The organism is Belliella baltica DSM 15883 (assembly GCF_000265405.1).
GTDB lineage: Bacteria > Bacteroidota > Bacteroidia > Cytophagales > Cyclobacteriaceae > Belliella > Belliella baltica.
This window is the reverse complement of record NC_018010.1, coordinates 401,199-458,869: the sequence shown is the minus strand read 5'-3', so window position 1 is coordinate 458,869 and position 57,671 is coordinate 401,199. Positions and strand designations below refer to the sequence as shown.

53 protein-coding genes (2 of these 53 cut by a window edge) are annotated in these 57,671 nt (G+C 37.6%); 28 read left to right on the top strand and 25 right to left on the bottom strand.

Annotated features, from left to right (window positions below; all coding sequences use genetic code 11):
* On the bottom strand, nucleotides 1-418 hold the beginning of the coding sequence (locus BELBA_RS02170) for an ATP-dependent helicase (RefSeq protein WP_041779190.1). 1,838 nt of this gene lie to the left of the window's left edge; only the first 418 of its 2,256 coding nucleotides appear in the window; the start codon lies at nucleotides 416-418; its stop codon lies beyond the left edge, outside the window.
* Nucleotides 419-1,131: 713 nt separating this feature from the next.
* Here BELBA_RS02170 and BELBA_RS02160 point away from each other — a divergent pair.
* Both BELBA_RS02160 and BELBA_RS02155 read left to right on the top strand, forming a co-directional pair.
* Nucleotides 1,132-2,259, top strand: coding sequence for a 6-bladed beta-propeller (locus tag BELBA_RS02160; protein ID WP_014771112.1), 1,128 nt, complete (start codon nucleotides 1,132-1,134; stop codon nucleotides 2,257-2,259).
* A gap of 1 nt (nucleotide 2,260) precedes the next feature.
* Nucleotides 2,261-2,755: a hypothetical protein gene (locus BELBA_RS02155; RefSeq protein ID WP_014771111.1), complete on the top strand. Its 495-nt coding sequence runs from the start codon at nucleotides 2,261-2,263 to the stop codon at nucleotides 2,753-2,755.
* Nucleotides 2,756-3,048: 293 nt separating this feature from the next.
* On the opposite strand, the gene BELBA_RS02150 is transcribed toward BELBA_RS02155, so the two are convergent.
* Complete coding sequence (locus BELBA_RS02150) at nucleotides 3,049-3,891, bottom strand: lysophospholipid acyltransferase family protein (RefSeq protein ID WP_014771110.1); 843 nt, start codon at nucleotides 3,889-3,891, stop codon at nucleotides 3,049-3,051.
* A 331-nt stretch (nucleotides 3,892-4,222) separates the two neighbouring features.
* On the opposite strand from BELBA_RS02150, the gene BELBA_RS02145 reads away from it, so the two are divergent.
* From BELBA_RS02145 to nadD, 4 genes are read left to right on the top strand one after another with little or no spacing between them, the layout of a single operon-like run.
* A complete protein-coding gene (locus BELBA_RS02145) occupies nucleotides 4,223-4,816 on the top strand; it encodes a sigma-70 family RNA polymerase sigma factor (RefSeq protein ID WP_014771109.1) in 594 nt (197 codons plus the stop codon).
* Nucleotides 4,817-4,870: 54 nt separating this feature from the next.
* Nucleotides 4,871-5,143 carry an anti-sigma factor gene (locus BELBA_RS02140; RefSeq protein ID WP_014771108.1) on the top strand — a complete coding sequence of 91 codons (273 nt, stop codon included), beginning with the start codon at nucleotides 4,871-4,873 and terminating at the stop codon, nucleotides 5,141-5,143.
* A gap of 5 nt (nucleotides 5,144-5,148) precedes the next feature.
* On the top strand, nucleotides 5,149-5,721 hold the full coding sequence (gene gmk, locus BELBA_RS02135) for a guanylate kinase (protein WP_014771107.1): 573 nt from the start codon (nucleotides 5,149-5,151) through the stop codon (nucleotides 5,719-5,721).
* A 2-nt stretch (nucleotides 5,722-5,723) separates the two neighbouring features.
* The gene (gene nadD, locus BELBA_RS02130) at nucleotides 5,724-6,290 is read left to right on the top strand and encodes a nicotinate (nicotinamide) nucleotide adenylyltransferase (RefSeq protein ID WP_014771106.1); all 567 of its coding nucleotides are present in this window, start codon (nucleotides 5,724-5,726) and stop codon (nucleotides 6,288-6,290) included.
* 8 nt (nucleotides 6,291-6,298) lie between these two features.
* Here nadD and BELBA_RS02125 read toward each other — a convergent pair whose 3' ends face one another.
* The 3 genes from BELBA_RS02125 to BELBA_RS02110 form a co-directional block, all read right to left on the bottom strand.
* Complete coding sequence (locus BELBA_RS02125) at nucleotides 6,299-6,907, bottom strand: Uma2 family endonuclease (RefSeq protein WP_014771105.1); 609 nt, start codon at nucleotides 6,905-6,907, stop codon at nucleotides 6,299-6,301.
* A gap of 348 nt (nucleotides 6,908-7,255) precedes the next feature.
* Complete coding sequence (locus BELBA_RS02115; RefSeq protein WP_014771104.1) at nucleotides 7,256-7,867, bottom strand: RNA polymerase sigma factor; 612 nt, start codon at nucleotides 7,865-7,867, stop codon at nucleotides 7,256-7,258.
* Nucleotides 7,858-8,997, bottom strand: coding sequence for a glycosyltransferase (locus tag BELBA_RS02110; protein ID WP_014771103.1), 1,140 nt, complete (start codon nucleotides 8,995-8,997; stop codon nucleotides 7,858-7,860). The genes BELBA_RS02115 and BELBA_RS02110 overlap by 10 nt, the downstream gene beginning before the upstream one ends.
* 134 nt (nucleotides 8,998-9,131) lie before the next feature.
* Between BELBA_RS02110 and tgt the strand changes: the two genes are divergently transcribed.
* From tgt to BELBA_RS02090, 4 genes are all read left to right on the top strand, one after another.
* Complete coding sequence (gene tgt, locus BELBA_RS02105) at nucleotides 9,132-10,262, top strand: tRNA guanosine(34) transglycosylase Tgt (protein WP_014771102.1); 1,131 nt, start codon at nucleotides 9,132-9,134, stop codon at nucleotides 10,260-10,262.
* A 1-nt stretch (nucleotide 10,263) separates the two neighbouring features.
* Nucleotides 10,264-11,337, top strand: coding sequence for an LptF/LptG family permease (locus BELBA_RS02100; protein ID WP_014771101.1), 1,074 nt, complete (start codon nucleotides 10,264-10,266; stop codon nucleotides 11,335-11,337).
* Between the two features lie 2 nt (nucleotides 11,338-11,339).
* The gene (locus BELBA_RS02095; RefSeq protein ID WP_014771100.1) at nucleotides 11,340-12,260 is read left to right on the top strand and encodes a DMT family transporter; all 921 of its coding nucleotides are present in this window, start codon (nucleotides 11,340-11,342) and stop codon (nucleotides 12,258-12,260) included.
* Nucleotides 12,261-12,765: 505 nt separating this feature from the next.
* Nucleotides 12,766-14,298 carry a hypothetical protein gene (locus BELBA_RS02090; protein ID WP_014771099.1) on the top strand — a complete coding sequence of 511 codons (1,533 nt, stop codon included), beginning with the start codon at nucleotides 12,766-12,768 and terminating at the stop codon, nucleotides 14,296-14,298.
* A 55-nt stretch (nucleotides 14,299-14,353) separates the two neighbouring features.
* On the opposite strand, the gene ispE is transcribed toward BELBA_RS02090, so the two are convergent.
* Nucleotides 14,354-15,160 carry a 4-(cytidine 5'-diphospho)-2-C-methyl-D-erythritol kinase gene (gene ispE / locus BELBA_RS02085; protein ID WP_014771098.1) on the bottom strand — a complete coding sequence of 269 codons (807 nt, stop codon included), beginning with the start codon at nucleotides 15,158-15,160 and terminating at the stop codon, nucleotides 14,354-14,356.
* Between the two features lie 577 nt (nucleotides 15,161-15,737).
* Between ispE and ilvD the strand changes: the two genes are divergently transcribed.
* The 12 genes from ilvD to BELBA_RS02025 all read left to right on the top strand — a co-directional run bounded on the left by ilvD (nucleotide 15,738) and on the right by BELBA_RS02025 (nucleotide 28,753).
* Nucleotides 15,738-17,417, top strand: a complete 1,680-nt coding sequence (gene ilvD, locus BELBA_RS02080) for a dihydroxy-acid dehydratase (RefSeq protein ID WP_014771097.1) — start codon at nucleotides 15,738-15,740, stop codon at nucleotides 17,415-17,417.
* A gap of 12 nt (nucleotides 17,418-17,429) precedes the next feature.
* On the top strand, nucleotides 17,430-19,112 hold the full coding sequence (ilvB, locus tag BELBA_RS02075) for a biosynthetic-type acetolactate synthase large subunit (protein WP_014771096.1): 1,683 nt from the start codon (nucleotides 17,430-17,432) through the stop codon (nucleotides 19,110-19,112).
* Nucleotides 19,113-19,123: 11 nt separating this feature from the next.
* Nucleotides 19,124-19,636: an acetolactate synthase small subunit gene (gene ilvN / locus BELBA_RS02070; protein ID WP_014771095.1), complete on the top strand. Its 513-nt coding sequence runs from the start codon at nucleotides 19,124-19,126 to the stop codon at nucleotides 19,634-19,636.
* Between the two features lie 11 nt (nucleotides 19,637-19,647).
* The gene (gene ilvC, locus BELBA_RS02065) at nucleotides 19,648-20,691 is read left to right on the top strand and encodes a ketol-acid reductoisomerase (RefSeq protein ID WP_014771094.1); all 1,044 of its coding nucleotides are present in this window, start codon (nucleotides 19,648-19,650) and stop codon (nucleotides 20,689-20,691) included.
* Between the two features lie 4 nt (nucleotides 20,692-20,695).
* Nucleotides 20,696-22,207 carry a 2-isopropylmalate synthase gene (locus BELBA_RS02060; RefSeq protein ID WP_014771093.1) on the top strand — a complete coding sequence of 504 codons (1,512 nt, stop codon included), beginning with the start codon at nucleotides 20,696-20,698 and terminating at the stop codon, nucleotides 22,205-22,207.
* 2 nt (nucleotides 22,208-22,209) lie between these two features.
* The gene (gene leuC, locus BELBA_RS02055; protein ID WP_014771092.1) at nucleotides 22,210-23,610 is read left to right on the top strand and encodes a 3-isopropylmalate dehydratase large subunit; all 1,401 of its coding nucleotides are present in this window, start codon (nucleotides 22,210-22,212) and stop codon (nucleotides 23,608-23,610) included.
* A 19-nt stretch (nucleotides 23,611-23,629) separates the two neighbouring features.
* The gene (gene leuD, locus BELBA_RS02050; RefSeq protein WP_014771091.1) at nucleotides 23,630-24,223 is read left to right on the top strand and encodes a 3-isopropylmalate dehydratase small subunit; all 594 of its coding nucleotides are present in this window, start codon (nucleotides 23,630-23,632) and stop codon (nucleotides 24,221-24,223) included.
* 257 nt (nucleotides 24,224-24,480) lie between these two features.
* Entirely contained in the window at nucleotides 24,481-26,109 is a 1,629-nt protein-coding gene (locus BELBA_RS02045; RefSeq protein ID WP_014771090.1) for an alpha-isopropylmalate synthase regulatory domain-containing protein, read from the top strand.
* Nucleotides 26,078-27,139: a 3-isopropylmalate dehydrogenase gene (gene leuB, locus BELBA_RS02040; RefSeq protein WP_014771089.1), complete on the top strand. Its 1,062-nt coding sequence runs from the start codon at nucleotides 26,078-26,080 to the stop codon at nucleotides 27,137-27,139. The genes BELBA_RS02045 and leuB overlap by 32 nt, the downstream gene beginning before the upstream one ends.
* 138 nt (nucleotides 27,140-27,277) lie before the next feature.
* Complete coding sequence (truA, locus tag BELBA_RS02035; protein ID WP_014771088.1) at nucleotides 27,278-28,054, top strand: tRNA pseudouridine(38-40) synthase TruA; 777 nt, start codon at nucleotides 27,278-27,280, stop codon at nucleotides 28,052-28,054.
* Nucleotides 28,055-28,241: 187 nt separating this feature from the next.
* The gene (locus BELBA_RS02030) at nucleotides 28,242-28,499 is read left to right on the top strand and encodes a type II toxin-antitoxin system Phd/YefM family antitoxin (RefSeq protein WP_014771087.1); all 258 of its coding nucleotides are present in this window, start codon (nucleotides 28,242-28,244) and stop codon (nucleotides 28,497-28,499) included.
* Nucleotides 28,496-28,753 carry a Txe/YoeB family addiction module toxin gene (locus BELBA_RS02025; RefSeq protein WP_014771086.1) on the top strand — a complete coding sequence of 86 codons (258 nt, stop codon included), beginning with the start codon at nucleotides 28,496-28,498 and terminating at the stop codon, nucleotides 28,751-28,753. The genes BELBA_RS02030 and BELBA_RS02025 overlap by 4 nt, the downstream gene beginning before the upstream one ends.
* Nucleotides 28,754-28,818: 65 nt before the next feature.
* Here the strand turns inward: BELBA_RS02025 and BELBA_RS19230 are convergent, their stop codons facing one another.
* Nucleotides 28,819-28,974, bottom strand: a complete 156-nt coding sequence (locus BELBA_RS19230; protein WP_245531187.1) for a hypothetical protein — start codon at nucleotides 28,972-28,974, stop codon at nucleotides 28,819-28,821.
* Nucleotides 28,975-29,124: 150 nt separating this feature from the next.
* The gene (locus BELBA_RS02020) at nucleotides 29,125-30,306 is read right to left on the bottom strand and encodes an IS4 family transposase (protein WP_014771085.1); all 1,182 of its coding nucleotides are present in this window, start codon (nucleotides 30,304-30,306) and stop codon (nucleotides 29,125-29,127) included.
* Nucleotides 30,307-30,478: 172 nt separating this feature from the next.
* On the opposite strand from BELBA_RS02020, the gene BELBA_RS02015 reads away from it, so the two are divergent.
* On the top strand, nucleotides 30,479-33,274 hold the full coding sequence (locus BELBA_RS02015) for a TonB-dependent receptor (RefSeq protein ID WP_014771084.1): 2,796 nt from the start codon (nucleotides 30,479-30,481) through the stop codon (nucleotides 33,272-33,274).
* 141 nt (nucleotides 33,275-33,415) lie between these two features.
* On the opposite strand, the gene BELBA_RS02010 is transcribed toward BELBA_RS02015, so the two are convergent.
* From BELBA_RS02010 to BELBA_RS01945, 14 genes are all read right to left on the bottom strand, one after another.
* Entirely contained in the window at nucleotides 33,416-33,772 is a 357-nt protein-coding gene (locus tag BELBA_RS02010; RefSeq protein WP_245531186.1) for a DUF2490 domain-containing protein, read from the bottom strand.
* Nucleotides 33,747-34,028, bottom strand: coding sequence for a hypothetical protein (locus BELBA_RS02005; protein WP_014771083.1), 282 nt, complete (start codon nucleotides 34,026-34,028; stop codon nucleotides 33,747-33,749). The genes BELBA_RS02010 and BELBA_RS02005 overlap by 26 nt, the downstream gene beginning before the upstream one ends.
* A gap of 65 nt (nucleotides 34,029-34,093) precedes the next feature.
* Nucleotides 34,094-34,390, bottom strand: coding sequence for a hypothetical protein (locus tag BELBA_RS02000; protein WP_014771082.1), 297 nt, complete (start codon nucleotides 34,388-34,390; stop codon nucleotides 34,094-34,096).
* 33 nt (nucleotides 34,391-34,423) lie between these two features.
* A complete protein-coding gene (locus tag BELBA_RS01995) occupies nucleotides 34,424-35,692 on the bottom strand; it encodes a vitamin K epoxide reductase family protein (RefSeq protein ID WP_014771081.1) in 1,269 nt (422 codons plus the stop codon).
* Nucleotides 35,693-35,731: 39 nt separating this feature from the next.
* Nucleotides 35,732-37,174 carry an IS66 family transposase gene (gene tnpC / locus BELBA_RS01990; RefSeq protein WP_245531113.1) on the bottom strand — a complete coding sequence of 481 codons (1,443 nt, stop codon included), beginning with the start codon at nucleotides 37,172-37,174 and terminating at the stop codon, nucleotides 35,732-35,734.
* Between the two features lie 431 nt (nucleotides 37,175-37,605).
* Nucleotides 37,606-38,247 (bottom strand): DUF2911 domain-containing protein, encoded by a 642-nt coding sequence (locus BELBA_RS01985; protein WP_014771080.1) that lies wholly within the window; start codon nucleotides 38,245-38,247, stop codon nucleotides 37,606-37,608.
* A gap of 312 nt (nucleotides 38,248-38,559) precedes the next feature.
* Entirely contained in the window at nucleotides 38,560-39,375 is an 816-nt protein-coding gene (locus BELBA_RS01980; RefSeq protein WP_014771079.1) for an enoyl-ACP reductase FabI, read from the bottom strand.
* A gap of 115 nt (nucleotides 39,376-39,490) precedes the next feature.
* Entirely contained in the window at nucleotides 39,491-41,143 is a 1,653-nt protein-coding gene (gene recN, locus BELBA_RS01975; RefSeq protein WP_014771078.1) for a DNA repair protein RecN, read from the bottom strand.
* A 43-nt stretch (nucleotides 41,144-41,186) separates the two neighbouring features.
* Nucleotides 41,187-42,089, bottom strand: a complete 903-nt coding sequence (gene porD / locus BELBA_RS01970) for a type IX secretion system protein PorD (protein ID WP_014771077.1) — start codon at nucleotides 42,087-42,089, stop codon at nucleotides 41,187-41,189.
* A 41-nt stretch (nucleotides 42,090-42,130) separates the two neighbouring features.
* The gene (coaBC, locus tag BELBA_RS01965; protein WP_014771076.1) at nucleotides 42,131-43,339 is read right to left on the bottom strand and encodes a bifunctional phosphopantothenoylcysteine decarboxylase/phosphopantothenate--cysteine ligase CoaBC; all 1,209 of its coding nucleotides are present in this window, start codon (nucleotides 43,337-43,339) and stop codon (nucleotides 42,131-42,133) included.
* The gene (locus BELBA_RS01960; RefSeq protein WP_014771075.1) at nucleotides 43,339-43,653 is read right to left on the bottom strand and encodes a DNA-directed RNA polymerase subunit omega; all 315 of its coding nucleotides are present in this window, start codon (nucleotides 43,651-43,653) and stop codon (nucleotides 43,339-43,341) included. The genes coaBC and BELBA_RS01960 overlap by 1 nt, the downstream gene beginning before the upstream one ends.
* 12 nt (nucleotides 43,654-43,665) lie before the next feature.
* Nucleotides 43,666-44,601 carry an outer membrane protein assembly factor BamD gene (locus BELBA_RS01955; RefSeq protein ID WP_014771074.1) on the bottom strand — a complete coding sequence of 312 codons (936 nt, stop codon included), beginning with the start codon at nucleotides 44,599-44,601 and terminating at the stop codon, nucleotides 43,666-43,668.
* Nucleotides 44,602-44,673: 72 nt separating this feature from the next.
* On the bottom strand, nucleotides 44,674-45,384 hold the full coding sequence (locus tag BELBA_RS01950) for a T9SS type A sorting domain-containing protein (RefSeq protein ID WP_014771073.1): 711 nt from the start codon (nucleotides 45,382-45,384) through the stop codon (nucleotides 44,674-44,676).
* A 183-nt stretch (nucleotides 45,385-45,567) separates the two neighbouring features.
* Complete coding sequence (locus tag BELBA_RS01945; RefSeq protein WP_014771072.1) at nucleotides 45,568-47,190, bottom strand: OstA-like protein; 1,623 nt, start codon at nucleotides 47,188-47,190, stop codon at nucleotides 45,568-45,570.
* A 50-nt stretch (nucleotides 47,191-47,240) separates the two neighbouring features.
* Between BELBA_RS01945 and tilS the strand changes: the two genes are divergently transcribed.
* From tilS to BELBA_RS01920, 5 genes are all read left to right on the top strand, one after another.
* Nucleotides 47,241-48,563, top strand: a complete 1,323-nt coding sequence (gene tilS / locus BELBA_RS01940) for a tRNA lysidine(34) synthetase TilS (protein ID WP_014771071.1) — start codon at nucleotides 47,241-47,243, stop codon at nucleotides 48,561-48,563.
* Nucleotides 48,560-49,084 (top strand): Crp/Fnr family transcriptional regulator, encoded by a 525-nt coding sequence (locus BELBA_RS01935; RefSeq protein WP_014771070.1) that lies wholly within the window; start codon nucleotides 48,560-48,562, stop codon nucleotides 49,082-49,084. Before tilS ends, BELBA_RS01935 begins: the two co-directional genes overlap by 4 nt.
* Nucleotides 49,085-49,279: 195 nt before the next feature.
* Entirely contained in the window at nucleotides 49,280-50,218 is a 939-nt protein-coding gene (gene mdh / locus BELBA_RS01930) for a malate dehydrogenase (protein WP_014771069.1), read from the top strand.
* Nucleotides 50,219-50,322: 104 nt separating this feature from the next.
* Nucleotides 50,323-53,046, top strand: coding sequence for a hypothetical protein (locus BELBA_RS01925; protein WP_014771068.1), 2,724 nt, complete (start codon nucleotides 50,323-50,325; stop codon nucleotides 53,044-53,046).
* Between the two features lie 37 nt (nucleotides 53,047-53,083).
* Nucleotides 53,084-54,754 (top strand): mechanosensitive ion channel family protein, encoded by a 1,671-nt coding sequence (locus BELBA_RS01920; protein WP_014771067.1) that lies wholly within the window; start codon nucleotides 53,084-53,086, stop codon nucleotides 54,752-54,754.
* On the opposite strand, the gene BELBA_RS01915 is transcribed toward BELBA_RS01920, so the two are convergent.
* From BELBA_RS01915 to BELBA_RS01905, 3 genes are all read right to left on the bottom strand, one after another.
* Nucleotides 54,751-55,833 carry a PAS domain-containing sensor histidine kinase gene (locus tag BELBA_RS01915; RefSeq protein ID WP_014771066.1) on the bottom strand — a complete coding sequence of 361 codons (1,083 nt, stop codon included), beginning with the start codon at nucleotides 55,831-55,833 and terminating at the stop codon, nucleotides 54,751-54,753. The genes BELBA_RS01920 and BELBA_RS01915 overlap by 4 nt on opposite strands.
* Nucleotides 55,834-55,913: 80 nt before the next feature.
* Nucleotides 55,914-56,465: a hypothetical protein gene (locus BELBA_RS01910; RefSeq protein WP_014771065.1), complete on the bottom strand. Its 552-nt coding sequence runs from the start codon at nucleotides 56,463-56,465 to the stop codon at nucleotides 55,914-55,916.
* A gap of 67 nt (nucleotides 56,466-56,532) precedes the next feature.
* Nucleotides 56,533-57,671, bottom strand: the 3' portion of a protein-coding gene (locus BELBA_RS01905; RefSeq protein WP_157466045.1) for a site-specific DNA-methyltransferase. 274 nt of this gene lie beyond the right edge of the window; 1,139 of the gene's 1,413 nt are visible here — the last part of the coding sequence; its start codon lies off the right edge, out of view; it ends in the stop codon at nucleotides 56,533-56,535.

Here is a 57,671-nt window from a genome sequence, read left to right as displayed (position 1 = left end):
GTACTGTGTTTGGTTTGTAGACTTTGTCGTCCAGCTTCATTTCTTTGACGATGGACCGGATGAGTGACTTGCTGTCATCAGTGTCATAGATGGTGAAGTTAGATGGATAGCCTAATTTTTCTGCTTCTACTCTGAGGATTTTGGCAAAGGTAGAGTGAAAAGTCCCCATCCAGGTATTGCGAGCTTCTAGGCCAATCAATCTTTCTATCCTATTTTTCATTTCGGCAGCAGCCTTATTGGTAAAAGTCAGGGAGAGTATATTGAAAGGGTCAACACCTTTGGCATGGATCAGGTGCGCAATGCGGTAAGTCAGTACCCGGGTTTTGCCCGATCCTGCACCTGCGATAATCATCACGGGTCCATCAGTGTGTTCTACAGCTTCTTTTTGTGGGGGGTTCAGTCCTTTGAGGTAATCCATTCTTAATCTATCCGTTCTACAAGCTTCAAAGTTAATGGATTTTTTGGCTTTAATGGAACGTGGATGGATGCGGACTTGGCGGATGCTCACGAATAAAATATGAGTTTATCTGTTCTATCGTGATGAAGTTTCGTTCTTGTCTGAGGTGTAGAGGATTAGAGTTGACTTTTTCACAAATCTATGATTTCTCGTAATATTGGTGCTTAGGCTTTAATCAGATATAATTAAACCTAATTAAATTAGTCTTTTTGTTATTTTAGCATGCTTTTAGTTCATTAATTGTATATTTTTTAAATAAATATTTATAAATATTTGCGCATAATAATAATAATATTTTTGTGAAAGTTTTTAGGTTAAAGCTAACTCCTTTAGGAGTTTAACAATAACTTTAATTTCTAACAAGTATGCGTAAATTATTCTTTTCATTGGCTCTGATTGGGTCATTTGGTTTTTTTGCTAATGTAGAAGCAGATACAAATTCTGAAAACACCTCTTTAGTAATTGTTGATTGTTTTCAAAGAATGGTCATTTGTTCTGGTGAATACACAGTTTATAACTGTGATAAAAATTTCACAAGTCAAAGGTGTAGTAGGTATTATGTCCAGTGTTTCAATTGTGAACCTCAAGAAGAAGAGCCGGAATCTTAAGAAAAAATGATTTGTTTGAAGAAGCTGTGTTTAAATACACGGCTTCTTTACTTAATTTAATATTTTATGGATAATAGATTTGTTATTTACATTCTCGTTTTTTTGTGGTTTTCAAGTAGTTGTAATTCATCAGTTGAATATGATGGAGCTGCTTTGAGTCACTTTGATATTTCTAATGCTTCAAATAAAAAGTCTTCTGATTTAGAAATTGTTGAACTTGTCCCTTTAGAAACTACATCTGAAAACCTGATGGGAATGGAATTTAGAGTTAGGATAAATGAAGATGGCTTTTGGGTTATGAATGAAGATACTAAGGATGCAGTCCATCATTTTAGTTTAGATGGAAGTTATTTAGGGAATAATGTAGTTATAGGCGAGGGGCCTAACACTCTAGGGAATATGTTTGATTTTTATCCCAACCCAGATGGAACTCTATCAGTTTTATCATCAATTGGTCAATTCTCTACAATTTATAGTATTAATAAGGCAGGAGTTACAGAAAAGATTTTGGAATTTGAATATCCCTCTAGTGCTTTTACTAAACTTAATTCAGAAAATTATTTAGTTTATGGAGGGTATAACTTACCTGTAATCACACATAGGGTAATAGAAGTTGGTAATAACAATTTGACGGGGAGAAAATTTTTGGAAAACACTTACAAAAATCAGATGATTACAATGACCGAAAGAAATTTTTTTAAGTCAACGGACGAATTATTTGTGATTGAATCATTTGATAATATTGTTAAGAAATACTCTAATGGAAATATGATTTCATATTTATTTGTAGATTTTGGAAAATATAATATTCCTTCCAAATTTTGGGAGTTAGACATAATGGAAGGCTTTGAAATGATCAATGAAAATGGTTTCGCGAGTTTTCATGGAGTTTTTGCTGATAATGAAAACTTGCTTTTGAGTGTTTTTCATCAATCAAGAGAAGGAGTTTTTAAAAAGTTACTGTTTTTAAATAAACCTTATGATAAAGGTTATTCAATTGAAATAAGAAGAGATGAAAACAACCCATTTTATCAACCTATAGGCATAAGAGATGATCGAGTTTTGTTTATTACCTATAGATCTATTTTGATCAATTATTTAAAAGAAAAAGAGGAATCTTCGACTTTTTTAGCAAAGATTCCCCAAAATGATTTTGACTACCCAGTTATCGTTTTTTCTAAAACAAACTTTTAAAATGAAAAATATCATCCTAATTACCCTTTTGGTGGTTCTTTGCCTTGGTTGTAAAAGTGAAAATGAGGTGTTCACTATTCCTTCATCTCTTGAAATAGTTGATGTTGTAGAAGAAAGTAAGGAGGTTTGTTTGGAATGTGAGCATAAAATTGTGGTCTACTGTGATTATTCCCTTAGAAGCCTATCCTTTCTAAAAGTATCTATGCAAAGTTGGTCTGAAATTTCAGATGAGTATCCTGATGTAGGTTTTTTATTTGTTTTTCATGGAAAAAATAAATCGACCCTTGAACGGACATTAAAAGAGTATGAATTTCCTTTTCAAGTAATGTTTGACCAGGATAACGAGTTTTACAATTTAAATAATCTAGAGAAGTCTTCCACTAAAAATAAACCTCTTCAGGCCTTTCATTTAGATGGGTTGAAGAATGTTAAAATTGCTCAAATTGGAATACCAAATTTACTCAGAAAAGAGATTGAGGAGTTTAGGAATAATTAAGGTTAATCTGCTTCGCCTTCGTTACTAGTGTTCTATTTAAGATAGAACGCTGATGATGCGGATTTGGCGGATGATCGCGGATAGGTAGAAAGTGGAACCTGTACCGAACATCGGTATGACGCGAGTTTGGCGGATACTCACGGATTAAAAAAAAGTCAGTGAAGATTTGTTCAATCAGCGTTCCATAAGGGTAGAACACAGATGACGCAGATGTAGCAGATGTAGCAGATGGTCGCAGGTAAAAAAAATCAGCGTTTATCCGTTCTATCCGCGTCATCGGCGTTCCATTTTCATTACCTACTGACTTTCCAACGATTGTGGCTCCAGAGGTATAGGCTTGGACTGTGGCGGATGGTCTGCTCGGTACGTCGGATAAATTCATCTGTAATGCTATGTTCCGCCGCATGATCATATGGAGGACTGTCCATAAGGCTGTAAGTGAAGATATAATGACCTCGTTTGGGTTTGCGTACATCTGAATAGACCACGGTATGATTGAATCGCTTGGCAAGCTTTTCTGCTCCTTCAAAAAAAATTGTTTCCCGATTCATAAAAGGTGCCCAATAACGGATTTCAGCCTTGGTTGGTCTTTGGTCTGCAGCTAGGACGATCAAGCGTGGGTTGTTCCTATTTCTCAGGTATTCCCGCTGAAAAGCCGCTCGTTCTACCAGCATTCCCCCAAATCTACCTCGAATATTTTTCATTAATTTTTCAAAAAATGGGCTATTTACTTTCAAATAGACCACTTCGCATTTTGTACTGACATTGGCCAAAATATGGAGCAAATGCATCTCCCAATTGAAAAAATGTCCCGTCATACCTACTACAATCTCACCTTTGTCGATGAGATCAAGAGGGATATGTGCATTTTCGATTTGAACTCTTCTTGCCAACTCCTCTTTTGATATGGTGTACATTTTGATGATTTCAGCAAAAGAATCCGTCAGATTTCTAAAAAATTTCCGTTCAATTTCCAATCGCTCAGCTACTGATTTTTCTGGAAAAGCATGCAGCAGATTTTCCCTGATCACCTTTTTCCTATAGCCAATCCCATAATATCCTATCAGGTATAACAAATCTGAAAACAAGTAAAGGATGCTTAAAGGAAGGTAAGAAATAAGTTTGATTAGGAACATTACCTGTTTGATCTAGAGGTTGAAGGTTAAAGTTAGGCTTTACAATTGACGAACGAAATCATGCCCATATCATATCAACTGACAGCGGTTGACAGTCCACAGCACTTTGAAAGTAATAAAGAGCCTTTAATTTAAATCGTTATTGAGTAGAAAATGAACTCAGTTTACAACTAGTCTTTTTTCATTTACAAATATCTAAAATAGTAGCAATGTAAAAACTTTTTAATACCTGATTTCTCAATACTGTGCCCCATTGACTGTGGACAGAATGAAAATCACTTTCTTCAAAAAAATTAGCTATAATTTAGCTCATTGATTACTTTTGATACTTATGTCTGAAGTGCAGAGAAAAAAATATTCCGATCAGGAAAAAAACCAGATTTTCGATGGGGAGTTTATGCCACACATAGATTCCATGTATAATTTTGGTTATAGGCTAACCTTCGACGAGGACGATGCCAAAGACCTCGTGCAAGATACTTACCTCAAAGCCTACCGTTTTATCAATTCTTTTGAGCAAGGCACCAATGCCAAGGCTTGGTTGTTCAGAATTTTGAAAAATAGCTTTATCAACGATTACAGAAAGAAAAGTAAGCAGCCTGCCATAGTTGATTATCAAGAAGTTGAAACTTATTACAATTCAGATCATGTTGACTATGGCATCACCTCTGACTTGCGGGTTGATTCTGTGAAGGACATGCTTGGAGATGAGATTTCCAATGCTCTCAATAGTCTAGCTGTTGATTTTCGTACGGTGATCATTCTTTGTGATTTGGAAGGTTTCACTTATGAAGAGATGGCGAAAATATTAGATATTCCTATAGGGACTGTAAGGTCTAGATTGCATAGAGCGAGGAACTTATTGAAAGAAAAGCTACGTTCTTATGCTCAAAACATGGGATATAAGACAGATGAAGAGGAATAGAGATTAGAGAATAGATAGATTAAGAGAATAAGATTACCCTAGATTCAGATTAAAATGGAGAATAATTTAGAAGGAACAGGAGAGAGGAAATTGCAATGTAATGATGTGAGCAAATGTTTTCAATTGTTGGAGAGCATTTTGGATGGAAATGAAGCGCCTGATTCACAGGAAGTTTTAAAATCAAAACTTGCTAAATGCCAACCTTGCTTTGAGCATTATCATCTCGAGCAGGCGATTAAGGAAGTGCTCAAGAATAAATGTACCAAACACGAAGTGCCTGCACAACTTGTGGAGAATATCCGTCAAAAAATCGAAGAGATTAAATAAAAAATATGTCATCAGGTAAAGCGATTATTTTTTCAGCTCCTTCAGGTTCAGGCAAAACGACAATAGTCAGGCATTTAATTAAAAAATATCCAAATCTGGGTTTTTCAATATCCGCTTGTACGAGAGATAAGCGAGGTAGAGAAGAGGAAAATGGAAAAGATTATTACTTTTTAAGTCCCGACGAGTTCAAATCAAAAATAGATCAAGATGCATTTATTGAGTGGGAAGAGGTTTATGAAGGCAATTTCTATGGAACACTTAAAGAAGAAATTCAACGCATTTGGGATTCTGGAAAACATGTGATCTTTGATGTAGACGTCAAAGGAGGTCTAAATTTGAAAAGATATTTTGGCGATCAAGCCATTGCGATATTTGTTAAAGTACCTTCTTTAGAGGTTTTGACCGAAAGGCTTAAAGATCGAGGAACAGAATCAGAAGAGAGTCTGTCTCGCAGGCTGTACAAGGCAAAATTTGAGATGGGCTTTGAAAATAAATTTGATGTAACCATCGTCAATGATGATATGCAAAAGTCATTTGCAGAAGCAGAGACGCTGGTAGGAGAATTCTTAGCAAAATAAATTTGAAAATCGGACTTTTTTTCGGATCTTTTAATCCTATTCACGTCGGCCATTTGATTATCGCCAATGTGATGCAGGATCAGACTGATTTGGATGAAGTGTGGTTTGTGGTCAGTCCGCAAAACCCCTTCAAAGCTAGAAAAACATTATTACATGAATTTGATCGGCTAAAGATGGTAGAGCTCGCCATCGCCGATCATTTCTTTTTTCGGGCTAGCGATGTGGAGTTCCACATGCCCAAGCCAAGTTATACGATCGACACACTCACTTATCTTTCCGCACAACACCCACAGCACGACTTCAAATTGATTGTGGGAGGTGATAATCTGACACATTTTCACAAGTGGAAAAATCACGAACAGATTCTTGAGTATTTTGGGCTTTATGTCTATCCACGCCCCGGTTCCAATCCCGATTTTGAGCATCCAAATGTTCAGTATATTGCTTCACCACTTATGGATATCTCAGCCACATTCATCAGAGAATCCATCAAATCAGGCCATTCTGTTCGCTATTTACTTCCGGAAAAAGTAGAAGAGTATATCAAGGATAAGAAGCTTTATTTTTAAGGGTGGTCTTATTGGATATTTTCAAAAACACTATCCAAATCCAAAACAAATCCTTCTACTGCTTGTGAGGTAACTTTGTCACCAAATGTAAAAAGTCTAGACCCTTGATATTTTCCTTTAGTTAAGGTGTAAATGAGGAGAGTACATTCGTTTGGGTGAATTACCCAATATTCTTTGACCCCTGATTCTTCATAAACTTCAAATTTATTTTGAATTTCCTTTTTATTGTTTCCAGGAGAAAGGATTTCTATAATCAAGTCTGGAGCTCCAATACAACCTAAATCATCTAATTTTTCAGGATCGCAGATTACACAGTTATCTGGCTGAACTACTGTTGTAATGTCTTCATTTTTCTTTGATTTTGATGGGAGCCTTACATCAAATGGTGCTGAGAACACTTCACATTTTTTACCTTTTAGAAAAGTAAAGAGCTCGCCAGAGATTTTCATGGAAACTCTTTGATGGTTTACTCTGGGTGCAGCTGCCTGTTTGAAGACCTTTCCCTTGATCAACTCCACCATTTCATCCAATTGCCAAGTCAGGTAATCTGCATAAGTGTACTCGCCATACTCGACAAATGGTTCCTCAACTTTATTTTTCAATTCCTGCTTTTCCATAAATTAAATTTACTGATTGTCAGGCAGAAATGGAAGTCCCTTTTTAATATTCAGGGCGCAGATAAAAAAAGAATCAGCGATGATCAATTCAAGCAGCATCATCAGCATGCCAAAAAGAAATAGCAAATTACCAAGAGCAGTCAAAGACTGCAATGGTAAGAGTCCAAGACTAAGTCTTGAACCAGGTCAAGCGTGTTGAAAAAATTAGCGTTGATCTGTTCAGTCAGCGTCACCAGCGTGCCATACAACATAGACAAGGCAAATGTTTTCGCAAAAAGAAAGTCACTAAGTCACAAAACCTTAAAACCCCCAACCTTCCAATCCGCCACGGCCAAGCTCTTAAAACTTTTAGATATGCTTCTCCTTACCGGAGGCTATTTCAAATAGCAATTCTCTTGATCTATGCAATTGGGCTTTAACTGTGCCTAGTGGCTTGTCAAGCTCTTGTGCAATTTCATCGTAAGAGAGCTCTTGAAAGTAGCGGAGTTCTACAAGTTTCCTGTATTTGGCTGGTAATTTATCCACAAATACGCGTACCATCTCTATTCTTTGAGATTTGATGAATTCGTCTTGTGGGTTATTTTCATCGTCTTCCACATCAATGTTCACAGAATTGCCGCCATCATCACTAAGCGTGGTGTTGAGACTCATAGTTTTGAGTTTTTTCTTTCTGATAAAGTCTATAGTATTGTTAGTGGCGATTCTAAATAGCCAAGTACTGAAAGTATAGTCTTTTTTAAATTTATGGAGATTTTTGAAGGCTTTGGCAAAGGCTTCCATCGTGAGGTCTTCAGCATCATCTGCGTCGCGAATCATTTTCAAAATCATGAAGTACACCGCCTTTTTATAACGCTTCATCAATGCAGCATAGGCTTGCTGATCTTTTTGATCTACCGCACGGTCGATGAGATCAAAATCTTCTAATGCTTTATTTGAAAAACCTCTTGAATTTACTTCCATCTAACTTTTTTTGACTGATACCCTAATGTGCCGATGATCCAAAAATACCCTAGATAAATGACATCAAAAAGCGATGTCCAAAAGACTTTGGTATTTCCTTCGAGTTTTTTTCTTGCCGATGTCACTACTGAAGTGAGCAATATCGATCTGACTATAGTTATACCTATAATTAATGAAAATTGTTCCCAATTCTGATCTAAGCCTAGAAATATAGCTAAGGTAATCCCTGATAACCAAAATAATAGATGGGAAAATGAATAAAGCCCAATTTTCTGTTTGTCTTTCCCCCTGTAATATTTCCCAGCATGAAAATGACGTTTTTTTTGTCGGAAATAACTCTTCCATGTGGACTTGGGTTTGGATAAAGTTATGCTATCGGGGTGGATTACCACAGATGTATTTTTGCCATTCGCATATTTATTGATGAAGAGATCATCATCACCACAGTCTATCTGCCATAGATCTTTGAAAGCCTTTTTTTCCATAAAAAAACCTCTTCGATAAGAAAGGTTCCTGCCAACTCCCATAAATGGTGCTCCCCATAATGCAAAGGAAAAATAGAGTATTCCTGTCCACAATGTTTCAAATTGTATCCATTTGTTAAGTATTCCGTGATCTTTTTCATAGGGGGAATAGCCAAGAGCAAATGTTTTCCCTTCTTCACGAACAGGTGCGGTCATCAACCTTATCCACTGATCTGATTGGGGAATGCAATCTGCATCTGTCAGTAATAAGACATCATTTTTGGCTACTTTTATCCCCAGAGTAAGTGCATATTTCTTAGAAGTAACATGGTCCGGAGTATATTTGACTGTTACGGTGCGGAGTTGAGGATATTGGCTCATCATCTTTTCAAGAAGCACTCTAGTGCCATCAAAAGATCTGTCATTGATGATCATCACATCATAGTTGGGATAATCTTGACTGCAAAGAATTGGGATCAACTTTTTGAGGTTTTCTTTTTCATTATGAGCAGCAACAATGATAGTAACTCCCTCAGAACGATTCTTTTGAAGAGTTGAAATTTTATTTCGATGAAAAAAAGAAAGCCGACTAAAAATAAGTAGAATGTAGATCAATTGCACCCCAAGTGCAATGAAAAACACAATCCACAAAACATCATTGATCATTCCAGATTATTTAACAGGCAAATATAAAAGCAAATTCAGCATTCAATTAAGAATAAGCTTTTATTTTTGTGCTTGAATTTATTATTAAGTACTAGCAAAGCTTAATTATTTGCTAGACAACTTAGAAAAAAGATATGAAGTTTACCTTACAACATACAGATCCTCAAAGTAAAGCGAGAGCTGGAGTACTCAAAACTGATCATGGAGATATAGAAACTCCGATTTTTATGCCAGTAGGAACAGCAGGTTCGGTAAAAGCTGTACATCAGCGCGAGTTAACTTATGACATCAAAGCTCAGATTATTTTGGGAAATACATATCATTTGTACTTGAGACCTGGGTTGGGTGTGCTTGAGAAAGCAGGTGGGCTTCATAAATTCAATGGCTGGGAGAAACCGATCTTAACAGACAGTGGAGGTTATCAGGTTTTTTCATTAGCTGGGACAAGGAAAATCACCGAAGAAGGGGTCGTTTTCAAATCTCATATTGATGGTTCTAAGCATATATTTTCTCCAGAAGGTGTGATGGATATCCAAAGAAGCATTGGGGCAGATATCATCATGGCTTTTGACGAGTGTACGCCTTATCCATGTGAGTTTGAATATGCAAGAAAATCTATGGATATGACTCACCGTTGGTTAAAGCGCTGTATCGAGCGCTTTGATAGTACAGAAGGAAAATATGGTTACAATCAGACCTTGTTTCCAATAGTTCAGGGCTCAGTCTATAAGGATTTGAGGAAACGATCTGCTGAATTTATCGCTTCCTGTGATCGGGAAGGGAATGCCATCGGTGGACTTTCTGTAGGGGAACCTGCGGAGATGATGTATGAAATGACCGAAATGGTCACGGATATTTTGCCTGAGGATAAGCCTAGATACTTGATGGGTGTTGGTACTCCTGCTAATATTCTGGAATGTATCGCACTTGGCGTGGATATGTTTGACTGTGTGATGCCTACTCGAAATGCAAGAAATGGAATGCTTTTTACTTCTGAAGGAATCATCAATATCAGAAATGAAAAATGGAAAGAAGATTTCAGTCCTTTAGACCCGGTGATCAATTCTTACGTAAGTAGTTTTTATTCCAAGGCTTATTTGAGACATTTGACGATCTCAAAAGAAATTCTAGCAGCACAGATTGCGAGCATTCATAATTTGGCATTTTACCTTTGGCTGGTAGGACAGGCGAGGGAGAAAATCAAATCAGGAGAATTCTCCTCGTGGAAAGATCAAATGGTCAAAAAAGTCAGTACAAGATTGTAATATGAAGATATTGGATAAACTCATCATCAAGGATTTCCTCAAGACCTACTTTTTTGTGGTCTTGATGTTAATTCTTATTGTGTTAGTTTTGGATTTTACAGAAAAAAATGATGCCTTTATCCGAAATAATGTGCCTGCTGTGGAGATTCTCAAATACATGGCGAATTACGGGCTCTATTTGAATAATTTGCTAACTCCGATAACGGTGTTTATTTCTGTTATTTTCATTACCTCTAAAATGGCAGGTAGAACAGAGATAATAGCAATATTAAGTTCTGGAACTAGTTTTGTCAGAATGTTGATTCCATTTTTTGTTGGTGCTGCAATGATTGGAGCAGCTTCTTTCTTATTAAATGGCTGGGTTTTGCCGGGTGCAACTTCAGGAGTCACAGAGTTCAAAACCCAATATCTCGAAGAAACCAAATTCTACAATGAAAATAATATTCATATCAAAGTAGCCCCTGATGTCTATGCTTATATTTCGAGATATTTTCCCTCCGGGAATATGGGGTATAGTTTCACCTTGGAACAAATCAGAGATGGTGAATTAGTAGCAAAGTTCTCTGCAGATAGAATTGTTTGGGACACAGCGATCAATTCTTGGACTGCAAAAAACTGGAATTTAAGAGTACTAAATGAAAAAGGAGAAACATATACGAAAGGAGATGAATTAGACACTCTACTTTCCATCACTCCAGATGATTTTGACTTACCTTCCAATCATCATGAAACCTTAAAACTCCCTGAGCTGTCTAAGCAAATCCAAGTCCTAGAAGACAGGGGTGCTGACAATGTGAATTATTATAAAATCGAGCGCTATGTGCGGTATATGTCACCTTTTGCAGCGATTATCCTAACATTTATCGGCGTGATTGTTTCCTCCAAAAAAACTAGAGGTGGCTCTGGTTTTCAGATTGCTTTGGGCTTTTTGTTGGCTTTTGTTTATATCATTTTATTTCTTCTTTCGAGGACTTTTGCAGAAGCAGGGACGACCTTTCCCTTGTTTGCTATTTGGTTGCCCAATCTAGTATTTGCTGTCACGGGTTTGGTGTTGTACAAAACAGTGCCTAGATAATTATGCTTCAAAACTCTACGATCAAAGATTATTTGATGCTTCATTTCATAGTGGTGATTTGGGGTTTTACGGCCATTTTAGGATTGCTGATCAGTATTCCATCAGTAGAAATTGTCTTTTATAGAACTTTGCTGGCAAGTGGATTTTTAGGATTGGTTTTTTTAGTAAAAAAGCAAAAAATCAAGCTGTCAAATCAAGAACTTGCGAAAGTCATAGGAACAGGGTTTTTGATCAGTCTTCATTGGATTTTGTTTTTCTGGGCTGCCCGCATATCAACAGCTTCAGTTTGTCTTGCAGGCATGGCAACTACCTCGCTTTGGACAGCTTTTATCGAACCGATGGTCAATAAATCAAAAGTAAAATGGTTCGAAATTCTGCTTGGCCTGATGGTGATTTCTGGGCTTTATGTAGTTTTCAGCTTTGAAGGAGGATATTGGTTAGGATTGACGATGGCTGTGATTTCAGCATTGATTGCAGCGATCTTTACCGTCATCAATGGTCGGCTGACAAAGAGACACTCACCTTATGTATTGACATTTTATGAAATGTTGGGAGCCTGTATATTTTCGGTTTTGTTTATGCCATTTTATGCAGTATTTTTTACAGAAGGAGTGGGGCTACAGTTGATTCCACAAGCTTGGGATTGGTTTTGGTTATTCCTTTTGGGTGGGGTTTGTACTGTGTACGCTTTTTCTGTTTCGGTGGAGTTGATGCGCAGATTGACAGCTTTTGCCATAAATCTTACTGTAAACCTAGAGCCTGTTTACGGTATCGTACTGGCAGTTTTGATCTTTGGAGAAAAGGAACAGATGACTCCAGGATTTTACCTAGGTACCTTGATCATTTTAATCTCAGTTTTGCTTTATCCTGTTTTTAATTATTTCAATAGGAGAAGGCAATCGAAAAGGGTTATAGGAGTGTAATGAAAAAGATTTGTTTTTTTTAGAATACAAATGACATTGATTCAGCAATACCCTTTGATCTTTTTCTTGAACTTTTAGTTTCTTATAAAAAGAATTATAGTTGAAGTTAATTTGAGAAAATCAAAAGACTCTTTATTTAAGAAAAAATTCAGTGATTTTTGTGAAAGTAGGTGGGGATTATCAGTGGTATTAGTTTTAAACTATGTAATAATTACGAATGATATAGATATTCTACAAATATATATTTCTTGTATTTCTGAATTCCATAAATTTTTAAAAATTCGAAAAAAAACGGTTTCAAGAAATAAATTCGGTGTATTCCACTAATTAAGAGAAGATTATTACGTAGGATTTATATGATTTTTAAAAATAATCCCGATATTTCCGCCATTATTTTATTGGTCCATTAATAATTTATCAAAAGAACAAGAATGTAAATGCTTTTTAAATAGGCTCAACTATGATAGAAAGCCCATAAATTCTTCAATACTAAATAGACTTAATTATGTTAAAAACAGCATTCATTACAGTTTTTCTGAATTTAGTTTTGGTATTTTGTGCCCTAGCTCAAAGTAAAGTCAGGTTGAGCTCTAATTTTCCAGATGTTGAATTTTTTAAATTGTCAGATAATAGTGACGAAAATCCAGTATCACTAGGCTTAGGGAATGTTGATTTTAAGTTAGAAAAGGACTCGAAAAATAGAGTAAAAGTTTACAAAGAAGGGTATGAACCTGTGATAGCTGAATTTCCCCGAACTGAAAAGTGGGATAAGGATCAAATAATCATTTTAGAAAATAGACTTGTGAGCTTTGCGGTGGATCAAAGTGGAGCTACGATTTCGTTTGGGGACTCTGTTACGAATCAAAAACAAGTCAATATAGTCATTCCAAAATCACAGACGGTAGTTGTGAAAGTATCAAAACCGGGATTTGTGACAGAAGAAGTTTCTTTTCACAACAGTACTGACAGAGCAGAACCGCCTTTGGTTCATTTGGTGAGTTTGCAAGATAGAGTGGTTAAATTAGATTTAAAACCTGCTGACGCCTCTTTTTCCGTAAATGGTCAAAATGTTTCCAATTCAAATTCTGAGTTTGTAGTACCTTTTGGAAAGTGCGTTGAGGTGGTTATTAGTAAAAAAGGTTATGCTGACATTGTAAAAGAATATTGTAATACTGCGGAAAATTCTAATACTTTACCTATCACCCAAAACATCATATTAGAAGACAGGGTGTTAAGCTTTAATGCACTGCCATCGGACGCTTCTATTTTTGTAAATGGTAAAATGGAATCCTTGGGAAGCTACGAAATGTTTTTAGCGAAAGGTAAATGCATTACTGTGAACATTGTAAAGGATGGCTATTTAACATTTTCCAAAAACTATTGTAACCAAGATGGAGCTGAAGAATTGCCTATAATGGAGCAAGTAAATCTTCAGGAAAATGAAGCGTATAATGCTTCTTTAGAATCCAATTTTTCAAATTCCAGATTGCTTTTACCTGCTCAAGCAGCCAATGTAAAAGAGGAAAGCTGGAAACTTTTAATTTCTATTCTTACTAAAGAATTTGATGTCTTAGAAACGGTTGATTTTAATGCAGGCTACTTGATTTCAGCTTGGAAATACCAAGAGTTTAATAAAGGGGAATTGACAACAAGAAATCGCGTAATTGTTACATCCTCAAGTAATTCAAATCAAAATGAATATGCTGTAAAATTTGTTAGTCAATTGGCTGAAGGAAAAATGGAGTCAAGGGATGAATCAAAGTTTAAAGATTGGAACAGAATCCTTACCAAATACGATGATCTAGCTGATGAGCTTATAGAAAGATTCCAGTTCAGCATAGACCCTTCAAAATCTATAGACACTTCATCGATTCCTGCTATAAAGACAGAAATAACTCCCATTGATACTATTCCTGCTGATTCAACCAAAATAGACACTATTCCACTAGAGCCTATTAGAAGGGATACGATTCCAGCAGATACTACCAAAACAGAGAAAAATCCAGCAGATACAACTAAAACAAACAGTAAAATATAAGATTTTCAATCTTTTGTAAATGGGGGAAATAGAGTTTGAGGTTTTAAATTGAACATTATAAAACTCCTTCAAACACAAAATAACCTTCTTTCCAATTTCCCTTTTCAGGCTTTTCTTCAAACAATCCAAACACAGTCGAGCCAGACCCTGACATCGCAGCATAAAATGCACCCATCTCATAAAGTTGTGTTTTGATCGAAGCAATTTCAGGATATCGGGGAAAGATACTTGCCTCAAAGTCGTTGATCAATTCATCTTTCCATCGGCTTTGGTCTGCAAGTACTTTTTTCAAATCAATGGAGGAAGCTTTGGGAGTTACGCCAGCGTAAGCTTCTTTTGTTCCGATATGAATATTGGGATTGATCAAGAGGAGGTGTTTTCCCGAAAGGTCCACTTCCACAGGTTCCAAGATTTCGCCTCTTCCCGTAGCTATTTTAGGCGTGTTTTCTATAAAAAATGGGCAGTCACTCCCCAATTGTGCAGCATACTCTTCCAAAAACCAATCCTCTAGTAGTAGATCAAAAAGATTGTTCATCATGCTCAAGGCAAAAGCAGCATCAGCTGAACCACCACCTAGGCCTGCCCCCATCGGGATGTTTTTATGCAGATGAATATTCAAATGCGGCAATTCATTGAAGTCCTTTCTCAGGAGTTTAAGCGCTTTGAAAATGAGGTTGTCTTTTTCAGTTCCAGGGATCTCCAATCCTGTGCTTGTGAACGTAGTCTTCTTATCCAGAATCATTTCCAAGGCATCATAAAGTGGAATCGGAACCATACAAGTTTCTATCTCGTGGTATCCATCTTTTCTTTTGCCTGTAATGTGTAGGCCAAGGTTGATCTTGGCATTTGGGAAACTGATCATAGTTCGAAATTAAAAATTCTCTAGCAAAATTATAAGATTCTAAAAAATACATTTGTTTTTTATTTAAAAACAAAATATAGTATTGATTTATCACTTATATTCTTTTTAATAAACCATCTTTTAATTTGTTTATTTGATGTTTTATAAAAAAATTTTTATAAAAAAATCAAAAAAATTAACTTTTTGTTAACATTAATGAAATTCAGGTTTTTATTTTAAAATTTTTAAATAATTCAAGTTTTTAAAATATAAAATTAGGTAAAATTCAAAAAAAAGTACATTAAATTTTTGTAAAATTATTAATAACAATATGAAAACGTTATTGATTTGATAAAAAAAGAATTAAAATATTGTAAGTGTCGAAATAGAGGTTTAATATTGTGTTGTCAAATAAAGAAGAAAAGTATTAAACCTAACCACATGTTTAAATCAGTCAGCCTTATTGGAATTATTATTCTCATCATTGGAAAGCAATGAGGCGCTAGACTATATAAATTAAACAACCATATACATCTAAGTGCCTCATACAACTGAGGCACTTTTTTTATATAAGCTTATTAAATAAACCTATTAAACCATGAGTTTGAAAAAGTATAGTTGGGAAATCAGTCAGAACGAAGAGCATCCAGCAGGCAAGGCCATGTTGTACGCCACAGGTTTGACTGATAAAAAGATGAACCAACCCTTTGTGGGTGTTGCCAGTTGCGGATATGAAAGTAATCCTTGCAACATGCATCTCAACGACTTCGCCGGTCTGATCAAAGCTTCCTCTCAAGAGCATGATCTGACCGGTTTAGTATTTAATACCATTGGCATATCTGATGGTACGACTATGGGGACCATGGGAATGCGCTATTCTTTAGTCTCCAGAGAGATCATTGCAGATTCTGTAGAATCGTTTATCATTGGGCACTCCTTTGATGGGTGCATTTCTGTTGCTGGTTGTGATAAGAATATGCCAGGTGCTTTAATGGGGATGATACGTACAAACAGGCCTTCTATTTTGGTGTATGGTGGCACGATCGCTTCGGGAAATTATAAAGGTGAGAAGCTGAATATCGTTTCGGCTTTTGAAGCCTTCGGCAAGCGAGTCAATGGGAATATTTCTGATGAAGATTATGATGGAGTGATCCGAAATTCTTGTCCTGGAAAAGGTGCCTGTGGAGGAATGTACACAGCAAACACCATGTCTTCGGCGATTGAAGCGATGGGAATGTCTTTACCATACTCTGCATCTTATCCAGCCAATTCACCAGAGAAATTGAGGGAATGTCGTGAGGTAAATAAATACATGAAAATCTTGCTAGAGAAAGATCTCAAGCCAAGTGATATCATTACTAAAAAGAGCTTAGAAAATGCAGTGACAGTTATCATTGCACTTGGAGGAAGTACCAATGCTGTAATGCACATCATTGCAATAGCTAAAACAGCCGGTATTGATTTTACCATTCAAGACTTCAAAGCTATCAATGCTAAAACGCCGATGATAGGTGACTTTAAGCCGTCAGGAAGATTTATGATGGAAGATCTTCACGAACAAGGTGGGCTTCCAGCATTTATGAAATATATGCTACAAAATGGTTTTTTACATGGGGATTGTCTTACGGTTACGGGAAAAACTTTAGCTGAAAACTTAGAGGGTATCGATGCGATAGTTCCTTCCTTGGTGAATGTAATTCATCCTTTAGAACAGCCTATTAAAGACATAGGACACCTTTGTATTCTTGATGGGAACCTCGCCCCTGAAGGTGCGGTAGCGAAAATCACTGGAAAAGAGGGAAGCTCTTTTACTGGTCCTGCGCGAGTATTTGATTCAGAACAGGAGGCAAATGATGCCATAAGAGATCATAAGGTAAAGAAAGGAGAAGTTTTAGTAATCCGCAATATTGGACCTAAAGGTGGGCCTGGTATGCCTGAAATGCTTAAACCCACATCTATGATCATTGGAGCAGGTTTGGGCTCAGATGTAGCTTTGATTACAGATGGACGGTTTTCTGGAGGCACTCATGGCTTTGTTGTTGGACATGTTACTCCAGAAGCATATCTCGGTGGTCCAATAGGACTTCTAAGAGACGGTGACTTAATCACTATAGATGCAGAAGGTTTGAAATTGACATGTAATGTAGATGATGAAGAGTTAGCAAGAAGAAAGGAAACTTGGAGGAGAAAGGAGTCTGAAGGGCTACAAGGCACTTTAAAAAAATACAATTTATTGGTTTCCACAGCTTCGGAAGGTTGCGTAACTGACAAACAATAAAATCCCAACACCATGATAAGAGGAGCAGATATCGTAGTGAGATCATTAATTGCCGAAAACGCTAAACATATTTTTGGCTATCCAGGAGGGGCAATTATGCCGGTGTATGATGCATTGTATGATTATAGTGATCAGATCAGGCATGTTTTGACACGTCATGAGCAAGGGGCAATCCATGCTGCGCAAGGCTATGCCCGCGTTTCTGGACAGGTAGGAGTGGCTTTGGCAACATCAGGACCAGGAGCTACTAACTTGATTACAGGCCTTGCTGATGCGATGATAGATAGTACGCCTTTGGTTTGTATTACTGGCCAAGTGGCAGCCCATCTTTTGGGGACAGATGCTTTTCAGGAAACCGATGTAGTTGGTATTTCCATGCCTGTCACCAAATGGAATATTCAGGTAAGAAGAGCAGAAGATATAGCACCGGCAATTGCAAAAGGTTTTCATATTGCAAGATCAGGTCGTCCAGGGCCAGTTTTGATTGACATCACAAAAAATGCACAGACTGAAGCTGGAGAGTTTAATTATGTGCCTTGTCTAAGTATCAGATCCTATAGGCCATATTTCGAAGTCAAAAAAGATGAGGTTCAGAAAGCAGCTGAATTGATCAATGAAGCAAAAAGACCCTATGTTTTATATGGCCAAGGTGTTGTGATTGGCAAGGCAGAGGAGGAGCTAAGAGCATTTTTGGACAAAACAGGGATACCTGCAGCCTGTACTCTTTTGGGTTCAGGAGCGATTTCTGAAGAGCACCCTTCTTATGTGGGCAAGCTTGGTATGCATGGTAACTATGCACCAAATATGCTAACTAATCAATGCGACGTTTTGATTGCAATTGGGATGCGATTTGATGATCGCGTTACTGGAGATTTGAAGCGTTATGCAAAGCAAGCAAAGGTTGTCCACTTAGAATTGGATCCAGCAGAAATCAATAAAAATGTATTTGCAGATGCTCCTGTTTTGGGGGATTGTAAACAAAGTTTATCCTTATTGACTGCGGTAGTTGACAAAAAAAATCATCAGGAATGGCTTAGTAAATTCAGGGAATTAGAATTATTAGAGAAGGAATCTGTCATTGCCAATGATCTTTCACCTACTAAGACTGGTCTTACGATGGGAGAAGTGATTCGCTTTATCAATCAATATAAAGCCGATGACGCTATTTTGGTGACGGATGTTGGGCAACATCAAATGATAGCTTGGAGGTATTTTGACTATAAAACTTCTAAGACACAAGTTACATCAGGAGGCTTGGGAACAATGGGTTTTGCCCTTCCTGCAGCTTTAGGTGCACAGATGTATGATTTTAGCCGTCAGGTAATCTGTGTGGTCGGAGATGGAGGGATCCAAATGACTATCCAAGAACTAGGAACGATTATGCAGACTAAAGCACCCGTAAAAGTTGTGCTTTTGAATAATAATTTCCTTGGAATGGTAAGGCAGTGGCAACAGATGTTTTTTGACAGGCGATATTCATTCACCGAATTAGATAATCCTGATTTCATCAAAATAGCAGAAGCCTACAGCATCAAGGCTTCTAAGGTCTCCGAAAGAGAAGGTCTAAGCGAAGCGGTAGCAGATATGTTTTTACATGATGGACCATATTTCTTGGAGGTGGTCGTGGAAAAAGAAGATAATGTATTCCCAATGATTGCTACAGGCTGCTCAGTAGAAGAGGTTAGACTAAGCTAAATCAAGAAAATATGAATCGTTATACCATATTAATTTATACAGAAAATTTTATCGGTATCCTCAATAGGATCACGATTATTTTCACCAGAAGAGGGATCAATATAGATGCACTTACAGCTTCTGAAAGCCGACTGGATGGAATCCACAAAATCACCATCGAGTGTACTGTTACAGAAGACCAGATTATCCAATTGGTCAAGCAAATAGAAAAAATCACAGATGTGATCAAAGCATATTATTTTAAGGACACGGAGGTAGTCTATCAAGAAATTGCGCTTTACAAACTGCCCATAGATAGTCTAGACGCTAGCTTAGAAAAAGTGATCAGACAGTATAATGCCCATATCATTGCAGCAGAAAAGGAATTTGTGGTAGTAGAATTCACAGGGCATAAAGAAGATACTCAAGCCTTGTTAGAGACATTGAAGCCTTACAGTTTGCTTGAGTTTTCTAGGTCTGGCCGAGTGGCCATAGCAAAGCCTAGATTTTCCGTATCAGAATATTTAAATCATCAAACCTTATAAAACCAATAACTATGAAACTGAAATTTGGATCAGTAGAAGAAAATGTAGTAACCAGAGAGGAATTTCCACTGGAGAAAGCTAGAGAAGTATTGAAGGACGAAGTAATTGCCGTATTGGGTTACGGAGTACAAGGTCCTGGTCAAGCATTGAACTTGAAGGACAATGGCTTCAATGTAATCGTTGGTCAGAGAAAAGATTCCAAGACTTGGGACAAAGCAGTTGCTGATGGCTGGGTTCCTGGAGAGACACTTTTCGAATTGGAAGAAGCCTGTGAAAAAGGGACAATCCTTCAATTCTTACTTTCTGATGCAGGACAAATAGCACTTTGGCCTTCAGTGAAAAAACACCTTACTCCTGGAAAAGCATTGTATTTTTCTCATGGTTTCGGTGTGACATACAAAGAGAAAACAGGTATCGTTCCCCCAGCTGATGTGGATGTGATCTTGGTAGCTCCAAAAGGTTCTGGAACATCTTTGAGAAGAATGTTTGTAGAAGGTAGAGGATTGAACTCTTCCTATGCCATCTTCCAAGACGGAACAGGCAGAGCAAAAGATAGAGTTGTAGCACTTGGAATAGGTGTTGGATCAGGGTACTTGTTTGAAACTGATTTTTACAGAGAGGTTACATCTGATTTGACAGGGGAAAGAGGAACTTTGATGGGAGCTATTCAAGGAATCTTTGCTGCTCAGTATGAAGTGTTGAGAGCAAATGGACATACTCCTTCGGAGGCATTCAATGAAACAGTGGAGGAACTAACACAGAGTTTGATGCCATTGGTGGCAGAAAATGGCATGGACTGGATGTATGCCAACTGCTCTACTACAGCACAAAGAGGAGCCTTGGATTGGTGGAAGCCATTTAGGGATGCTACTAAGCCGGTTTTTGAAGAGCTATATGATTCTGTGAAAACAGGAAAAGAAGCACAAAAATCAATTGATTCAAATAGCAAATCTGACTATAGAGTAAAATTAGAAGCTGAGTTGAAAGAATTGAGAGATTCTGAAATGTGGCAAGCTGGCGCAACCGTCAGAAAATTAAGACCCGAAAATAACTGATATTATGAGTGAAAAGCTATGGATATTCGATACCACCCTTCGTGATGGGGAACAGGTACCGGGTTGTCAATTGAACACCCGAGAAAAGATCGTGGTCGCTAAGGCATTAGAAGAACTGGGAGTTGATGTAATTGAAGCTGGATTTCCAATATCCAGTCCAGGTGACTTCAATTCAGTTGTTGAAATTTCCAAAGCTGTATCAAATCCCATTATCTGCGCCCTTTCCAGAGCTGTGGAAAAGGATATTGATGTAGCTGCTGAAGCACTGAAATACGCCAAAAAAGGAAGGATTCATACTGGAATCGGTGTGTCTCCTTTTCACATACAATACAAACTCAGATCTACGCCAGATGAAATCATCGAGCGGGCGGTTAGGGCTGTAAAATATGCCAAACGCTATGTAGAAGATGTGGAATTTTATGCAGAAGATGCAGGAAGGGCTGAGAAGGATTTTCTTGCACGAATCGTAGAGCAGGCTATCAAAGCCGGTGCTACCGTAATCAATATTCCTGACACAACTGGATATTGCCTACCAGAACAATACGGAGCAATTATCAGACATTTGAAAGAAAATGTTTCCAACATTGATAAAGCAATCATTGCGACCCACTGTCACAATGACTTGGGAATGGCGACAGCCAACACTATTTCTGGTGTTCAGAATGGAGCGAGACAAGTGGAGGTTACGATCAATGGGATAGGCGAAAGAGCTGGAAATACTTCCATGGAAGAAGTGGTCATGGCCATCAAGTGCCACCATGATATTCCTGTGGAAACGAGTATTGTTACCCCTAGGATATACGAGACTAGCAGGTTGATTTCCAAATTGATGAATATGCCCGTGCAGCCGAATAAGGCCATTGTAGGAAGAAATGCCTTTGCACATTCATCAGGAATCCATCAGGATGGTGTGTTGAAGCACCGAGAAAATTATGAAATTATCGATCCTAAGGATGTTGGAGTTCATGAATCCTCTATTGTCTTGACAGCAAGAAGTGGAAGAGCTGCATTGAAACACCATTTGGATGCTTTGGGAGTGGTGTTGGAAGGTGAGGCCTTGAACGAAGTGTATGAAGAGTTTTTGGTTCTAGCGGATTCAAAAAGAGATATCACACCAAAAGACCTACTTTCTTTGGTTGGAAAATATGTGGATGAATCAACTTTTATCGAACTAGAGAAAGTAAGTTATGAGTCCAACGGCTCTATCAAAGCAAGCGTTACTCTGAAAGTCGGTGATAAAATTAAGCAAGCTTCATCCAGTGGAAATGGCCCTGTAGATGCAGTGCTTAAATCTATCGAAAAAATCGTAAAGCCGGATATTGAGTTGGAAGAATTTCTGATTCAAGCTATTACTGCTGGAAGTGATGATGTGGCGAAAGTACACATGAGAATCATGCAAGGGAAAATCCCTTATTATGGTTTTTCTTCCAATACAGATATCGTAGTTGCATCTGCGCAGGCATTTGTAGATGCTTTAAATAAAATACCGGTCAAAAATAAAGTGACAGTAGCTTAATTATGGAAAAGAAAACATTATTCGATAAAATTTGGGATGCACATGTGGTCAAATCTGTCCCATCAGGACCGGATGTATTCTTCATTGATAAGCATTTTATCCATGAGGTAACTAGCCCTGTTGCATTTTTGAATTTGGAAAAACGTGGCGTAGGTGTTCTTCATCCTCAAAGGACTGTGGGCACACCAGATCACAATGTGCCAACGGTGGATCAAGATAAGACCATTAAAGACAAGCTTTCAAGAATGCAAGTTGAAAAGCTTCGTGAAAACTGTAAGAAGCATGGCATTGAATTGCATGATTTGGGTTCTGCTCACCATGGCATTGTTCATGTGATTGGTCCAGAATTGGGAATCACACAGCCAGGAATGACGATTGTTTGTGGAGATAGCCATACTTCTACACACGGTGCTTTTGGAGCGATTGCTTTTGGTATTGGTACATCAGAAGTGGAAATGGTCTTGGCTACGCAATGTATCATGCAAAGCAAAGCCAAGAAAATGCGCATCACAGTTGATGGTGAGTTAGGTGCAGGAGTGACTTCAAAAGATATTATTTTATACATCATCGCTAAAATCTCTGCGGCAGGTGCTACGGGTTATTTTGTGGAATATGCTGGCTCGGCAATCGAAAGCTTAAGTATGGAAGCAAGAATGACCATCTGCAACATGAGTATCGAAATGGGTGCCAGAGGAGGTCTAATCGCCCCTGACGAAACGACATTTGATTACCTAAAAGGAAAGCAATATGCTCCAAAAGGAGAAGAATGGGACAAAGCGGTGTCTTATTGGAGGTCGCTGAAGACGGATGATGGAGCTGTTTTCGATAAAGAATATCATTTCGATGCAGCGGATATTGAGCCAATGATTACTTATGGTACCAATCCAGGAATGGGTATCAAAGTCAAAGGGAATATCCCAAGTACCGAAGGTATGGAAGGAAGCAACAAATCTTCTTACTTGAAGTCACTAGACTATATGGGGTTTGCTCCAGGTGAAGCGATACAAGGAAAGAAAGTTGATTTTGTTTTCGTAGGAAGCTGTACCAATGGCCGAATCGAAGATATCAGATCAGTTGCCAATTATGTGAAGGGTAAGAAAAAGGCGGATAACATCACTGCTTGGATCGTTCCGGGATCTAGGGAAGTAGAGAAAATGGCTCACGAAGAAGGTTTGGTTAAAATCTTGGAAGAAGCAGGATTTGAGTTGAGACAACCGGGTTGTTCTGCTTGTTTGGCGATGAATGATGATAAGATTCCTTCAGGGAAATACGCGGTTTCTACTTCAAATAGAAACTTTGAAGGAAGACAAGGGCCTGGAGCAAGAACTATGCTCGCCAGTCCATTGACTGTAGCAGCAGTAGCTGTCAAAGGTGAAATATGTGACCCTAGAGAGATCTTTTAATTCTTAAAAAAAGGAAAAAATGGCTTACGATAAATTTAATGTATTGACTTCAACAGTCATCCCGCTTCCAAACGAAAATGTGGACACAGATCAAATCATCCCTGCAAGGTTTTTGAAAGCTACAGAACGGGAAGGTTTTGGAGACAATCTATTCAGAGATTGGAGATATGATGTAGAGGGCAATCCAAAAAAGGATTTTGTATTGAATGACTCCACTTATTCTGGAAAAATTCTCCTCGCAGGTAGAAACTTTGGTTCTGGCTCGAGTAGGGAACATGCTGTTTGGGCATTGTATGACTATGGTTTCAGATGTGTCGTATCAAGTTTCTTTGCCGATATCTTCAAAAATAATTGCCTGAATATCGGTGTACTTCCTGTTACTATCAGTGCTGAATTTGCAGAGGTTTTGTTTGCAGCAGTTGAAGCTGATCCAAGCACAGAAGTAGAAGTGGATATAGATACACAAAAAATAACCCTGTTGAGCACAGGTCAATCAGAATCCTTTGAAATCAATGCTTATAAAAAGGAGAACATGAAAAATGGCTTTGATGACATAGACTACCTTTTAAATTTAAAAGAAGAGATAGAGGAGTTTGAGAAAGAAAGAGTTTAGAAAGGATGAAGGCTGAGGGATGAATTTCGAGAAGCGAGAGATTAGAGACGAGATTCTAGAAGTAAAGACATTCAAGAGACCTTTGAGGTCTTCAAAAATAAAATAGCAAGGTTGAGTTTTGGTAGTATGAAGAACGCTGAACCTGTCACGAGCATCGGGATGACGCTGATTCAGCTGATGATCCTGGATAATTGGAGTCTAAAAACCCACATCTCAAATCTCATTTCTCACATCTCACGTCTCAAATCTAAAATCACATGGGAACACACCGTAAAATAGAAATCATGGATACCACACTGAGGGATGGAGAGCAGACCTCGGGCGTGTCCTTTTTACCTTCTGAAAAGCTTCAGATAGCCAAGTTGCTATTGGAGGAATTGAAGGTGGATAGGATCGAAGTGGCGTCGGCAAGAGTTTCTCGGGGTGAGATGGAAGGTGTCAAGAAAATCACCCAATGGGCTGCCGAAAAAGGCTATTCCGACAGGGTGGAAGTACTTGGTTTTGTAGATACCCCTGCTTCGGTGGATTGGTTGGTGGAGGCTGGAGCGAAAGTTATGAACCTATTGACCAAAGGTTCTCTCAATCACCTGACCCATCAGCTCAAAAAGACTCCTGAACAACATTTTGAGGATATCCATACTTGTGTAAAATATGCAAGAAGCAAAGGAATCACAGTCAATGTTTACTTAGAAGATTGGAGTAATGGGATGCGTAATTCTATGGATTACACCATGGAACTGATCGGATTTTTGAATGAAATCCGAGTACGAAGAATCATGCTGCCTGATACGCTTGGGCTGTTGCATCCCAGAGAAGTTTCCCATTTTGTGAAATTAATCACAACCGAATTTCCGGATTGTCATTTTGATTTTCATGCACACAATGACTATGACCTTTCCATTGCGAATGTACTTGAGGCGATTTACAATGGTATTGCTGGGATTCATACCACTGTCAATGGACTTGGAGAGAGAGCTGGAAATGCGCCTTTGGAGTCAGTGACAGCTGTGCTCAAAGATTTTACAGATTACAAAATCGGTCTCAATGAAAGCAAAATCTACCGCGTCAGCAAGTTGGTGGAGCAGTTTTCTGGACAACATATTCCCGCCAATAAGCCTGTGGTCGGGGAAAATGTATTTACCCAAACTGCAGGAATCCATGCGGATGGGGATAACAAAAAGAACCTCTATTTTAACGACTTGCTTCCAGAGAGATTTGGTAGACAAAGAAAATATGCCCTTGGAAAAACTTCTGGAAAAGCCAATATCCTTAAAAATCTTCAAGAATTGGGGATATCGCTTGAACAGGATGAATTGACCAAAGTGACGCAAAAGATCATCGAGCTTGGCGACAAAAAAGAACGGGTGACCACAGAGGATTTGCCTTATATCATTTCTGATGTATTGCAGAACAATTCGATTTCGAAAAATATCTTTATCGAAGGCTACCACATGACCCACTCGAAGGGATTGAAACCAACGGTGCAACTGAAGCTCAGCATCCATGGAAAATCCTTTGAAGAATCTTCTTCTGGAGATGGTCAATATGATGCGTTTATGCGCGCATTGGTGAAAATCTACAAATCGGAGGGTTTCCAGCTTCCCAAATTGACGGATTACCATGTTTCCATTCCTCCGGGAGGAAAAACCGATGCTTTTGTGGAAACAGTCATCACTTGGGATTTTGGGAAAATTTTCAAAACCAAGGGATTGGATTCCGATCAGACTGTAGCTGCGATGATGGCGACCGAAAAAATGTTGAATATTATTGATAAAATGGATACGAGGGCTTCTGATAAAGTAAAATTTCAGGAGCTGAAAAATCAAAACCCAAAACAAGACAAAGAGAATTTCTATGGAAATGAATATAGCGCTACTGCCAGGTGATGGCATAGGACCTGAGGTAATTGCTCAGGCAGTAAAAGTGGTCAAAGCTGTTGGAAAGAAGTTTGGCCATACGATCAATTTCGAAGAAGCGGCTGTTGGGGCTGCAGCAATCGACTTGACAGGAAATCCTTACCCGGATGCAACCCATGAAGTTTGCTTAAGAGCAGATGCGGTGCTTTTTGGAGCTATCGGAGATCCTAAATATGACAATGATCCCAAAGCTAAAGTAAGACCAGAACAAGGTCTTTTGGAAATGAGAAAAAAATTGGGACTCTTTGCCAATATCCGACCGACATTTACTTTTCCTTCCTTGATTCACAAATCTCCTTTGAAGCTAGAAAGAGTCGAAGGCGTAGATTTTGTTTTCTTCAGAGAACTGACTGGCGGAATCTATTTTGGTGAGCCAAGAGGACGAAACGAGCAAGGAACAAAGGCTTTTGATACAAATGTCTACACCAAAGAAGAAATCACGAGATTGGCTCGAATGGGTTTCGAAGCTGCGCAAAAAAGAAGAAAATTGCTGACTTGTGTGGATAAAGCCAATGTCCTAGCTACTTCCAGATTGTGGAGGGAAACAGTGCAAGAACTTGCTCCAGAATATCCTGATGTCAAAGTAGAATATGAATTTGTGGATGCGGTGGCGATGCGCTTGATCCAATGGCCAAAAGCTTATGATGTATTGATTACAGAGAATCTTTTTGGAGATATTTTGACTGACGAAGCTTCTGTAATTTCGGGTTCTATGGGTTTGATGCCATCAGCGTCGGTTGGTACAGAAAATAAGTTATTCGAACCAATTCACGGTTCTTACCCGCAAGCAGCAGGCAAAGATATCGCCAATCCATTGGCAACAGTGCTTTCAGCAGCGATGATGTTTGAATATGCTTTTGATCTGAAAGCAGAAGCTCAAGCCATTTCCGATGTAGTCAATAAGTCTCTTTCAGAAGGAATCGTAACCGAAGATATCGCCGAAGGTGCCAAAGCTTATAAGACCTCTGAAGTAGGGGATTGGTTGGCGGAGAATCTTTGATTGCTATCATTGTCATGAATAATTACAGCTAGCTTTCCCAAAGTTTTAAAACTTTGGGAAAGCTTTTTTTCATTGAATTGCTACTTTTGTATTCCATTTACACTTCCCTATTTTTAAGCTTTCATTCAATTCAATTTCATGCAAAACAAACCCTTCACCTACCTTTTTTATATCCAATATTTAGGTTTGCGCTATCACGGCTGGCAGAAGCAGCCCGGATTGAAAACGATCCAAGGGAAATTGGAAAAGGTTTTTAGGTATGTATTTGGTCATGAAGAATTCAATATTTTAAGTGCTGGTAGGACAGATTCGGGAGTTTCCTGTCACAGAGGAGCTTTTGAGTTGTTCAATATTGCTGAGATCGATCTGCCTTCATTTATTGATCAAGTCAATGAGAATTTACCAGATGATATCAGGTTGTTAGAGGGAAAGCGAGTTTCCTTAGATTTTAATATCATCCAAGATGTTACTGCGAAAGAGTATCGATACTCCTTTACATCCGGGGAAAAGTTTCACCCTTTTGTAGCCGGGAATTTAACATACTTTTCAGGGGAACTCGATATCGATTCGATGAAAGCTACTGCTGATATTTTTGTTGGTGAGCATGATTTCAGAAGATTCTGCGCCAAGCAAAAGCAATCTGATAACTACCACAGACAGATTTTTGAGTCTGAGATTTTGGAAGATAACTTGTTACTGACTGATGGGTCAAGTCTAAAAAGATATTGCTATCGGGTCAAAGGAAAAGGTTTTCTGATGCATCAAGTCAGACTGATGATGGGGAGTTTACTGGAAGTGGGAAAAGGAATCATCACCAAAGCAGACATTCAAGAAGCCTTAAAAAGCCATGAGACAAGTCCTTTGAGTGGGAAAGTTCCTTCGAACGGATTGGTGCTTTATGGGGTGGAGTTTTAATTGCACTATATAGTTCTTGATTTTGCTTGAATCTGGAAATTTAGCATATCAAAATATGCACTCAGGCATATCTTTCTGAGACCTTGTACGCTACCTCAATAAGTTGTTATGTAGCTGGAAATATTAAGGTTAAAATTGCCAAAATGATAATACGTACATATATTTGTACTAAATTAAACACAATATTATGCAAATTACAACTGTCTCAGAGTTTAGAAAAGATATTAAGACTTACTTGGATAGAGTTGCAAAAAACTTTGAAACTTTGATTATAAATCGTGGTAAAGATTCTGGAATTGTAGTCATGTCTCTGCAAGAGTACAATTCGCTGATGGCCACAAATCACGAATTATCTTCTCGAAAAAATGAACTAAGATTAGACGCTGCAATTGACAAACTAAAGAAAGGAGACGCTTTTAGTAATGACTTAATTGAAATTAAATGAAGTATATTTTTGTAGATGAGTCTTGGGAAGATTATTTGTATTGGCAAAAAACCGACAAGAATAAGCTCAAGAAAATAAATGAACTTTTAAAAGATATTGCCCGAAACCCTTTTGATGGGCTGGGAAAGCCTGAGCCATTGAAGCATAAATATGCCGGATTCTGGTCTAGACGGATTGATAGCGAACATAGACTTATTTACCAATACAGAGAAGGAGAAATATTGATTGCTAAATGCAGGTTCCATTATGACTAGAGTAAAAGCACTAGGGTAAGGACTTTAAAGACATTCATTGATTCTGCCTCTTTTCTTCACTTTCATTACTCAAACCTTTGCACAGACCTAAACTTGAAAAATAGCCGCTCTGCTATACTCAAGTCTTCGGTAATAATATCAGCAGTCCCAAGTAACTCTTGGTTCATAGATATTTCTTGCAGGGAAATCAGCTTGCCATAATGCTTAGCGACTATCCGCAAGCAGGTTGGACCACAGTCTTTGGCGTCTGGTTGGCGATAGAATGGGAAACTTCTTTTCAAAAAGAATTATTTTAATTTTCAGATCAATGCTGTCCTAAATAATTTACAAGACAGATGTTTAGCTGTGTTTCTACAATTTCTATTGTGATTTTATCTGTAATCCGGAAATAGAACCCCCTGTTGGCTTTTTTGAGGAGGTTTTTCATGGTCTTCAAAGGGTTTGTCCAGCCACTTTTGCAGCTCTATTTTAACGAATATGTTCAGTCTGATAAATGCAACCAGATTGGACAGATGCCATCCGAATTTAGCGGTTGCCTTCATCACTTTTAGGAGCAGAATGGTGATCAGCGCGGTCCATATCTGGATCATCACGGCATTTTTCGATGTTCCGATAAAGGTTTTGATATGGAGTAACTGCTTGATGTCCCTGAAGAAGATCTCAATCTCCCATCGGCACCGGTAAAGATCACCGATTGTCTTTGCTGACCATTTGAAGTTATTGGTAATCAGTTCTACGGTCTGTTGGTTTTTTTCGTCCCATACAGCCACTCTTCTGAGTTTTCCGGGGTACTTCACTTTGGACTGCTGGTGGACCAGTTCAATTTCTTCGTCTATGAGTACTTCCTGTGCAGTATTTTCAGGGAGTTGACGTTCATTGATTGTGCTGAACTTAAGGTTATCCTTGTGCCTTATGACGAAAAAGACCCCCTTGCTGTCCCAAATGTTGAGCATCGGAAAGTCATTGTAATAGCGGTCAGCCACTATAACGGATCCTTTCTCCAAAGGAATATCATAAGCGCCCTTATTGTCGGCCATACTTCCTTCTGTAATATTCACATAAACAGGGAGTTTCCCGTCATAGTCCAGAAGCGTATGCATCTTTACAGCACCCTTTTTGGTCCTGAAGGTTGCCCAGTCAAACATCGAAAGGCAAAGACTTACCACCGTGGAGTCGAGCAGATAGACGGGAGCCTTGATCCGTAATTTTACCCTGCTCAGGGACGCCTGCTGTCCTAAATGCTTCAGAAGTCCGTAATACAGCTCCTTGAACAGGTCAGAGTCCCTGCGCTTGTTCTGATAACTGATACTGGACTTGGATGGTGCCTTGGCAATCCCCAGATGGTTTAGGTTCCCCGTGGCCGAACGCAGGCCGTTTGAAATATCCCTTACAGAAGTACTCTTGGCAAAATGACAGAAAAGCATGGACACCAAATGCGTCCAGCTGTCAAAGCCTTTGCAGGCCTTGTCTGTTTGCTTCTCTTCAACCAGTTTCTTGAAAATTGAACGTTCGATTTTTTTAATAATCTGAGAAAACAATGTAATATTACTCATGGGAGGTCTATGTTTTTTGGTGCAATCCCAAAATAGCTATTTTGGGCAAAAAACCAGACCTCTCATATCTTATTTAGGACGGTATTGAAATTATATGTTTAATAATTGCAAATATTAAATTTTTGGTTTAGTTTTACCATTTGTTCACATTATTAAACAAATGCGAAAACCTATGAAAAAAATTTTATCACTAGTAATGCTGATTTGCTTTTTTGGGCTACAGCAAGAGCTTTTAGCGCAGACAAGGGTAGTCCGGGGAAAGGTACTTTCCGATGAAGATGGACTTGGTTTGCCAGGTGCAGCAGTCTTGGTCAAAGGTACCACCTTAGGAACCACTACTGATATGGAAGGTGAGTTTTCCGTGGAAGTTCCTTCTGGAAGAAATGTGTTGGTCATCTCATATATAGGGATGAGAAGCCAAGAGGTCAATATTGCCAACCAAAATGACATTACAGTTACGCTTAAGTTTGATGATACGGACCTTTCCGAAATCATTGTAACAGGAACGCGCGTAGGGGCAAGGTCAAGGATAGACTCCCCCGTTCCAGTGGACATCATTCCTGTTTCAGAGGTCATCGATGCGGTAGGTCAAATCGATCTGAATCAGATCCTGACCTATATCGCCCCATCATTTCAGTCAAGCCGTCAGACCATTTCTGATGGTACTGACCATATGGATCCGGCTCAATTGAGAGGTCTTGGAACAGATCAAGTATTGGTACTCGTAAATGGTAAAAGAAGACATCAGTCTGCTTTGGTGAATGTCAACGGTACTGTTAACAGAGGAAGTGTGGGTACAGACTTGAATGCCATTCCTGCCAATGCAGTGGAAAAAATTGAGATTCTAAGGGATGGGGCGGCTGCACAATATGGTTCAGATGCCATTGCAGGGGTTATCAATATTGTATTGAAGAAGAGTGAAGGCCTTTCTGGAAATGTGGCAGCAGGTACACATGTGACCAATTTTCAAAGGGATTACATCCTCAATGATGGTCAGAATGCAGGAGCCAATATCAGTGATGGAGACATGGTGAGTGCTGCCCTGAATTATGGTTTGAAAATAGGACAAGAGGGATTCTTGAATATTACAGGCGAATATTCAAGAAGGGGTTTTACGAACAGGTCAGGAACTTATGTTGGCCAAATTTTCCCTTCCGTGGGAGGTGTGAATGTGGATGAACAGGAGTTGACTTCCAGGGGACTTACCAGACAGGATTTTGATATGAGAATCGGTAACTCTGCCATCAACAGTGGCGGTATCATGTTAAACTTCTCCTTGCCGCTTAAAAATGGCATGGAACTGTACTCTTTTGGCGGTTATAACAACAAACGAGGGAATGCAGCAGGTTTTTATAGGTATCCTAATGCTGTACCTGGAGCTGCAAGACAGAATGTATTCCAGATTTATCCAAACGGTTTCCTGCCTGAAATCAATACAGATATTACCGACTTGTCCAATACCTTGGGTATAACCGGCAACTTGGGAGATTGGAGATTTGACCTTTCCAATACCTATGGTCAGAATATTTTTGACTTCTTGATCACTAATTCTGTGAATTATACACAAGCTTTGACTAACCCTAATTTCCAAAGGGAATTTGATGCAGGGGGATTAAATTTCTTACAGAATACAGTCAATTTTGATCTTTCTAAAAAGTATGATATCCTTGCGGGTCTGAATGTGGCAGCGGGCACAGAATTCAGGGTGGAAAGATTTGGTGTAAGGGAAGGAGAGGAATCCTCTTATAGAAACTTTGACCCGAACTCTGGAGTGGCTGCCGGTGCACAGGTATTCCCAGGATTTGCCCCATCCACTGCTGGCACCTGGAACAGGAACAATATAGGTGTTTACCTGGACATGGAGCAGGATTTTAGCCAAGCTTTCAGTGTGGCAGGTGCTTTGAGATTTGAAAATTATTCTGATTTTGGAAGCACGCTTAATTATAAATTGGCTTCCCGTTATAAAATCACTGACGGATTTGTCTTGAGAGGTTCTACTTCTACTGGTTTCCGTGCACCTTCCATGCAGCAGAGATTTTACTCCAGGGTCAATACTTTATTTGTTACCCTTCCAGGTCAGGGTCTGGTACCTGTGGAAGCAGGAACTTTCAGGAATGACAGTGAGCCTGCAAGAATTTTGGGAATCCCTACTTTAAGACAGGAGACTTCCAGAAGTTTTACTTTGGGTACTACTTTGCAGCCTGTAGATAATTTGGAAATCACGGTGGATGCCTATCAGATTGATATCGATGACAGAATAGTGTTGACCAACAACTTCACAGCAGGCGGTGATCCGGTGTTGGCTGAGCAATTAAGTGCAGCCAATGCCAATACGGCCAACTTCTTCACCAATGCCATAGATACCAGAGCAAGAGGTATTGAATCAGTGATTACCTACAATCTATTTTTTAGGAATAATTCTAAGTTGAGCCTGATTTTGGCGGGTACTTTTATTGACAATTCTGTCAAGAAAGATGAAAACGGAAATCCAATCATTAAAGCCTCACCAGTTTTGGAAGCTACCGGTCAGATTGGTAGTTACTTCAATAGAGAAGATCAAAGTAGAATTGAAGTAGCCAATCCAAGAAATAAGGTAAGCTTTATGGCTAACTACAATGTAGGAAAATTCACGTTTATGTACAGGGCTGTGAGATTTGGAGAGATAACTTACTTGGATCCGACTATGGGTACAGATCCCTCTGCTTGGCCAATCAATACTTTGACAGGTCAAAGGGAATCACTGGATCAGACCTTCTCTTCAAAAATTGTGACCGATGTAACCGTGAGTTACAAATTTAATGACAACTTCAGACTGAATGTTGGGGCCAATAACCTATTTGATGTTTACCCGGATGTACAAGACCATAGCGGCAACTTCAGTTTGGGTAGATTTGTCTATTCCAGACGTGTGCAGCAAATGGGCTTCAACGGAAGGTTTATCTTTGCCCGTTTGAACTTCAATTTCTAAGTTGAAAGATATTGGATTATAGCTCTGCAGCAAATACTGTATAGCAAAAACCACCACACTTTATGGCCTTCCAATGGGAGGCCATATTTTTTATGATTGATCAGATCAAGTAGGTTTTAATTGATCCAAATGGCTAAATGCTTACAATGACCAATACACGCCGAACTTTAGCCAAAGCCGACTTCTGAATCGATCTGGAACCAGGTAATCATCAGTTCTATAATCAAGTCCGACTTCGTATTTGGTATCATCGTCTACATAAAAGCCCAAAGATGCGACCAATCTGTTTTCCAAATCGTCCTCTGAATCCTGGAACATATAAATGACCTCATTGGATACAGTCAGGTACTTTTCTCCCGGATCCAGATTTCTCCCTTGTAAAGGAAATTGAACTGCATATCTATATCTCGCCCTCCAAAGCATGGATTCTTCATTGAAAAAAGTTTGATCTGTTCTGATTCTGTGACCAACTCTAAAAAAATTGCCCCTTTGTAAGATAGTTACCTGCTGAATGGGTCTGTGGGTGTTTTCTTTTTAGAATATCACCTTTTTCATCTAACAATAATACGACAAAATCTTTTTCACCTTTTTCGAAAGCTATGTATTGTTTCTTAATTGGGTCATAATCGATAATCTCTACGGAGTTTAATGATTTGATGCTGAATTCACTAGTCTTTTGGAGCTTAAACTGAGCAAAAGCATAGGTGTTCGAAAATATTAATATTAAAATGCAAATTATTTTTTTAATTCCCATATGCAGATAGGTGTTTAAAATTTATATATGAGCTGACTGATATCAGTCAGCTCTAAACACGAAAGTCATTCGAGGGCCTCGACTTCATCTCCACAATTGCATGTTGTATTTTCATCATTTGGGCAATAAAATTTTCTAGTAGAATAAGTGCAATCGTTTACAGCCATAGAATGTTGCCACCAAGAACAGGTAATATAACAAGAACCTAAACCATCTAAAGAGAAGAGTCCATTACCTCCCATAATACTTGCCAATTGACTCCTTTGAAGCATATCTTCTGTAGAAAGCCCCAGTTTTTCTAAATTCATCATAGTTTTATTTGTTTTGATGATTTTTATAATATCCCGATCGTTTTGAGGCATCCGCGATTTCTGCCTTTTTTATGTATATTCATACTAATTCAATACAAGCTGTAGATCATCAATAGAATAATATTCATGCAGTAAGTGTCCATTAATATAGATCGTAGGGGTTCGGGATATTTCCTCCTGAATACACCAAGTTCTCATAGCTGAAAGTTTTTTCTCGTTTTGTTCAACTGAAATGGAAGATTGATACTTTTTAGAAAATTTTACTAAATCCTTTTGATTTGCACTGTACCAGCTATCCAATGCCTTTTTGGTTGTGAAGCTATCATTTTCTTGACTAATTGAAAGGATATGGTTGATCGTTTTGGTTTTGATACTCTCCGGGTTTTCATCTGGGACAAACAATATTTGTAATTCAATCAAACCCTGATCATGGAGGTGCTCAAGAATTGGATGTGCTCTAGCACAAGGACCACAGTAAGGGTTACATACCTTTAGCACCTGATACTTGGCAGTAGGATTGGTTAAAGTTATTCCTAATCCTTTAGGAGAGGATAAAATCTTTTTTGAACCTGACAGCAAGTGGCTGAAAACTTCTTTGTCAGATTTGAAATTTGCCAACTTTCTTTTATAAGCATAGAGCTTGTTTTGGTCGAGTAAATATGGCTTCAATAAGATCCAAGCAAACATACTTGCTGTAAATAGTATCGCAAAAACCAATAAATCCTGGATTTCTAAAATACCAGATACCGGTAAGATTCTAAATATTGTAAATTCCAAAGTAAGTAACCCTGCAATCCAGAGACAGAAAACACACCAGTTCTTAAGTTTGAAATACTGATAATATAAGGAGGAAAAGACAATAGGGATACTTAAATAGCTTATGTATCCTAACAATAGAAAAGAAGATGTAGAAAAATTACTGAAAAGTAGTAATAGAAATCCGCTGAAAAAATATCCAAATGCTAAGTTGCTAATAGAGATTTCACCAAGCAAAGAACCTGAACTCAATACCGCATCACAGTTTACTTTCTTCCCTCCTGAACAAAATTCCTTCAATGTAGAGTTAGATTTATCAACCTCATACCAAAGTAGCATAGATGCCACTACAAGTCCAACCCCTTTCAAAATCAGTAATGAAAGTAGCCCAATTGCTCTATCAAGATCAATTGATAGATTAATAAACTGTGAAATTATTAGTGTCAGTAACAAGACTGCGATGATTGCAATCATTCCACTTTTGACTTTACCAATTAGTCGATTCTTCTTATAACTTGGCTCTAATGATTTTTCCGTTTTTTCAACTAAGAGGGTTACTCCAGTCCATAATTGTAATACATGAAAAGAGTAAGTCATAACATAAAAGAATTAATTCAAACAATTAATATGTCGTAACTACTCAGGTTGTAAATTAGCTATATGATTTAGATTTTCTAAGATATTTCCCGAACGTTTGATCAGGGTATCCACGACGGATCTTATAACACTGAAGTTTTCAGCTCCATTGTTGGATTTGAACTGTCCTGATATTTTTTGTTTCACCTTGATGTTGCGTATGGCTCTTTCAGAGGCATTGTTATCCGGTGGTACTTTTTGGTGATAGAGAAAAGTAAAAAGTGACTTTCTGTATTTCAGGAGTCTTTTTTGTAGGGATACTGCTTCTTTATGTTTTGACTCTACAGGTTGGGCGAGTAGGTTATCCATCTTCTCTTCAATGGAAGCAATACTCCTGCTATTCTCTGGATCTGATAGTTTTTTGAGTTTTCTCTTCAGTGAGATAGCTTCCCTGAACAGGGCCCTAAGGCTGTCAGCCCATTTAGATTTATAGCGTTCAACAATGTAGTTGAGCTCCCTAAGCAGATGTGCACAACAGAGCTGGTGCAGGTTTTCCGAATAGTTGAAGTATGCCCTCCATGCATCGTGGCACAATACTGCCTTTCCGAACCCATCGGGAAAATGTGTATTCATCGCCTTAAGTCCACGTGATTCAGATATAGCTAACAGGGTGAGTTCCTCGGTCTGATAAGTCCAGACCCACTGTTTGTTTCCATCCACTTTAGCCCCAGTCTCGTCAGCTCCTATCACAGGACTTTTAGAGACTGCCGTCTTTATCTTTGCATATATTGGTGCAGACTTGCGGGCAAACCTACCGATAATGTTATCGATACTCCCCTCGCTGAGATTAATACCGAAGCAGTCCCTGAGAAGTTCTTTCATCCTTCTATAGGGAACATACTGTCTGGCATGCAGATAACCGACAATGGTTTCAACACCGCTCCCGTACTGTATGGGGGCATTGATATTGTCAGGGAATGACCCACTGATCTTTTCTCCACAGGAACAGTTTTTGGAAAAGATTCTATGCTCGGTACATACCACTTTAATCACAGGAAGATCCAGGACCTGTCTTTTGGAGGACAGTTCTGCTGGAACCGCCGACAGATCACCACCACAGCAGGTACAGAATAAAGGGATGTGGTTTTCTATTATGTCCGGGGAGGATGTCATTTCAAGGGTATGGCCTTTGTGTCCAGGCTGACCGCCGGTTTTGCGCCCTGTATCCTGACGGAGACTCTGATTTTTTTTGGGGCGGTTCTCGTCTTTTGAAGGGGGAACCGAGCTGTTGCGGCTGTTTTTGGGATTACGGTAACGGGCAAGCTCATTTTCCAAATCGGATACCCTAGATTTTAAAGACTTGACCTGCTCCATAAGCTGGAGGTTCATCTTGATCAGTTCCTGAATAAGCGTATCCCTGTGGTCCAATATACTATAGAAATGTTTCCTGAATATCAGCACATAATCCCATGAATACCAATAATCCACGCTGTTTTTCCCCACAAAAAAATGTGGATAAACCAACTTTAAAGCTGATTTTCGTACATTCACATACAAATACGCATCAATACACCACAGAGGGCAACAAGACTCCAAATACTTGAATATCGGTCAGTAAATAATGTACCTGAGTAGTTACAATATGTCAAAGCATTGAATAACAATGCGATGTGCTAAACCTAAAAATCATTATTTTAAAAAACAAATTTAGTAGAAATTAGCAGGTTCAATTTCAGCTTGTTTTGTACTTTTTCAAGATGGTAAAACGAAATAATATTTTGTAAAACTAAGAATACCCCCCCCAAATTGTTAACTAAAACAAATGGATATTCTGTATTTTTAAAATTAAAAACTTATTTTGAAACTTTTGAAAAATAATTAAGTGCAATTTATTTCCAAAAAATAAAAGCTGCCCTTTTGGACAGCTTTCTGATTTATTTGATGCTGAATGGCATACTTACTTTGACCTGATCCCAGCTGAGGGAGATGGCACCTTCAGTGTCTGAGACTTTATCCACTTCGTAGGTTAGTCGCTGCACTTCATTGTCTAGATCGATTGGCTTGACGCTTACCCTTACCAGATCATCTGCTTCATCATATTCGTCTGCTAGATGCTGGTCATAATGCTTATTGATAATTAATGTCCATTCCTCTCTTCCAGGGATGGTAAAGAATCCATACATCCCAGCAGGTACCTCGACTTCATTTATTACTACATCTTCTGAAAATGTCACTGCTGTAGCCCAGTGCGAACCACTGACCCATACTTGATCATAAGAAACCAAGCCATTCCAGATTACACGTCCCCTTTTTCCTGGAGAACCATAATTGATCGTGACAGTAGCATCACCAATGGAACCAATAGCTTCTCTTCTAGCACTGCCTTTGAAGGTATCTTCTATCAAGCCAACATTGACGCTGTCGGCATAAGCTACTTTCTCCAAGAGATGCTCTTTCTCCAAGTTAGAAAGCTCTTCAGTTTCTGCTTCAAGGGTGACTTCTGTAGTTTCCTTATTTGCACCACCACGAGAGAATAGTAAAGTGGCGGAAAGTATGGTAATGAGTGTTTTTTTCATGTTTTAAAATAGATGTGAGACGTGAGACATGAGATTCAAGACATAAGAAAGTGAGATGTATTATTTTTGTATCAAGTACGATGTACCAAGTACCAAGAACTGAGGATTGTAAGGGTATGATTTTCAGGAAGGCTTCCAATCCAGATATTTATGACAAACGCTAAATCTTGCGCAAGCCAATCCCGATACTCGGGACAAGCTTTTCCAACTTTGAAACCTGCCACGGCGGACAAGCTATTCTAACCTTTCAACAATTTCTCAATTTTCCAACTTTTCAACTTTCCAACCTTCGAACCTTTTAACGGTTCGACCTCACTCTCCAGTCAATCCTTCCATCAATTCTTCAGATATTCCTGTTGTAGAGTATCCTCCGTCGTGGAATAGGTTTTGCATGGTCACGTATCTGGTGAAGTCTGAGAACATGGTGATGATGTAATCTGCACAAGCTTCTGCAGATGCATTGCCTAATGGAGACATCTTGTCTGCAAAGTTGTAGAAAGTATCAAAACCTCCGATTCCTGTTCCAGCTGTTGTTTTGGTTGGAGATTGAGAGATGGTGTTAACTCTTACTTTTTTCAACTTGCCATATCTGTAGCCATACCCTCTTGCGATGCTTTCTAAAAGTGCTTTGGCATCAGCCATATCTGTGTAGAAAGGATATACTCTCTGCGCAGCAATATAAGAAAGGCCCATAATGGATCCCCACTCGTTCATCACATCCATTTTCTCAGATATCTGCATCATCTTATGGAAAGAAATAGCAGAAACATCATAAGATTTGTTAGCCCAATCGTAATTGAGGTCACCGTAAGATCTTCCTTTTCGAATGTTTGGCGACATGCCGATGGAGTGAAGCAAAAAGTCAAAATTTCCGCCTAAATATTCCTTTGCCTCGGTATAAAGTTTCTCAATATCTTCCAAAGAAGTCGCATCAGCAGGAATGACAATCGTACCGCACTCCTGTGCCAATTCGTTGATTGCGCCCATTCTCATGGCGATAGGAGCATTGGTCAATACAAATTTAGCTCCTTGTTCGTGCGCTTTGAGGGCTGTTTTCCAAGCAATTGAATTTTCATCCAAAGCACCGGTGATGATACCGACTTTTCCTTTTAGTAGATTCTCAGGCATAATATTTTTGTTTGTTTTTTACGAATTTGAAGAGGTAAAAATACAGAAAAATTTGAGACGATTGTTGATATTTTATGGATTAGGTGGCTTTAATCAAATTGAAAGCAGGTTCAATCTAATTTTTTAGCAATTCCCGTGCACTTTCAAATGCGCTTTCGGAAGGGTTAGAACCGGCGATCATCTTGGCAATTTCTGTGATGCGTTCCGTGTTTTCAAGCAGACGGATTTTAGAAATTGTTCTTGCCGAACTGTTGTCCTTGTACACAAAATAATGTTGATCTCCCTTGGCTGCAACTTGTGGCAAATGACTGATACAGATTACTTGGTGTTTTTTGGCTATCTCTTGCATCATACGAACCATCTGCAAGGCTATTTCACCTGATACTCCTGTATCAATTTCATCAAAAATCAAAGTCGGCAAAGCCATCTTATCTGCCATGATATACTTGATGCCAAAGATCAACCTTGAAAACTCCCCACCAGAAGCCACCTGCTTCAAAGCTTGTGGTTTCACACCTTTGTTGGCTGAGAAAAGTAAGTCGATCTGATCTATGCCATGCTTACTTGGAGCGATCAATTGATGGGAAAATTCCACTTGAGCATTTTCCATTCCCAACTGCACAAGCAGAGATATCAATTCCTTGGAAAATGCTTGAAATCCTGTTTTCCGTTTTTTACTGAGCAGCGCTCCTTTTTCTAATAGTGACTTGTGGGCGGCATGCATTTCAGACTTCAAGTCTTCCATTTGTTCATCCAAATTCTCTATCTGAAAGGCTTTGTCAGCCAATTCTTTTTCCAATGCAATCAGAGCTTCTACAGAATCCAAACCATGTTTTTGTTGGAGTTGGTAGATCTTGCTCAAGCGTTCTCGAGTGGCTTCAAGTTTTTCGAAGTCTACTTCGACTTTACTGTCTTCGTCTTCTAGACTTTCGGCGATGTCTTTAAGTTCTATTAAAATGCTTTGGAATCGTTCTTTAAAAGATTCGAATTTTTGGGCAAATTTCCCGAGTTGCTGAATGCCAAGATTTGCTTGACTGAGGATATTCAATCCGCCAAACTGCTCGTCCTGAAGTTGAACGAGGATTTCTTGAATTTTGCTTTTGATCTCTTCGGCATTTTCAAGGATTTCCTGATCACTTTCCAATTCTTCTTGTTCCCCGGATTTCAAACTTAAGGAACTCAATTCCTCAAGTTGAAATTGATTGAAGTCAGCTTCTTTCTTTAGTTCTAAAGCTTGCTCAGCTAATTTTTCGTAAGCTCTTTTTGCTTTTTGATAGCCCGAATAGGCTTGCGAATAGGAAGTGAATTCCTGTTGAGATTGAGTGTAAGCATCGATCAAGTCCAGTTGGTATTCACCTTCACCTAGTTGCAAACTGTCGTGTTGAGAGTGAACATCCATCAAGGATTTTCCGAGTTCTTTGAGGATTTCTAATCTGACAGGCGTATCATTGATAAATGCACGAGATTTTCCATTTGGGCTGATTTCTCTGCGGATGATACAGACTTCTTCGAAGTCTAAGTCTTCACTTTCGAATAAATCTTGCAGTTTGTAATTTTTGATATCAAAGACACCTTCTACGATACATTTTTTTTCTTCGTCAAAAAGTGCTTTGGTATCGGCTCTATTTCCCAAAAGTAATCCAACCGCTCCGAGCATGATGGATTTTCCTGCCCCTGTCTCTCCTGTAATCATATTTAGAGAAGCACAAGGTTCCATCTCAAGTGATTGAATCAAAGCGTAATTGGCTATGCTAAGGCTTTTGAGCATGAATTTTTAAATTTTTTTATGATGCAAAACTAAGAAAATGAAATCAACCTTTCAGTAGGTCATTATATTTTCTAGCATTATTTGGATCCACTTTCAACAAGAGTTCCACCGCTTCTGTTCGAATTTCCAAAGGAGCATTTTTGAAAATCTTGCTGATTTCATCTCCTTTTGCATCCATAAATGAGATAGTAAAAATACTGTTTGGCTGAGCGGTATTGGCTTCTTCGACCTTTTTGATGGCTTCAAGCATATTTTTGTAAGCTTCATTAGGGTCTTTATTCAGCAAATCCATGCCTTTTCGATGATAAAGGTAGATGGCTTCTCGGATTGGAGCGAATACGGATGAAGTATAAATATCGTTGATCAGCCAATAGCGATTCCTTCTATCAGTCGGACTTTGATTCCATCCTGGACGATTTGACTGTTGGGCATTGTTGACGATGCCATTTGCTATTTCAAAATATGGGTCTCCTCCTCTCAAAGTAAAAGAATCGTAATCAATCCCTAAGGCCATATTAGCATAGTAGGCTAGAAGAGAGCTGATGTTATTGAGGTATGAAAACCTATTGAATTCTAGTGGCTGATTTTGAAGAAATTCGAAATTCCAGTTTCTGTCAATAAAATTGAAAGTCATGCTCTCGTAATTCGTGCCATAGATAGGTCTTACAACTTGAACCTGAACTGTAGCATTGTAAAAACCAACCTGAGGCATGTCATTGATCGTGATGAGCATACTTCCTTTGATCCTTTCGATGGGTCTGAACTCGTCATTTGTCCAATTTCTACCATTCAAAAATTGCTCAAAGGTAGTTTTCATATCTTCAAAAATATCTTTTTCTTGTGTTCTTGCTCTATCTGAATTGATAATCACTTGGAAATTCAATTCTTGAGAGAAAATGAAAAATGGAGTAAGAAAAAGGATTGTAAGGAAAACGAATTTTTTCATATCGATCTTTTATTGATCTAAAGATAACGATAAAAATATGTTTAGATTTCGACAGGAAGATTTTTAATACCCTGTAGAATCAAATCTGCGATTTGTGCTTTTGGTAAAACCTCGGAAGTCAGCTCTGAACCAGTTTTAGAGAAAAGAGTCACCTTATTGGTGTCAAGCTGAAAGCCTGCACCAGCCTCTTTCATAGAATTGAGTACGATCAAGTCGAAGTTCTTTTTTTGTAATTTTTCTTTAGCATGAAAAGCTTCATTCTCCGTCTCGAGAGCAAAGCCAACATGGATTTGATGTCCTTTTTTCTCCTGACCTAATGAAGCTGCAATATCTACATTCCTCATCAACTCAATAGTCATCCCTTCCCCGGCTTTTTTGATTTTCTCTTTCGCAATTTCTTTTGGAGCATAATCTGCTACAGCTGCTGCAAAGACGCAAATATCCATGGATTGATGAAGTTTTTGAGAAGCTTCATACATTTCTGAAGCACTTTTGACAGGATAAATATGGATATCAGAATGAATTGGTTTGAGAGCGCCATGTCCTAAGACAACATGCACTTCTGCTCCTTGAGCAGCAAATGCTTCCGCCAAGGCAGCGCCCATTTTGCCACTTGAGTGGTTACTAATAAAACGAACTGGGTCTATAGCTTCTTGGGTTGGACCAGAAGTAATTAGGACTTGCTTACCTTTAAAGGTTTGCTTTGCTGAAAAATAATTCAACACATTTTCCAGGATGTGTTCAGGCTCCATCAATCTGCCTTGACCAGATAGGCCGCTTGCAAGTTCTCCAGCCTCAGCATCAAGAATGATATTGCCATAGCTTTCTACAAGCGCAAGGTTTTTTCTAACTGAAGGATGTTGATACATATCAAGATCCATTGCTGGTGCGATCATGACTGGGCATCGAGCAGAAAGGTAAGTTGCTGAAAGTAAATTGTCGCAAATTCCATTTGCAAACTTGGCCAAGGTATTGGCGGAAATGGGTGCTACTAAAAATAAATCAGCCCAAAGACCTAGTTCGACATGATTAGTCCATACCCCATTTTCATTGGAGTGAAACTTATGATGAACAGGGTTTTTGGAAAGTGTAGCTAATGTCAATGGGGTTATAAAATCAAGAGCAGAGGTACTCATGATGATTTGTACCTCTGCTCCTTCTTTTACTAATAAACGTATCAAATGGGCACTTTTATAAGCAGCAATACTCCCTGTTACGCCCAATAGGATTCGTTTACCTTTTAATTTCATTATCCTTCAATATCAAGATCTGGATGACGAGAGTAGATTTTTCCTTCTACAAACTCTTCCATTGCCAAAGTAGATGGTTTTGGCATTCTTTCATAGAACTTAGAAATTTCGATCTGCTCTTTGTTTTCAAAAACCTCTTCAAGATTATCTACTGTAGATGCAAACTCAGAAAGTTTGCTATTTAGCTCTTCTTTCATTGTAGAAGAAATCTGCTTAGCTCTTTGGCCGATAACATGAATAGACTCATAAAGGTTACCAGTTGGTGCTGCAATTTTTTCTAAGTCTTTTGTGATGATAGATGGATTAACTGCCATTTTATATATTAATTAATTGTTTTCAGTAATTGGAATTGATTTGATTACTTCACCTTCTGGTGAGAGTGCTTTTTCTTCTTCTTCAAGTTTGGCTTTTGCCATTCTTTCCTCAAAATCCTTTTTTAGTGCTAAGTGTGTGTTGTATTCTCTTGTAGCGCTCAATACAATACTTTCAACTTTTCCTAAGTATTGACTATTTGGATATTTTCTTTTGAATTGTTCCGCAAAAGCGAATGCCTCTTTAAGACGCTCTTCCTTTTTGTTAAATACACTTCGTTCACCATATGCAGCCGATACTTCTACAAGTTTGTAGGCAAGTTCCTCGTTGTGTTTACTATCTGGATAATTTTTAGCAAAATTCTGGAAATTGATGATGCATGCTTTGTAAAAATCTCCTGGATAAAGCCCCTCAGTCAATCTTAGATACATGCTACATTCTTGATGAGCTTTTTCTTCAAATCTTTTTTGAAGATCATCAATCATTGCCATCGCTCTCTCGTAAGAGTCAGATTCTGGAAATTTGTTGATAAATAGTTGAATTGCATTCACAGCATCTCTACTGCTTCTTTGATCTAAATTGTAATCTGGTGAGTCTAAGTAAAGAGAATATGCATTCATAAACATAGCTTCTTCAGCCATGGGACTCCTGTTGTAAGTTTGGTAAAAGGTATTAAAATAGCCAGCAGCTTCGATGTACCTTTTGGTTCTGAAATGAGAATAGGCATAATTAAAATCTGCTAATTCTGCTCTTTCACTTCCTCTAATTACGGGAAGTACTTTATCATACAGGATGATTGCTTTATTATACTCGCCTGCCTCGTAGTAGCTATTTGCTGCTTCATATAATTCTTCCCAATTGGTGCTTTTTTCCAGCTTGTAGAAATTGCCACAAGAGGAAATCAGAATTAATAAAAAGAAAGGTAGAATATAATGGAGTGATTTTTTCATAATTTTCAAGGTGCAAATATAAGGGATTATTAATTTGTATCAAACTTAGGATTAACACCTAAGCGATTCACATTATTCGACAACGAGTTTTTTGGTGACAATATTTTTATTATCAACAAATAATGTATAAAAGTAAACACCTGGTCTGAGGTCTTCTATATTCATTACTAATGTTTTTTGTCTTGGGTCGAGTCTGAATTCTGCAACAGGATTGCCTATAAAGCTGTTGATGCTGATTTTTGCTGCTGCTTTTGGGTTTTTGAAATTGTAATCAAGCTGAGCAATTCTATTGCTTGGATTTGGATATACACTTCCTATAGAAATATCTTTATGATCCACTTCATTCACGTCTGCGTTGGGATTTGAAACATTGTAGATAGCCTCAATAACAAACAAGTCTCTGTTGTTCTCTGGATTTATGAAATGTAGTTCGAAGTTACCTTTGGTCTCAACGATTCCAAAATCTAATTCCAAATACAAATCTGTAACAATCTCACCTGGATTAAGCGGAAGTTTTATTTTCGAAAGTTCTTTCCTAGGGTCAAAACATGTATCTCCAATACAAATTTTAATATTTTGAGAAGTTCCTATATTTCCTCTCAAGAATCTTAAGTTGTATTCTTTTTTTTGATTGCTTTCGTTTTGAAGAATAAGTGATTTTCGTTGAGCTGCTCCAATTTTACCATTGAATTCAATATTTTCTGACAGCACACGAACCTGAGCTTCCGATTGAATGGGAAGCAGCAAGAAAAAGCATGCGCATAAAAGAAATAAGGATTTCATGTTAAGTTTTATCAATAAGCTTTCAGACTGATTCAGAACTCTAATTAACTATTACGTATAAATTTACCTAATAGGTTTGAGCATCAAAAGAAATACGGGTTAAATTTTGTTAACCAAAATAAAATTTTTTTCAAAAAATAGCGTTTCTTAAAATTCGATAAAATTAAGTGAACAGTTGGGGAACTATTTGTTTTTGTTTTTCAACCTTTCATTTATAGATTTTTGTATTTCATTATCAGTGGGTAAAGGGATAATGATATCAGGAATATTGAATAAGTTTTCATTAAATCTTTTCCTAGTTCTTGGAGTTCTCCAAGCATAGATCATTTCCATAGTTGGCTTTTCTTCCTCTCTCCATGTAAAACCTTCAAGCTGCTTATTTTCTTCTTTAAGTAGATGTGGAGGAGTAAACTGTCCTTCTGGCTTGATGAGGTAGTTGATTTTATGGACGTTTCCTTCCTCAAAAAACATAATCATGTTGGCGCAGACACTTTTGTTTACACCTCGTAAGGTGCTGTCATTTAGTAAATTAAAATACAAAGACTCGCCATTTCCTGTAACGTCTAGTCTCTGAATTTCTCCTTCGTTAAAAGTGCCCACCATTTTTCGGCCTTTCAATTGATTGAAATTTCCAAGTGTGTCTTTAGTGACATTGAAGGCTCTTTGTGTAAGAAAAACTTTATCTAATTCTTCATTTGCAATCAAAATTCTTATGCTGTCAGCAGTAATTTGACTTTTGTCATTCCATATTACGGGGTCTTGGTAAAGGTGAATGGTAGAATCAGAATAAATATATGTTAAGGAATCTGCGCGACCGGCTAACTCAGATTTGATAAGCCTTACATTGTAGAAAGCCTGCAAAAACCTTTCAGTCTCCAATTCGCTATCCTGCGAAATCAAAGTGTCTGCAATCATAAACATGGTGTCTAATTCAAAGTATTTTTGAACCAAAGCGTTGCCATATACTTGACTATATTTTCTGTCTTCCCAATATTTACCTTCCTCCCCAAAGATTTCAATTTCTCGCTCTTTATTGAATACACTTACGTCTCCCCTGCCTTCATAATACTGCTTATTTTCATCGTAAAAGAGATTTTCGGCATAAACAAGAGATGTTTCTGTTTCAACTTCCCCATCGTAAAAACGGAAGAGCTTATTTTCAGTGTTGTAGTAGCTTCCTTTTTGAGCGTTAAGTTTATTTCCTTCTGCTGATACAATATTAGTCAAACCTACTGTTTCTGCTGTTTTTGGGATGGTTTGGTAAATAAGGAAGTTTGTTTTGAGCGTATAATCTGGATTTACTAAAATTACGTTTTCAGTGAAGGTGATTTTTTCGATTGTGGTTTCGTAGATTCCATTACTACTGGTCAAAACATTTGTGGTATCAACCACCTTACCATTATTGAAATAATTTGCGATTCCGGTCTCTCTGTTGTAATCCAAAAATTCTGTATAAAGAGTGGTGGATTCATTTTTGAAAACTACGTTATTTCTCAGCTTTGCAATTCTCGTATTTCCGTCATATTCTGCATATCTACTAGAAGTAGTGACAGGATCTTTTTGATCGACGATTCTCACGTTTCCAAAAAGTTTCGCCATATTTTCTTCTTCATAAAAGTAGGCTGAGTCGCAATAAATCAATGAATTTTGATGTCGCATCACTGCATTCCCTAATAAACGCTGAAATCCAGAGCTCCCGATCAATCGATCAGCTTTTTGGATCTCGAGCATAGTTTCTTGTTGGGAGAAAACTGTGCTTGAAAAAAGAAGGAAAAGAAGGAAAATAATTCCGCTGTTTTTGATCATTTGATTTGTAAGTCGGCGACAAAATTAAGCAAAAATGGTATTTTTGGGTTATGGTTGATCATTTTATCCAATATATACGATCAAAAAATCTTTTTGATGTAAATAAACGCTATTTGCTTGCGATTAGTGGCGGAGTCGATAGTGTTTGTCTAGGACATTTACTTCATGCCGCTGGTATTCAATTTTCCTTGGTACATTATAATTTTGGACTAAGGAATGAGGAGAGCGACGGTGATGAAGATTTTATCAAAGATATGGCTAGGTTTTGGAATGTCTCTCTTTTTATTGAACATGCAAATCCAAAAGATTTTGATAAACCTGGGAAATCTACTCAAATGGTAGCGCGTGATCTCCGGTATCAATGGTTTGAAAAACTGATGAAAGAAGGGTTTTATGCAGGTGTCATAGTAGCGCATCATTTTGAAGATCAGCTTGAAACTGTTTTGCTAAATTTACTCAGGGGAACAGGTATCGAAGGCGTTTATGGAATGGCAGAAAAGAGAGATTTTTTGATTCGTCCATTGCTTTCCTTTAGCCGAAGTGAGATTGAAAAGTTTATGGTGGACAATAAGTTTCACTGGAGAATAGACAGTAGCAACGCAAAGAGTATTTACAAAAGGAATTTTTTAAGAAATGAAATACTTCCGCAGCTCCAATCGGGTTTTCCTGATGCTTTGCAAACACTTGGGGACAGTTTTCATAGGATGAAAGATACCGGGAAAGCTTTTTTTCATCTATTCAATTTGTGGAAAGTAGAGAACATCATTGAGGAAGGTGCGTTTCAATATTTGAAAACCCTTGCTGTGACCAATTTACCAGGGAAGCATTCTATGATTTATTATTGGTTGCGAGATTATGGGTTTGGTTATTCTGATGTGGTTGAAATTTTAAATTCAATTCCCAAAGATGAATCAGGGAAGTCTTTTTACGCTGGCAAATACATGGTAAACATAGATAGAGAGATGATTATTCTTGGAGAATATGACTTGAAGGAACAAGAAAGACACTTAGATGACACCGCAATTGCTATGCAACTCCAATCTGGAAGCTATGATATTTTGCATTTAAATACTCCAACAGAAATGGATAAGAACACAGAAAATGCCATGTTGGATTTTGATAAACTTGATTATCCATTGACTATCAGAAGTTGGGAGCTTGGAGATAAATTTATGCCTTTGGGTATGAAAAATGAAAAGAAAGTTTCCGATCTTTTGATAGATTTAAAAGTCCCTTTGATTCAAAAAAAATCTGTCTCAGTGCTTTGTTCGAAGGGAGAAATTGCTTGGGTAATTGGTTACAGAATTAGCGACGCATTCAAGTGTGATTCGAGTACCAAAAAAGTTTTATACTTCAAAAAAAGAAAATCATGATCAATCCATTTTCAAAGACATTCACAGCATCAGAACTTGCGATTTTTGAATTTCTGTCTCAAGTGAAGTTTTTTGAACGACTCAAGCATTCAGAGATGGCACGGTTTCTCCCGACTATTCACAATAGAAAATATGTGAAAGATGAGGTGGTTTTCTTTAGAAATGACCCAAGTCAAGCATTATATATTTTGAGAAGAGGACATGTAAGGTTGACAGTAGATGTTTTGGAGACTTTTGAGACAATTCTTGATGTTGGAAAAGGAGGGGCTTTTGGAGAGAATTCACTATTGGAAAACACCAAAAGAATTTATACCGCAATTGTGGATTCAGAAGAAGCGGAACTGATGGTGATTCCTCACTTCTCTGTGCAAGAAATTTTTGAATCCCATCCAAAGATCAAAGCCAAAATGATGACTTCTTTATCAGAGTTTTATAATCAAAACAATCAGAAACTATTTAAGTCCTATCAGAATTCCTTTGGCTTTTTCAATTTGGCGCAGATGTTTGATAGTGAATCATAAGCTAATTCCAAATTTTATCCTAGCTTTCATATAACATGGGTTTAAAATTTGTAGTAAATCATCTATATTTTATTAGCAATTCATTTTCAGTCATGAACAAGTATTCCGAGTCAATCCTTCATTAAATGTCCTTTGTTTAATAACTTAGCGCAACTTTTGAAAAATTCAATAAACTAATAAAAAAACATATAAATCATGGCAAAAGTAACCGTAGTTGGAGCTGGTAACGTAGGAGCGACCTGCGCAGATGTATTAGCTTACAGAGAGATTGCTGAAGAAATCGTTTTGGTAGATATCAAAGAAGGTGTTGCAGAAGGCAAAGCTCTAGATATCTGGCAAAAAGCTCCAATCAACCAATATGACAGCAGAACTGTCGGAAGTACCAATGATTATTCAAAAACTGCAGGTTCTGACGTAGTTGTCATCACTTCAGGTCTTCCAAGAAAACCAGGGATGACGAGAGATGATTTGATCGAGACTAATGCAGGAATTGTGAAGTCTGTAACAGAAAATGTAATCAAACATTCTCCTGATGCGATCATTATCGTGGTGTCTAATCCACTTGATGTGATGACTTATCAAGCACATATCACATCCAAACTTCCAAGAGCAAAGGTAATTGGTATGGCTGGAATTCTAGATACTGCAAGATACAGAGCATTTATTGCCGAGGAATTGAATATTTCTCCAAAAGAAATCCAAGCAATCTTGATGGGTGGACATGGTGATACGATGGTTCCACTTCCTAGATATACTACAGTAGCGGGTATTCCTGTGACTGAGCTTATCGCCAAAGATACTTTAGATGCGATCATCGAAAGAACAAAATTCGGTGGTGGAGAATTGGTGAAATTGATGGGGACATCTGCTTGGTATGCGCCAGGATCAGCTGCTGCACAAATGGTAGAAGCGATTTTGAAAAATCAAAGAAGAGTATTCCCTGTTTGTATCAAATTGGAAGGCGAATATGGAATCGATGATTGCTACTTAGGCGTACCGGTAATCTTAGGAAAGAACGGTGTCGAAAAAGTAATTGAATTAGACCTCAATGCTGAAGAAAAAGAACTTCTTGAAGTCTCAAGAGGACATGTAAAAGAAGTAATGAGTGTCTTAGACAAATTGTCAAGCAAATAATTTGAGCTTGTTTTTCAACCTAAAAGTCCCGGTTTTTTGATCGGGACTTTTAGGTTTTTATATTTATCAACTGATGTTAATCTACCTAACCAAGACCCAGTTTAGTGCCTAGTTTCAAACAAATCTTAATTGCGATCTTAATTATTGCCTTTGCTATAGGAGGTTACTTTTTTTATAACAGCACCCTATGGAATGGGGAGAAAAATGCCCTTGAAGTTGTTTCAGAGGATGCTATTTTTGTATTTGAAACAGAAGAGCCAGTGATGGCTTGGAATCAACTTGTCAGCCAACCTATTTGGACAAGATTGACAGAGATTCCATCCGTTAAAAATGCTGAGAGACAATTAGTCTCGCTCGATAGCTTGGTTGGAAGATCAGGAAATCTCGACAGATCTTTGAAAGGAAATCAGTTAGTGGTTTCGTTACATCCTGTAGGGAAAGAGGAGTTTGATTTTTTGTTCACACTTTCATTTAAGAATGGCTCAGATCAGTCATTTATCGAGTCCTTGGAGAAAAATCTACCAGAACTTTCTCAAATTACTACAAGAAATTACAGCGCTGTTCCTATTTACGAGTTTCAAAGTGTGAATTTGAATAGGATACTTTCTTATGCCAAAATAGGGAATATTATCGTTGCAAGCTATACTTCATTTTTGGTGGAAGAGGCGATTAGGCTCTTTCAAAATTCTTCGGAAGAAAATTTTAAATCAGCGAATCAAGAGCTTTTCAAAAGTCTAAGAAAACCTAGTGGTTTAGGGGTTTTTAGGTTGTCAAGTAAAGGCTTATCTAAGTTTTTTGCGGGAATCAGCAGAGACGAAAACTTGAATCTTATCCAGCAGTTTTCTAAAAACGAAATATCAGGTAATTTTGAAATATTTTTTTCTGAAGGGAAATTTAGCCTTCTAGGAAACACTTTTTTCAAAAATGGCGAAAAATATAATTTCACTCCTGGAGATTCTGATTATAAAAAACTAATAAACTTTATCCCAAATAGAACCGCAGTTTTATTTCAGTATAACCTAAGAGATTCCAATATGCTTGGCATGCTTAATAATGAGAATTTTCAAGGGAAAGCCACAGTTAATGGGGAAATAGAAATAAAATTGCTCCAAAAGGATTTTTTCAAAAAGCTATCTGGAGAAATGACTTTTATGATTTTTGAAACGATAGCCAACCAAGATGAAGATAGAATTTTATTAATCAAGACGGAAGAATTAGCAACTCAGATTGACTTACTCAAAGAGTTTAATAAAGGAGCAGATAGTTTTTCTGATGGTGTGATACCGATTGATTATTATCAAGAAAAAGAAATTTTTGTGTTGAATTTAGAGGATTTTCCTGCACATCTTTTTAATGGGAAATTTTTAGGGTTCCCGCAAACATACATTACAAGTATTGATGAAATGTTGGTTTTTGCGAATAGCAGTAAGTCGATGAAAATCTTTTTAGATGATATCAATGCTGATAATACTTGGGGGAAAAGTTTGACACAAAAGAGGCTTTCTGCTAGTCTATCTGAAAATTCAGGATTTAATTTTGTAGTCAATGTTCCTAGGATTTGGAATAGTTTAGAAGAGATGAGTTCGCCGAATTGGAGAGTATTTTTTCAAAAATATGCTCCTCAACTTCGCTCTTTAGACATTCTTACCTTGGGTATTGGTGATACTGAAAAGGAAAATCAAACTAAAATCGATATTCTCTATTCAGAAAATCCTATCAATGCAGTGAGTAGTGTGACACTTACAGAGAATAGAGTTGTACAGTTTAGAGACAACTTGATTTATGGACCCCAGAGTATTCAAAATTTCAATGATAGAAGTTTTGAGTTTGTAGTTCAAGATGAGTTGAATCAAGTACATCTTTTGTCAGGAGAGGGTGAGATAGTATTTTCTCAAACTTTGGAAGGGTCAATAATTTCTGACATTTTCCAAGTAGATTATTATAAAAATGGCAAGCTTCAATTGTTGTTTGCGACTGAAAGTCGCATCTATATCATTGATAGATTAGGAAGTTTCGTATCGGGATATCCACTCGAAATACCTGATAGAAAAATAACCCATTTGAATCTTGTTGATTATGATGACAATAGAGATTATAGATTTTTTGTCGGAACAGATCAAGCAGAATTATATATACTCAATAAAAACGGCGATGTTTTAGACGGCTGGGATCCTAAAAGGATTGAATCTAATTTGGCAGTAAAACCTGCACATCATAGAGTCGCAGGGGTAGGAGACCAAATGTTGGCACTTACTGAAAATGGGAGATTATATTTTTTTAACCGAAGAGGTGAAGCAATGCTGGATTCGCCAATCAAGCTAGGGGATAAGCAAAACTCTGACTATATAATCATTGAAAGAGGCAGTGCTTCATCAAGCAGGGTTGTCACCGTGACTCAAAGCGGTGAAATCGTAAATGTGAATTTTCAAGGAGAGATTGCCTACAGAAATCAGCTGATGCGACCTGATCCTGAAAGTCAATTTTTCTTGATTAAAGATCAAAAAGATGATCGATTTATTTATGTTGTCCACGAATACAATAAAATAACGGCAATGGACTCTGAATATAACGTCTTGTTCGATTACAATATTTATGCAGAGAACTTGAAGTTTCAATTGTTTTCCTTTGGTGGGGACAAGAATATCTTGGTGATCGTGGATCCGATTCAAGAATTCACTTACTTATTTAATCTCAAAGGTCAATTATTAAATACATTGCCGATAAGCTCAAAAAATAAAGTAGAGATTAAATATTCAAACAGTAAAAATGAATATAGCGTTTTTGCTACTTCTGCAAATACCTTTATAGAGTACAAGCTCCCACTTTAGAATTCTTACCTTTACATCTGAAAAAAAATCAAATTTAATGCGTTTCAATTTACTATTCATACTTTCTTTTTTTGTTCTACAACATTTAGCTGCACAAGATCAAGTTTTATTAGATGAAAACAAGATCCCCATAGCACCTGAGGAGTTGCAAAGTTTTACCTCGCCTTATTCTACCACATTGACTTTTTTTTATAATTTAAGAGAAGATAATTATGAAGTAAATATTGCAGCAGAAGCGCTTCGTCTCACGGATCAAACTCAAGCGGAAGCTGAGAGATTAGCTGTTCAATTGAAGCAGGTTTTTGATGGTAATGGGGTGTATGTCAAACTCAATGAAATTCCTAATGACCCCAATTACATCGACTCTTTACATAATAATCAGTCAAGATATTTCTTCGATGTAAGACTTCTACCAGGGGTCTATTTAGAAAAAAAGGAAGGTGAATGGAAGTTTAGCAAATTTACTGTTGATCAAATAAAAAGTTTACATAAAGAGACCTATCCATATGGAACTGATAAGCTGCTCAATATCTTGCCTAAACTTGGAAATGAATTTTATTTAGGCTTACACTTTTGGCAATTGGTAGGACTTTTCTTTCTGATTTTGATTTTATTCCTATCGCACAAAGTTATTACACTAATCTTAGATAAGGGGCTTTTGTATGCTTTGGACAAATTTGGTTATGGCTATATAGGGGAGAACTACTTTTTGCCAGTTGCGAAAATTACGAGTATTTACTTCATTATTTTATTGACGACTTTATTTATAAAAATTCTTCAACTTCCGATAGAAGTAGTTTCTTGGGTATTGTTGTTGTTGAATGCAGCAAAGCCATTCGTTGTCACGATTGTATTTTATAAAATTGTCGATATTGTAGCGATGTATTTTGCAAAGTTGGCTGAGAGAACAGAATCTACTCTTGACGATCAGCTCGTGCCACTTTTGAGAAAAACGCTCAAAGCCTTTGTGGTTATTATCGGTACGCTTTACGTCCTCAAAGAGGGATTACAAGTTGATATTGTTCCTTTCTTGACAGGACTTTCTATTGGCGGACTTGCCTTTGCTTTGGCTGCTCAAGATACCATTAAGAATTTCTTTGGCTCAATAATGATTTTCATTGATAAGCCTTTTCAAGTGGGAGATTGGATTACTTCAGGTGATGTAGATGGGACGGTAGAGGAAGTTGGCTTTAGATCTACTAGGATCAGAACCTTTAGAAATTCTGTCATGTATATTCCCAACGGAAAAATCGCCGACGCTACAATAGATAATCATGGGCTTAGACAATACAGGAGGTTTTATACAACTTTGACAATTACTTATGATACTCCACCTCATTTGACACAGACTTTTGTCGATGGGCTAAGGAAAATCGTAGAAAATCATCCTGATACGAGAAAGGATTATTACAACATTTATTTCAATAATCTCTCTTCATTTAGCCAAGATGTGATGTTTTACGTTTTTTTTGAAGTGCCGAATTGGACGGAAGAATTGAGAGCAAGACATGAGCTTTTAATTTCTATCGTTACCTTGGCTAACCAACTAGGTGTTCGTTTTGCATTTCCTACGCAGACTTTACATATGGAAAGCTTCCCAGATAAAAAGACCCTTGTGCCGGATTACAATCCAGACGCTAAGGCTTATCAAGCTAAGCTTCAAGAGTTTTTGGATAAAGAGTTGACAAAAAAGGAAAATAAAGATTAAGATCGAAAATTAATTATGAATGTTGTGCCAACATTTACTTCACTTAACACCTCTATAGTTCCGTTAAGTTTTGTGATTTGATTGTAAATAAGATAGAGGCCTATGCCTTTACTGTCTTCATGTGAATGGAATTTTTGATTGAGTCCAAAAATTTTATCCTTTACTTTGCTCATATCGAACCCTAGACCATTGTCTTCTACGGTTAATTGAGTGTTTTCTCCGTTTTTCGAACTTTTTATTTTGATATTTGGGGGGATTCCTGGCTGAGAATATCTTATGGAATTGGTGATTAGGTTAAGAAAAATACTTTCTAGATAATCTTTGTTAAAGACTATTTCTTCAGCTTCTGAGAAGACAAAGTCTATTTTTGTATTTGAACTTCGGATTAGGGAATGAATCGACTCCATAATCTTATCTAGAGTAAAGTCGAATCGGATAATTTCAATTTTGTTTTCCGTTGAACTTCTTTTACTTAATAAATCTACATAGTTGTCAAGCGTTTTTTTGAAATTCTCGCTAGACGATTTTAACAATTCTAGCAGTTCGAGATTTTCTTCATCTTTGATTTTGCTCAGGTCAATTAAATTAAAAATAGATAAAAAATTATTGACAGGTGACCTTAAGTCATGCGTTGTTCTGTAAGTGAGATTTTCTAATTCTTTGTTGATAGAAGTTAAGTTTGATAATAAGAGGTTGCGTTCAATTTCTAATTTTTTCTTGTAAGTGATGTCTTTTGCGATAGCAAAGATCAACTTTTCCTCTTCAAGAAACATTGACGTCCATGACAACCAAACTGTTTCTCCTGATTTTGTCAAATACCTATTTTCAAAATTAAGTAAAGGAGTTTTCTTAGTAAGTTCTTTACGAGCTTTTGCGGTAAGTTCTTTATCATCAGAATGTACAAACTCGTTGATTGGAGTATTGAAAAGCTCCTCTTCATTGTATCCAAGGAGTTTGCTTACAGCAGGGTTGACACGCTTAAAATAGCCATCGTACCCTGCAATACAAAAAAGATCTGGAGTGATTTCGAAAAAAATGTCAAGTTTGTGTAGAATTTCTGAATTCAGATTGTTTTCCATCTTCACTTAAAATAAGTTTTCTAGTAGCTCTTGGGTGATATTACAAACATACATTCTTTACTTGAAACATAAAGTAGAGTTTAAAATAAGTTGTCGATTAATTTCTCGAAATCTTTGTTCATCAATCCCCACTTAAATTCATGATTGGGCGTTTTATAATGGTATCCTCTAAAGCTATTTTTGGTAACTATTGGTGATTTACTGATTTGAAGCCCGGTCAACCAACCATAAAATCCAACTTCACTTCTAGTAAAATCGATCCACCCGATGATAACAAAATCTTTGCTAAGGGGATTTTGCTCTTGAGGATATCCATAGGTCCAATTGTCATTTGGTGGGTTTAAGGTGGATTTTAGCGCTACTTTTATATCGATTTTTTTTCCATTAATCAAAAAGTCATATTCATCAGAATTTCTGTTTTCGAAACCCTTATTGTCTATTTTATAAGCTATTTTCTTTTCTTCTAACCAGTGAGCAAATGCCAATTCTCCAAGACAACCAAGGTAAGCTTTATCTAGTCTTTTGATTGAGTTAAGTCCAAATCTAGAATAAAGGCCATTTTTGATCATCTCCGAAGCAATTCTTCTTGCTCTTGACTGCTGTGTATCAAAGTCAAAATTTGTAACAATCATAAAAAAGATTTAGATAAAAGAATAATTATGTTGAAATGGGCAATATGATCTGTCCGAGAATTTATCTTTAATCTTTTAATTCGAAATATTTAAACCCTGCATTTATTTCTGAATTTAGTACAGAAAGTTTGGAGTGTAATAAACTTAAACGTTTAAATGTGATTTCTGAAATTTTTCTAAAGCCCTTGGTGAATGCTTCTAAATTGGGTTTGATTTCCTCTGGAAGTTGAATGCAGATATATTTTCTTTGGCCCTGGTCTTTTAAATTCATTTCTAATACGGCTTGTGCTGTGGCACCTGACCCTGCAAAAAAATCCAAATAAATCCCCTCAGGATCATCAGAAAACCCAAAGAGATACTTAATCAGACTTGGTGGTTTTGGAAAATCAAAGATTTTTCCACCAAGCATTTCACGAAGTTCTTTGCTCGCTGTTTCATTCGTATCCACACCAACTTTATGATTGATCAAATTCGGGGGAACCTCTTCATCATAAGCTAATTTCTCGTAAGAAGGGCTGAGTTTTATTGTTGGAATTTGAATCAGGGTTCCGTTTTTGATTTCTTGATCAAGTTTGGATTGTGTCCATTTAAATTTGGCTTGAAGGATTACTTCTTTAGTAAAATATCCATTTTTCACCTCTGTATCTTCTAGCAGTTTGACGCTATACTTATCGGTGCCATAATCTCCCTTTGGAATGATTCCGTCTGTGATTTTTGTTGAGACTTTGTTTTTGGGAAAAGTAAGGATGTTGACTGCATTGCTTTGATTGAGAAGTCCATTACTACTTGGACTATTTTTTTTGATGCCTTTGAATTTGGTTTTGTTTTTTTGCTTTTGGTAGCAAAGCACGTATTCCGTGACCTTTTTACTTTTTCTTGAAAGATTGGCAGGAGTTTCAGATTTCACCCAAGAAAAAATCTCGATGTAATTTTCTTCACCAAATACTTCGTCCATCATTAGTTTTAAATTGGCCAATTCATGATCATCAATACTCACAAAGATTATCCCATCCTGTCTAAGTAGCATGCGTCCTAAAATCAATCTTGGGTACATCATAGAAAGCCAATTACCATGTAAGGCTTCAAAAGAATTAGGATTTTTTTGATTTAGTTTCTGCGAGGATTTTTGATTGGTGAATTTATCGGAATAAACAAAACTTTCTGAGCCAGTATTGTAGGGTGGATCGATATAAATGGCTTTTATCC

Coding starts and splice junctions, on each gene's coding strand:
- BELBA_RS02160 (WP_014771112.1), top strand. CDS start 1,132: ATGGATAATAGATTTGTTATTTACATTCTCGTTTTTTTGTGGTTTTCA.
- BELBA_RS02155 (WP_014771111.1), top strand. CDS start 2,261: ATGAAAAATATCATCCTAATTACCCTTTTGGTGGTTCTTTGCCTTGGT.
- BELBA_RS02150 (WP_014771110.1), bottom strand. CDS start 3,891: ATGTTCCTAATCAAACTTATTTCTTACCTTCCTTTAAGCATCCTTTAC.
- BELBA_RS02145 (WP_014771109.1), top strand. CDS start 4,223: ATGTCTGAAGTGCAGAGAAAAAAATATTCCGATCAGGAAAAAAACCAG.
- BELBA_RS02140 (WP_014771108.1), top strand. CDS start 4,871: ATGGAGAATAATTTAGAAGGAACAGGAGAGAGGAAATTGCAATGTAAT.
- gmk (WP_014771107.1), top strand. CDS start 5,149: ATGTCATCAGGTAAAGCGATTATTTTTTCAGCTCCTTCAGGTTCAGGC.
- BELBA_RS02125 (WP_014771105.1), bottom strand. CDS start 6,907: ATGGAAAAGCAGGAATTGAAAAATAAAGTTGAGGAACCATTTGTCGAG.
- BELBA_RS02115 (WP_014771104.1), bottom strand. CDS start 7,867: ATGGAAGTAAATTCAAGAGGTTTTTCAAATAAAGCATTAGAAGATTTT.
- BELBA_RS02110 (WP_014771103.1), bottom strand. CDS start 8,997: ATGATCAATGATGTTTTGTGGATTGTGTTTTTCATTGCACTTGGGGTG.
- tgt (WP_014771102.1), top strand. CDS start 9,132: ATGAAGTTTACCTTACAACATACAGATCCTCAAAGTAAAGCGAGAGCT.
- BELBA_RS02100 (WP_014771101.1), top strand. CDS start 10,264: ATGAAGATATTGGATAAACTCATCATCAAGGATTTCCTCAAGACCTAC.
- BELBA_RS02095 (WP_014771100.1), top strand. CDS start 11,340: ATGCTTCAAAACTCTACGATCAAAGATTATTTGATGCTTCATTTCATA.
- BELBA_RS02090 (WP_014771099.1), top strand. CDS start 12,766: ATGTTAAAAACAGCATTCATTACAGTTTTTCTGAATTTAGTTTTGGTA.
- ispE (WP_014771098.1), bottom strand. CDS start 15,160: ATGATCAGTTTCCCAAATGCCAAGATCAACCTTGGCCTACACATTACA.
- ilvD (WP_014771097.1), top strand. CDS start 15,738: ATGAGTTTGAAAAAGTATAGTTGGGAAATCAGTCAGAACGAAGAGCAT.
- ilvB (WP_014771096.1), top strand. CDS start 17,430: ATGATAAGAGGAGCAGATATCGTAGTGAGATCATTAATTGCCGAAAAC.
- ilvN (WP_014771095.1), top strand. CDS start 19,124: ATGAATCGTTATACCATATTAATTTATACAGAAAATTTTATCGGTATC.
- ilvC (WP_014771094.1), top strand. CDS start 19,648: ATGAAACTGAAATTTGGATCAGTAGAAGAAAATGTAGTAACCAGAGAG.
- BELBA_RS02060 (WP_014771093.1), top strand. CDS start 20,696: ATGAGTGAAAAGCTATGGATATTCGATACCACCCTTCGTGATGGGGAA.
- leuC (WP_014771092.1), top strand. CDS start 22,210: ATGGAAAAGAAAACATTATTCGATAAAATTTGGGATGCACATGTGGTC.
- leuD (WP_014771091.1), top strand. CDS start 23,630: ATGGCTTACGATAAATTTAATGTATTGACTTCAACAGTCATCCCGCTT.
- BELBA_RS02045 (WP_014771090.1), top strand. CDS start 24,481: ATGGGAACACACCGTAAAATAGAAATCATGGATACCACACTGAGGGAT.
- leuB (WP_014771089.1), top strand. CDS start 26,078: ATGGAAATGAATATAGCGCTACTGCCAGGTGATGGCATAGGACCTGAG.
- truA (WP_014771088.1), top strand. CDS start 27,278: ATGCAAAACAAACCCTTCACCTACCTTTTTTATATCCAATATTTAGGT.
- BELBA_RS02030 (WP_014771087.1), top strand. CDS start 28,242: ATGCAAATTACAACTGTCTCAGAGTTTAGAAAAGATATTAAGACTTAC.
- BELBA_RS02025 (WP_014771086.1), top strand. CDS start 28,496: ATGAAGTATATTTTTGTAGATGAGTCTTGGGAAGATTATTTGTATTGG.
- BELBA_RS02020 (WP_014771085.1), bottom strand. CDS start 30,306: ATGAGTAATATTACATTGTTTTCTCAGATTATTAAAAAAATCGAACGT.
- BELBA_RS02015 (WP_014771084.1), top strand. CDS start 30,479: ATGAAAAAAATTTTATCACTAGTAATGCTGATTTGCTTTTTTGGGCTA.
- BELBA_RS02005 (WP_014771083.1), bottom strand. CDS start 34,028: ATGGGAATTAAAAAAATAATTTGCATTTTAATATTAATATTTTCGAAC.
- BELBA_RS02000 (WP_014771082.1), bottom strand. CDS start 34,390: ATGCCTCAAAACGATCGGGATATTATAAAAATCATCAAAACAAATAAA.
- BELBA_RS01995 (WP_014771081.1), bottom strand. CDS start 35,692: ATGACTTACTCTTTTCATGTATTACAATTATGGACTGGAGTAACCCTC.
- BELBA_RS01985 (WP_014771080.1), bottom strand. CDS start 38,247: ATGAAAAAAACACTCATTACCATACTTTCCGCCACTTTACTATTCTCT.
- BELBA_RS01980 (WP_014771079.1), bottom strand. CDS start 39,375: ATGCCTGAGAATCTACTAAAAGGAAAAGTCGGTATCATCACCGGTGCT.
- recN (WP_014771078.1), bottom strand. CDS start 41,143: ATGCTCAAAAGCCTTAGCATAGCCAATTACGCTTTGATTCAATCACTT.
- porD (WP_014771077.1), bottom strand. CDS start 42,089: ATGAAAAAATTCGTTTTCCTTACAATCCTTTTTCTTACTCCATTTTTC.
- coaBC (WP_014771076.1), bottom strand. CDS start 43,339: ATGAAATTAAAAGGTAAACGAATCCTATTGGGCGTAACAGGGAGTATT.
- BELBA_RS01960 (WP_014771075.1), bottom strand. CDS start 43,653: ATGGCAGTTAATCCATCTATCATCACAAAAGACTTAGAAAAAATTGCA.
- BELBA_RS01955 (WP_014771074.1), bottom strand. CDS start 44,601: ATGAAAAAATCACTCCATTATATTCTACCTTTCTTTTTATTAATTCTG.
- BELBA_RS01950 (WP_014771073.1), bottom strand. CDS start 45,384: ATGAAATCCTTATTTCTTTTATGCGCATGCTTTTTCTTGCTGCTTCCC.
- BELBA_RS01945 (WP_014771072.1), bottom strand. CDS start 47,190: ATGATCAAAAACAGCGGAATTATTTTCCTTCTTTTCCTTCTTTTTTCA.
- tilS (WP_014771071.1), top strand. CDS start 47,241: ATGGTTGATCATTTTATCCAATATATACGATCAAAAAATCTTTTTGAT.
- BELBA_RS01935 (WP_014771070.1), top strand. CDS start 48,560: ATGATCAATCCATTTTCAAAGACATTCACAGCATCAGAACTTGCGATT.
- mdh (WP_014771069.1), top strand. CDS start 49,280: ATGGCAAAAGTAACCGTAGTTGGAGCTGGTAACGTAGGAGCGACCTGC.
- BELBA_RS01920 (WP_014771067.1), top strand. CDS start 53,084: ATGCGTTTCAATTTACTATTCATACTTTCTTTTTTTGTTCTACAACAT.
- BELBA_RS01915 (WP_014771066.1), bottom strand. CDS start 55,833: ATGGAAAACAATCTGAATTCAGAAATTCTACACAAACTTGACATTTTT.
- BELBA_RS01910 (WP_014771065.1), bottom strand. CDS start 56,465: ATGATTGTTACAAATTTTGACTTTGATACACAGCAGTCAAGAGCAAGA.